The sequence below is a fragment of the Loktanella sp. D2R18 genome (assembly GCF_003318235.1).
In the GTDB taxonomy this organism is placed as follows: Bacteria; Pseudomonadota; Alphaproteobacteria; order Rhodobacterales; family Rhodobacteraceae; genus Yoonia.
Genome location: NZ_QOCG01000030.1, coordinates 1 through 57,103, shown reverse-complemented (window position 1 = coordinate 57,103; position 57,103 = coordinate 1). Strand labels below are relative to the sequence as shown.

The 57,103-nt window shown below is 54.7% G+C and carries 55 protein-coding genes and 1 riboswitch (1 of these 56 cut by a window edge); of the genes, 33 read left to right on the top strand and 22 right to left on the bottom strand.

What is annotated here, in order from left to right; translation table 11 throughout:
* The 4 genes in view from DS901_RS13705 to DS901_RS13690 are tightly spaced (each overlapping or abutting the next) and all read right to left on the bottom strand, a layout consistent with a single transcriptional unit that may run on beyond the window.
* Positions 1-1,125 carry the 5' portion of an endonuclease/exonuclease/phosphatase family protein gene (locus DS901_RS13705; RefSeq protein ID WP_113777501.1) on the bottom strand. Its footprint begins 75 nt before the window's first position, so only the first 1,125 of its 1,200 coding nucleotides appear in the window; it begins with the start codon at positions 1,123-1,125; its stop codon lies off the left edge, out of view.
* Positions 1,122-2,084, bottom strand: coding sequence for a threonine ammonia-lyase (locus tag DS901_RS13700; protein ID WP_113777500.1), 963 nt, complete (start codon positions 2,082-2,084; stop codon positions 1,122-1,124). The genes DS901_RS13705 and DS901_RS13700 overlap by 4 nt, the downstream gene beginning before the upstream one ends.
* Positions 2,081-2,899, bottom strand: coding sequence for an alpha/beta fold hydrolase (locus tag DS901_RS13695; RefSeq protein WP_113777499.1), 819 nt, complete (start codon positions 2,897-2,899; stop codon positions 2,081-2,083). Before DS901_RS13695 ends, DS901_RS13700 begins: the two co-directional genes overlap by 4 nt.
* Positions 2,899-3,576, bottom strand: coding sequence for a haloacid dehalogenase type II (locus DS901_RS13690; protein ID WP_113777498.1), 678 nt, complete (start codon positions 3,574-3,576; stop codon positions 2,899-2,901). Before DS901_RS13690 ends, DS901_RS13695 begins: the two co-directional genes overlap by 1 nt.
* A gap of 130 nt (positions 3,577-3,706) precedes the next feature.
* Here DS901_RS13690 and DS901_RS13685 point away from each other — a divergent pair, with 130 nt between their 5' ends.
* Positions 3,707-4,141 carry an FKBP-type peptidyl-prolyl cis-trans isomerase gene (locus DS901_RS13685; RefSeq protein WP_113777497.1) on the top strand — a complete coding sequence of 145 codons (435 nt, stop codon included), beginning with the start codon at positions 3,707-3,709 and terminating at the stop codon, positions 4,139-4,141.
* On the opposite strand, the gene DS901_RS13680 is transcribed toward DS901_RS13685, so the two are convergent.
* From DS901_RS13680 to fabB, 3 genes are all read right to left on the bottom strand, one after another.
* The gene (locus DS901_RS13680) at positions 4,138-5,070 is read right to left on the bottom strand and encodes a HesA/MoeB/ThiF family protein (RefSeq protein WP_113777496.1); all 933 of its coding nucleotides are present in this window, start codon (positions 5,068-5,070) and stop codon (positions 4,138-4,140) included. The two genes, DS901_RS13685 and DS901_RS13680, sit on opposite strands and share 4 nt — an antisense overlap.
* A gap of 92 nt (positions 5,071-5,162) precedes the next feature.
* A complete protein-coding gene (locus DS901_RS13675; RefSeq protein WP_113777495.1) occupies positions 5,163-5,972 on the bottom strand; it encodes an enoyl-ACP reductase FabI in 810 nt (269 codons plus the stop codon).
* 3 nt (positions 5,973-5,975) lie between these two features.
* Positions 5,976-7,205 (bottom strand): beta-ketoacyl-ACP synthase I, encoded by a 1,230-nt coding sequence (fabB, locus tag DS901_RS13670; protein WP_113777494.1) that lies wholly within the window; start codon positions 7,203-7,205, stop codon positions 5,976-5,978.
* A 174-nt stretch (positions 7,206-7,379) separates the two neighbouring features.
* Here fabB and DS901_RS13665 point away from each other — a divergent pair, with 174 nt between their 5' ends.
* The 3 genes from DS901_RS13665 to DS901_RS13655 are packed head-to-tail and all read left to right on the top strand — an operon-like array spanning position 7,380 to position 9,025.
* Positions 7,380-7,859 carry a hypothetical protein gene (locus tag DS901_RS13665; protein ID WP_113777493.1) on the top strand — a complete coding sequence of 160 codons (480 nt, stop codon included), beginning with the start codon at positions 7,380-7,382 and terminating at the stop codon, positions 7,857-7,859.
* A 22-nt stretch (positions 7,860-7,881) separates the two neighbouring features.
* Positions 7,882-8,373, top strand: a complete 492-nt coding sequence (locus DS901_RS13660; protein WP_309472533.1) for a tRNA (cytidine(34)-2'-O)-methyltransferase — start codon at positions 7,882-7,884, stop codon at positions 8,371-8,373.
* Positions 8,374-8,422: 49 nt separating this feature from the next.
* Positions 8,423-9,025, top strand: a complete 603-nt coding sequence (locus tag DS901_RS13655; RefSeq protein ID WP_113777492.1) for a class I SAM-dependent methyltransferase — start codon at positions 8,423-8,425, stop codon at positions 9,023-9,025.
* 75 nt (positions 9,026-9,100) lie between these two features.
* On the opposite strand, the gene fabA is transcribed toward DS901_RS13655, so the two are convergent.
* Positions 9,101-9,610, bottom strand: a complete 510-nt coding sequence (fabA, locus tag DS901_RS13650; protein ID WP_113777491.1) for a bifunctional 3-hydroxydecanoyl-ACP dehydratase/trans-2-decenoyl-ACP isomerase — start codon at positions 9,608-9,610, stop codon at positions 9,101-9,103.
* Positions 9,611-9,757: 147 nt separating this feature from the next.
* Here fabA and irr point away from each other — a divergent pair, with 147 nt between their 5' ends.
* The 3 genes from irr to DS901_RS18590 all read left to right on the top strand — a co-directional run bounded on the left by irr (position 9,758) and on the right by DS901_RS18590 (position 11,581).
* Positions 9,758-10,174: a Fur family transcriptional regulator Irr gene (gene irr / locus DS901_RS13645; RefSeq protein WP_113777490.1), complete on the top strand. Its 417-nt coding sequence runs from the start codon at positions 9,758-9,760 to the stop codon at positions 10,172-10,174.
* Between the two features lie 78 nt (positions 10,175-10,252).
* On the top strand, positions 10,253-10,966 hold the full coding sequence (locus DS901_RS13640) for a DUF998 domain-containing protein (protein ID WP_181820875.1): 714 nt from the start codon (positions 10,253-10,255) through the stop codon (positions 10,964-10,966).
* A gap of 69 nt (positions 10,967-11,035) precedes the next feature.
* Positions 11,036-11,581: an REP-associated tyrosine transposase gene (locus DS901_RS18590; protein ID WP_147249936.1), complete on the top strand. Its 546-nt coding sequence runs from the start codon at positions 11,036-11,038 to the stop codon at positions 11,579-11,581.
* Here DS901_RS18590 and DS901_RS13630 read toward each other — a convergent pair.
* Positions 11,520-12,383: a hypothetical protein gene (locus DS901_RS13630; protein WP_113777487.1), complete on the bottom strand. Its 864-nt coding sequence runs from the start codon at positions 12,381-12,383 to the stop codon at positions 11,520-11,522. The two genes, DS901_RS18590 and DS901_RS13630, sit on opposite strands and share 62 nt — an antisense overlap.
* A gap of 112 nt (positions 12,384-12,495) precedes the next feature.
* Here DS901_RS13630 and miaB point away from each other — a divergent pair, with 112 nt between their 5' ends.
* The 7 genes from miaB (at position 12,496) to metK (ending at position 20,686) form a co-directional block, all read left to right on the top strand.
* Positions 12,496-13,803 (top strand): tRNA (N6-isopentenyl adenosine(37)-C2)-methylthiotransferase MiaB, encoded by a 1,308-nt coding sequence (gene miaB, locus DS901_RS13625; protein ID WP_113777486.1) that lies wholly within the window; start codon positions 12,496-12,498, stop codon positions 13,801-13,803.
* A gap of 168 nt (positions 13,804-13,971) precedes the next feature.
* On the top strand, positions 13,972-14,985 hold the full coding sequence (locus DS901_RS13620; protein ID WP_113778030.1) for a PhoH family protein: 1,014 nt from the start codon (positions 13,972-13,974) through the stop codon (positions 14,983-14,985).
* A 47-nt stretch (positions 14,986-15,032) separates the two neighbouring features.
* Positions 15,033-16,520, top strand: a complete 1,488-nt coding sequence (locus tag DS901_RS13615; protein WP_113777485.1) for a hypothetical protein — start codon at positions 15,033-15,035, stop codon at positions 16,518-16,520.
* Position 16,521: 1 nt separating this feature from the next.
* Complete coding sequence (ybeY, locus tag DS901_RS13610; RefSeq protein ID WP_113777484.1) at positions 16,522-17,013, top strand: rRNA maturation RNase YbeY; 492 nt, start codon at positions 16,522-16,524, stop codon at positions 17,011-17,013.
* A gap of 30 nt (positions 17,014-17,043) precedes the next feature.
* Positions 17,044-17,931: a hemolysin family protein gene (locus DS901_RS13605; protein ID WP_113777483.1), complete on the top strand. Its 888-nt coding sequence runs from the start codon at positions 17,044-17,046 to the stop codon at positions 17,929-17,931.
* 1 nt (position 17,932) lies between these two features.
* The gene (gene lnt, locus DS901_RS13600) at positions 17,933-19,417 is read left to right on the top strand and encodes an apolipoprotein N-acyltransferase (protein ID WP_258546736.1); all 1,485 of its coding nucleotides are present in this window, start codon (positions 17,933-17,935) and stop codon (positions 19,415-19,417) included.
* 33 nt (positions 19,418-19,450) lie between these two features.
* Positions 19,451-19,498, top strand: a riboswitch (SAM-SAH riboswitch).
* A 6-nt stretch (positions 19,499-19,504) separates the two neighbouring features.
* The gene (gene metK / locus DS901_RS13595) at positions 19,505-20,686 is read left to right on the top strand and encodes a methionine adenosyltransferase (RefSeq protein WP_113777481.1); all 1,182 of its coding nucleotides are present in this window, start codon (positions 19,505-19,507) and stop codon (positions 20,684-20,686) included.
* 150 nt (positions 20,687-20,836) lie between these two features.
* Here metK and DS901_RS13590 read toward each other — a convergent pair whose 3' ends face one another.
* Positions 20,837-22,108: an MFS transporter gene (locus DS901_RS13590; RefSeq protein WP_113778029.1), complete on the bottom strand. Its 1,272-nt coding sequence runs from the start codon at positions 22,106-22,108 to the stop codon at positions 20,837-20,839.
* A gap of 346 nt (positions 22,109-22,454) precedes the next feature.
* Here DS901_RS13590 and DS901_RS13585 point away from each other — a divergent pair, with 346 nt between their 5' ends.
* The 8 genes from DS901_RS13585 to DS901_RS13550 all read left to right on the top strand — a co-directional run bounded on the left by DS901_RS13585 (position 22,455) and on the right by DS901_RS13550 (position 31,045).
* Entirely contained in the window at positions 22,455-23,108 is a 654-nt protein-coding gene (locus tag DS901_RS13585; protein ID WP_113777480.1) for a hypothetical protein, read from the top strand.
* Between the two features lie 40 nt (positions 23,109-23,148).
* On the top strand, positions 23,149-23,862 hold the full coding sequence (gene trmB / locus DS901_RS13580; protein WP_113777479.1) for a tRNA (guanosine(46)-N7)-methyltransferase TrmB: 714 nt from the start codon (positions 23,149-23,151) through the stop codon (positions 23,860-23,862).
* Between the two features lie 58 nt (positions 23,863-23,920).
* Entirely contained in the window at positions 23,921-25,273 is a 1,353-nt protein-coding gene (gene aroA / locus DS901_RS13575; protein WP_113777478.1) for a 3-phosphoshikimate 1-carboxyvinyltransferase, read from the top strand.
* On the top strand, positions 25,270-25,884 hold the full coding sequence (locus tag DS901_RS13570) for a (d)CMP kinase (protein ID WP_113777477.1): 615 nt from the start codon (positions 25,270-25,272) through the stop codon (positions 25,882-25,884). Before aroA ends, DS901_RS13570 begins: the two co-directional genes overlap by 4 nt.
* A 351-nt stretch (positions 25,885-26,235) precedes the next feature.
* On the top strand, positions 26,236-27,162 hold the full coding sequence (locus tag DS901_RS13565; RefSeq protein ID WP_181820874.1) for a type IV pili methyl-accepting chemotaxis transducer N-terminal domain-containing protein: 927 nt from the start codon (positions 26,236-26,238) through the stop codon (positions 27,160-27,162).
* Between the two features lie 386 nt (positions 27,163-27,548).
* Positions 27,549-28,256, top strand: a complete 708-nt coding sequence (locus tag DS901_RS13560; protein WP_147249934.1) for a hypothetical protein — start codon at positions 27,549-27,551, stop codon at positions 28,254-28,256.
* Between the two features lie 401 nt (positions 28,257-28,657).
* Positions 28,658-30,334, top strand: a complete 1,677-nt coding sequence (rpsA, locus tag DS901_RS13555; RefSeq protein WP_113777474.1) for a 30S ribosomal protein S1 — start codon at positions 28,658-28,660, stop codon at positions 30,332-30,334.
* A 270-nt stretch (positions 30,335-30,604) separates the two neighbouring features.
* Positions 30,605-31,045, top strand: a complete 441-nt coding sequence (locus DS901_RS13550; protein ID WP_147249933.1) for a hypothetical protein — start codon at positions 30,605-30,607, stop codon at positions 31,043-31,045.
* Positions 31,046-31,090: 45 nt separating this feature from the next.
* On the opposite strand, the gene prpE is transcribed toward DS901_RS13550, so the two are convergent.
* Together prpE and DS901_RS13540 are read right to left on the bottom strand one after the other, a co-directional pair.
* Entirely contained in the window at positions 31,091-32,983 is a 1,893-nt protein-coding gene (gene prpE, locus DS901_RS13545) for a propionate-CoA ligase PrpE (protein ID WP_113777472.1), read from the bottom strand.
* A 135-nt stretch (positions 32,984-33,118) separates the two neighbouring features.
* Positions 33,119-35,398 (bottom strand): NADP-dependent malic enzyme, encoded by a 2,280-nt coding sequence (locus DS901_RS13540; protein ID WP_113777471.1) that lies wholly within the window; start codon positions 35,396-35,398, stop codon positions 33,119-33,121.
* A gap of 138 nt (positions 35,399-35,536) precedes the next feature.
* Between DS901_RS13540 and DS901_RS13535 the strand changes: the two genes are divergently transcribed.
* From DS901_RS13535 to upp, 6 genes are all read left to right on the top strand, one after another.
* Positions 35,537-36,628: a cupin domain-containing protein gene (locus DS901_RS13535; RefSeq protein WP_113777470.1), complete on the top strand. Its 1,092-nt coding sequence runs from the start codon at positions 35,537-35,539 to the stop codon at positions 36,626-36,628.
* A gap of 70 nt (positions 36,629-36,698) precedes the next feature.
* The gene (locus DS901_RS13530) at positions 36,699-37,094 is read left to right on the top strand and encodes a cytidine deaminase (protein ID WP_113777469.1); all 396 of its coding nucleotides are present in this window, start codon (positions 36,699-36,701) and stop codon (positions 37,092-37,094) included.
* Positions 37,095-37,479: 385 nt separating this feature from the next.
* Positions 37,480-38,775 (top strand): thymidine phosphorylase, encoded by a 1,296-nt coding sequence (locus DS901_RS13520; protein ID WP_113777467.1) that lies wholly within the window; start codon positions 37,480-37,482, stop codon positions 38,773-38,775.
* Positions 38,775-39,950: a phosphopentomutase gene (locus DS901_RS13515; RefSeq protein WP_113778028.1), complete on the top strand. Its 1,176-nt coding sequence runs from the start codon at positions 38,775-38,777 to the stop codon at positions 39,948-39,950. The genes DS901_RS13520 and DS901_RS13515 overlap by 1 nt, the downstream gene beginning before the upstream one ends.
* Positions 39,947-40,939: an adenosine deaminase gene (locus DS901_RS13510; protein WP_113777466.1), complete on the top strand. Its 993-nt coding sequence runs from the start codon at positions 39,947-39,949 to the stop codon at positions 40,937-40,939. The genes DS901_RS13515 and DS901_RS13510 overlap by 4 nt, the downstream gene beginning before the upstream one ends.
* The gene (gene upp, locus DS901_RS13505; RefSeq protein WP_113777465.1) at positions 40,932-41,564 is read left to right on the top strand and encodes a uracil phosphoribosyltransferase; all 633 of its coding nucleotides are present in this window, start codon (positions 40,932-40,934) and stop codon (positions 41,562-41,564) included. The genes DS901_RS13510 and upp overlap by 8 nt, the downstream gene beginning before the upstream one ends.
* A 2-nt stretch (positions 41,565-41,566) precedes the next feature.
* On the opposite strand, the gene DS901_RS13500 is transcribed toward upp, so the two are convergent.
* From DS901_RS13500 to DS901_RS13460, 9 genes are all read right to left on the bottom strand, one after another.
* Positions 41,567-42,583 (bottom strand): hypothetical protein, encoded by a 1,017-nt coding sequence (locus DS901_RS13500; RefSeq protein WP_113777464.1) that lies wholly within the window; start codon positions 42,581-42,583, stop codon positions 41,567-41,569.
* A gap of 75 nt (positions 42,584-42,658) precedes the next feature.
* Positions 42,659-43,060: a hypothetical protein gene (locus tag DS901_RS13495; protein WP_113777463.1), complete on the bottom strand. Its 402-nt coding sequence runs from the start codon at positions 43,058-43,060 to the stop codon at positions 42,659-42,661.
* A gap of 95 nt (positions 43,061-43,155) precedes the next feature.
* Positions 43,156-45,351: a 3-hydroxyacyl-CoA dehydrogenase NAD-binding domain-containing protein gene (locus DS901_RS13490; protein ID WP_113777462.1), complete on the bottom strand. Its 2,196-nt coding sequence runs from the start codon at positions 45,349-45,351 to the stop codon at positions 43,156-43,158.
* A 30-nt stretch (positions 45,352-45,381) separates the two neighbouring features.
* Positions 45,382-45,666 (bottom strand): hypothetical protein, encoded by a 285-nt coding sequence (locus DS901_RS13485; RefSeq protein WP_113777461.1) that lies wholly within the window; start codon positions 45,664-45,666, stop codon positions 45,382-45,384.
* A gap of 1 nt (position 45,667) precedes the next feature.
* Positions 45,668-46,879 (bottom strand): acetyl-CoA C-acetyltransferase, encoded by a 1,212-nt coding sequence (locus tag DS901_RS13480; RefSeq protein WP_113777460.1) that lies wholly within the window; start codon positions 46,877-46,879, stop codon positions 45,668-45,670.
* 54 nt (positions 46,880-46,933) lie between these two features.
* Entirely contained in the window at positions 46,934-47,341 is a 408-nt protein-coding gene (gene yidD, locus DS901_RS13475; RefSeq protein ID WP_113777459.1) for a membrane protein insertion efficiency factor YidD, read from the bottom strand.
* A gap of 73 nt (positions 47,342-47,414) precedes the next feature.
* A complete protein-coding gene (locus DS901_RS13470; protein WP_113777458.1) occupies positions 47,415-48,044 on the bottom strand; it encodes a glutathione S-transferase family protein in 630 nt (209 codons plus the stop codon).
* A gap of 87 nt (positions 48,045-48,131) precedes the next feature.
* Positions 48,132-49,910 (bottom strand): acyl-CoA dehydrogenase C-terminal domain-containing protein, encoded by a 1,779-nt coding sequence (locus DS901_RS13465; protein ID WP_113777457.1) that lies wholly within the window; start codon positions 49,908-49,910, stop codon positions 48,132-48,134.
* A gap of 37 nt (positions 49,911-49,947) precedes the next feature.
* Positions 49,948-50,349 (bottom strand): MerR family transcriptional regulator, encoded by a 402-nt coding sequence (locus tag DS901_RS13460; protein ID WP_181820910.1) that lies wholly within the window; start codon positions 50,347-50,349, stop codon positions 49,948-49,950.
* A gap of 584 nt (positions 50,350-50,933) precedes the next feature.
* Here DS901_RS13460 and DS901_RS13455 point away from each other — a divergent pair.
* Positions 50,934-51,431: a RidA family protein gene (locus DS901_RS13455; protein ID WP_113778027.1), complete on the top strand. Its 498-nt coding sequence runs from the start codon at positions 50,934-50,936 to the stop codon at positions 51,429-51,431.
* Here DS901_RS13455 and DS901_RS13450 read toward each other — a convergent pair.
* Positions 51,423-52,382, bottom strand: coding sequence for a LysR family transcriptional regulator (locus DS901_RS13450; protein WP_113777455.1), 960 nt, complete (start codon positions 52,380-52,382; stop codon positions 51,423-51,425). The genes DS901_RS13455 and DS901_RS13450 overlap by 9 nt on opposite strands.
* A gap of 264 nt (positions 52,383-52,646) precedes the next feature.
* On the opposite strand from DS901_RS13450, the gene DS901_RS13445 reads away from it, so the two are divergent.
* The 4 genes from DS901_RS13445 to DS901_RS13430 are packed head-to-tail and all read left to right on the top strand — an operon-like array spanning position 52,647 to position 56,791.
* Positions 52,647-53,624 (top strand): TRAP transporter substrate-binding protein, encoded by a 978-nt coding sequence (locus DS901_RS13445; RefSeq protein ID WP_113777454.1) that lies wholly within the window; start codon positions 52,647-52,649, stop codon positions 53,622-53,624.
* Between the two features lie 50 nt (positions 53,625-53,674).
* A complete protein-coding gene (locus tag DS901_RS13440; RefSeq protein WP_181820872.1) occupies positions 53,675-54,148 on the top strand; it encodes a TRAP transporter small permease in 474 nt (157 codons plus the stop codon).
* Positions 54,141-55,403 carry a TRAP transporter large permease gene (locus DS901_RS13435; RefSeq protein ID WP_113777452.1) on the top strand — a complete coding sequence of 421 codons (1,263 nt, stop codon included), beginning with the start codon at positions 54,141-54,143 and terminating at the stop codon, positions 55,401-55,403. Before DS901_RS13440 ends, DS901_RS13435 begins: the two co-directional genes overlap by 8 nt.
* A 26-nt stretch (positions 55,404-55,429) precedes the next feature.
* Entirely contained in the window at positions 55,430-56,791 is a 1,362-nt protein-coding gene (locus DS901_RS13430; protein WP_181820871.1) for an amidase family protein, read from the top strand.
* Positions 56,792-57,103: the final 312 nt, after the last annotated feature.

Sequence of the window (57,103 nt, the reverse complement as noted above, 5' to 3'; positions counted from 1 at the left end):
CTCGGGGTGGGACCCGTCCGTCAGGTGATCATTAAGCGCACTAAAGTATTCCATTTCACCAATCTTGCCGTCGAATTCAGGATGGAAATGACGCGACATCAAAATTTGGTCGATGCTTTCAAAGACGCCCCCAAAGGCCGAGGTGTAGACCATATCGCGCAGTGATTTACGCACAAATAGTTTCTCTGCTGAAAACAGGCGCACCTTGCTGATCTTCTCTTGGATCACTTCGTTTTGTTCGTCGGAATAGCGGTCACGGCTCGTTTGGGCGTCGTGGCGACGCATCCATGCGTAGTTTTTAAACGGCGCCTCGCCAGTGATGATTTCGGATGAAACGGCGGTTTCGCTATCGTTGAAATCGCCTAAGACCATGACGGGATTGCCCGCCTCAAGTTCTTCGAGGATTGCTTTGCGCAAAACCCATGCTTCGGCCATGCGGCGCAGGGCGGCACGCAGCGATCCCATCGCACGGGCCGCAGGGTCATAGTTCACCAAATCCGCTGCAGGTGGAAAGGCGGCACCTTCGGGCCGTGGCAGCTCGCCGAGCTTTGATTTCAAATGGCAGTTGAACACGGTCACGACTGTATCGCCAATCGGAATGCGCACTTTCAGGATCGGGCGCGACAGGCGCTTGACCTGATAGCAGCCCCCATCGGTGCCATCAATGTCGCTGAAGGGAATATCAAGCGGCTCTGGCAGGTCTTGGATAATTTCGGGGGTGCCAACAAAGCCAAACCGCGACAAGATCGCAACGCCCGGACGACGCGCGCCGGGGCCGCCATCAAAGCTGTTGGGCGCGAATGCCAGCGCGGATTCTGTATAGGGTTCGTAGGCAAGTTTGCGGAAAATGGCCTTGCGGGCATAGCGTTTTGACCGATCGGGGATATTGGCCGCGTTGGCTGCCATGCCTAACTCATCGGTTTCGATCACGACATCGCGTAGGGATTCTTCGCTGAAGATTTCCTGAAACCCGACGATATCTGCGTTCATGGTCAGTAATTGATCCGCAAGCCATGCGCGTTTCCACGCGTATTCCTCGGGGGTGTATTGTTCGAATTTATAATATTCTTGATCCGCTTCGATCAGGTTTTTGACGTTAAAGCTGGCGATCGTAAATCGAGTCATGACAGGGTCTCCAGGGCACGTGCAAATACAGCCGGATCAACGTTTCCACCGGTCGCAATGGCGACAACGGCATCACCGTTAAAGGCGTCAGGGTGATAAAGCGCGGCGGCCAAAGCGGCCACACCGCCGGGTTCGATGACGATTTTTAGCCGGGCAAACGCAACGGCCATCGCGCGCAAACATTCGTCGTCGGTCACTGCAATACCGGGGCCGCAATGTTCTTGCATAATCGGAAAGGTCAAATTGCCTGGCTGTGGCGTGATAATCGCATCACAAAGCGACCCATCCATTTGCGCGTTTCGTTCAATCTTACCACTGATAAGCGACCGGGAGGCGTCATCAAAACCCGCGGGTTCCACTGGACGCACCCGCATGTTTGGCGCGTCTGTGGCCAAGGCCATCGCGACTCCTGATGTTAGTCCCCCGCCACCGCAGCACACAGCAACTTCCGCCGATAAATTTCCAAGCTCTTGCGCGATCTCAAGCCCGCAGGTGCCTTGGCCTGCAATGACATGTGGCTCGTCAAAGGGTTTGATCAAGGTCAAGCTGCGCTCAGCCGCAAGCCGGTCGCCAATTTCATCGCGATCTTCGGTTGAACGGTCATATAGCACGACCTCTGCGCCCAAAGCGCGCGTATTGGCGATTTTGATTGCGGGTGCGTTTGATGGCATAATGATGACCGCTGGCGCGCCATGTTTTTGCGCGGCCAATGCGATGCCTTGTGCGTGGTTGCCGCTTGAAAATGCGATCACTCCCGCCTTGATCTGGTCGGGCGACAGCATGGAGACTGCCGACCACGCGCCGCGAAATTTGAACGATCCGGTGTGCTGCAGGCACTCCGCTTTCACAAAAACGCGTCGTCCCGCGATTTCGTCTAAGAATGGTGATGATAAGATCGGTGTGCGCCGCGCATGGCCGTCGATGCGTTTGGCCGCCGCGCGGATCATGTCGATATTCATGTCATTTTCTCCAGCCAACTGCGCAAGGCAGTTAGCGATTGTGGTTCATCTAAAAAGGGCACATGCCCACGCCCAGGCACATCCGCGCGGATCATATCAGGGCGACGTCGGGCCATTTCATCAGCGGTTTCAACGGACAAAAGATCGGAATTTGCGCCACGGATCAACGCCAGTGGCAACCCGTCAAAGGCATCAAAAAGCGGCCAAAGATCCGGCATTGGCTGTGCGCCGCTGGCGATAATCGCATCACGCAGTTTCGGATCGTAGCGTATGATCAAACCTTCGGGGGTTTCTTCGTAATGGGCTTTCACCTCGGCCATCCAGCGGTCCATCGGTACGTTTTCAAAGGTGGTCCATAGGTGCGCGCGCGCGGCAGCGGCTTGGGCATAGGTCTTTTGTGCCGGGTTGCGCCCGATGTAATCCATGATGATCGACATGCCTTCTGGTTTCAGTTCAGGTCCAACGTCATTGAGCGCGACACCGAGCAGCCGATCTTTGGCCGTAATCGCAAGGGTCATCGCGATCAGCCCGCCGCGCGAGGTGCCCAGTATGGCCGCTTGGTCGATGTTAAGGTGGTTCATCAGGGTCAAGACATCTGCTGCTTCATGTGGGATTGTGTAGGTCGCAGGGTCCGCCCAATCCGATTGTCCGCGACCCCGGTAATCAGGTCGGATCAGCCGGGTTGGCCAAGCCGGCGCGATATGGTCGAAATCAGCACCATTGCGGGTGAGCCCGGCCAAAGCGATGACAGGTAATCCAGTGCCTTGATCTGTATAATGCAGTGAGATACCGTCTTGGGCTGTAAAATGTGGCATCAGATCAGTCCCGAAATGGCAGTGAGGTCAGGCACGATATGATGCGGTGCGGCATACAGCCGATCCACGGGTGCGCCTGCGCGATTAACCCATGCCGTTTGAAACCCATATCCGGCAGCCCCCGCCGCATCCCAACCGTTTGAGGACACGAATAAAACCTCTTCCTTGGCACAGCCAAAACTGTTGCCAACCATGTCGTAAACGCGGGCGGAGGGTTTGAATATGCCAACGTCTTGGACCGAGAGGGAGGCATCAAGCAACGGGCCAATCTGCGCAGATTGCACCGCCGCGTTCAACATTTCAGGGCTGCCATTTGAAAGGATCGCGGTTCTCATGCCTGCCGCGCGCAGATTGGCTAACACTTGGGGGACCTCTGGGTAGGCTTGCAGTTCCCAATACAGATCAAGCAGGCGTTTGCGGGTCGCTTCGTTGGTTATGCCGCTCGCTTCAAGCGCCCAATCCAGCCCGTCTTGGGTCACTTGCCAAAAATCGCAGTGCTGATCTGCCACCGCACGCAGCCAGCTATATTCCAACTGCTTTGCGCGCCAATCACGGGCAATCGCGGGCCAAACATCGGCAAGTTGCGCATGGGCGGGTTCGCGGGCGGCGGCTTGCGCGGCGGCATTGACGTCGAAAAGGGTCCCGTAGGCATCAAATACACAGGTTGTTATCGTCATCGGATTCTCCGGCTTTTGGGTATCGTGTCATGGGCTTGGCGTAACGGAAAGAGCGAAAGCGATTTGCAACTTGCGCCTCCGAAGCGTAGCGTGGCGTGAATTTTTAAAAAATTAGCCGAAAGAACCCACGATGAGCCAAGCAAAATCTGGTGATACCGTCCGTATCCATTACACAGGGACCCTTAAAACGGGTGAAACATTCGACAGTTCTGACGGCCGCGATCCGTTGGAATTTGTGGTCGGTTCTGGCCAAATTATCCCCGGTCTTGATGTCGCAATCCCGGGCATGGCAGTGGGTGACAAAAAGACGGTCGATGTGCCATGTGCCCAAGCTTATGGCGAAACCAATCCGGACGCGCGCCAATCCGTGCCGCGCGGCGAAATCCCTGACAACATCCCGCTTGATTTGGGCACGCAGCTGCAAATGCAAACGCCCCAAGGTCAGATGATGCAGGTCACCGTTGCCGAGGTCACCGAGACCGAAGTCACTCTGGATGCGAACCATGCGCTCGCGGGTAAAGACCTAATTTTTGCCATCGAAATGGTTGGGATCGACGCGGTTTAACCCGGGGTTTTTCCAAAAAATGCGGCGTGTTCGTCAGGATTGGCGAATGCGCCGGTGAATTCATAGATCCCGCATTGCCCGCGCGTTGCATCCACCCAAAGATAGCTGGGCATCGGCGGTAGCGCATCGCAATAGGGCGGCTGATCAAGCCCCGCTAGCATCAGTGCCGCGCGTGACCCTACCAGATAATGCGTCAATGGCGGCGTCGTCGCGATCATCGGGGCGGTGCCGACCTCTTGCATCCAGTCATAGATCACATCAAGGCTTGGGAAGCGTGGCAAGAACGCGGCCTGTAGGCGCACCAGCTTGTCCATTAGGTCTGGTGTCATTTCGGTGCCCGGTGCGATGCCGTAGAAATCCTCTAGGGTAAGACCGTCTTGGGTAAATAGATAAAGGTTCGCGCCGTAGCCAACCATCTTGGAAGATAAGCATCCCATGCAGGTGGGGCTGGCACGAAAGGCTTGGTGCAGGGCATAGCGTTCGGCGATCGTATAAAAATCAATGCAGTCGATCAGCAGGTCGCAATCCGCGACGAAATCCGCCGCGTTTTCAACGGTTAGCCCGGCTGGGTAGACATCAAGCGTCACATCCGGCGTGGTCTCATGGATCATGTTCGCAATTGTGCCGGCTTTGGAGGCGCCCACAGTGCCGGGTGCGGCCCCAAGCTGTCGGTTGATATTGCTGGTGTCAAAGGCGTCTGGATCGGCGATTTTCAGATGTCGCACGCCAAGCCGCGCCAAAAGCATTGCAACCGCACCGCCCACACCACCAAGCCCGGCAACGCCGACAGTTGCCCCCGCGATTTTTTCCTGCGAGGCCCGCATATGATCGCGATCAAGACCTAAGAAGACTTCGCTGCGTTTGACGCGTTCCCAGTAGGTTTGCGCGTCATAGATCCCATCGATCCGAAAATGTGCGGTGTTGCCCATGCCAATTCCTTTTGCAAAATATATCGTTCAATCTGCAAAAGTGTAGATCAGCTGGGGCGACAACGATAGCCACTATCGCCCCCTGATTGTGCCTATTTGCCGGCAACCGGCATCACGAGGTTTTCAGGCTGGGGCATGCCCAAAACGTGGAAACCGCCATCAACGCGAATAATTTCGCCCGACGTAAAGGCACCTGCGTCAGAGGCAAGATAGACAGCGGTGCCACCGACCGCCGCAAGGCTCGCATTTTCACGCGCGGGCGCGTTTTGTTCGGTGTGCTTGTAAGTGCGTCGCGCACCTGCAATTGCGGCCCCTGCAAGAGTTTTCATCGGGCCGGGGCTGATCGCGTTGACGCGAATGCCTTGCGGGCCCAGATCATTGGCCAGATAGCGTGTGGCGCTTTCCAATGCGGCTTTCGCGACACCCATGACATTGTAAAACGGTGTGACGCGGTTGGATCCTTGATAGGTCAGGGTCAGCAATGTGCCGCCGTCAGGCATCAGCGCAGAGGCGCGTTTGGCCACATCTACAAAAGAATAGCACGAGATGGTCAGTGAATTTTGGAAATTTGCGCGGCTTGTGTCGGTAAACCGACCCGCCAATTCGTTCTTGTCAGAATAGGCAATCGCGTGGACAACGAAATCCAATTTGCCCCATTTTTGCGCAATCATGTCAAAGGCGGCGTCCATGCTGGCGTCATCAGTCACGTCGACATCAACCAACATATCGGACCCAACAGAGGCCGCCAGCGGTTCAAGCCGTTTGCCGAATGCTTCGCCTTGATAACTGAATGCCAGTTCGGCCCCGGCTTCGGACATTGATTTGGCAATGCCCCAAGCGATTGATCGTTCGTTCGCAACACCCATGATGAGGCCGCGTTTTCCCTGTAAAGAAATAGTCATAGCTTAGCCTTTGAACTTTGAAAGCAACATTGACCCGTTTGTCCCGCCAAACCCAAAAGAGTTGGTCATGACAGTATCAAGCCCGGCGTTTTCGACCAGATCGGTCGCGATTTCCGCGGGGGCGAGCGCCGGATCAAGGGTGTCAACGTTGATGGATGGGGTGATGAAATCGTCTTGGAGCATCAGCAGACAATAGACGGCCTCGGATGCGCCTGTGGCCCCTTGGCTGTGGCCTGTCATGGATTTTGTGGAAGACACAGGCGGTGTGTTGCCTTCGCCAAAGACGCGGCGCACGGCTTCGATCTCGCCAACGTCGCCCACTGGGGTCGATGTGCCGTGCGCGTTGATATAGCTGACTTTGCGGCCCTCGGGCAGGGTTTCCAGCGCCAAACGCATCGCGCGTTCGCCGCCTTCGCCTGATGGGGCTACCATGTCGTGCCCGTCAGATGTGGCTGCATAGCCAGTCACTTCTGCGTAAATTTTTGCACCGCGTGCTTGCGCGTGCTCAAGGCTTTCTAGCACCAGCATCGCGCCACCACCGGCGATGACAAACCCATCACGGTTGGCGTCAAAGGCGCGGGATGCTTTTTCAGGGGTGTCGTTATATTTCGATGACATTGCGCCCATCGCGTCAAACAGGCAGGACAGGGTCCAATCCAATTCTTCGCCGCCGCCCGCAAACATCACGTCCTGTTTGCCCATCATGATCTGTTCGGCCGCATTGCCGATACAGTGCAGGGATGTCGAACAAGCAGAGGTGATCGAATAGTTGATGCCCTTGATCTTGTATTGTGTCGACAAGTTCGCCGAAATCGTCGACGACATGCATTTCGGCACGGCAAATGGCCCGATGCGTTTGGTGGCACCTGTGTCTTTGACAACATTGTGGGCCGCGAACATTGCAGATGTGGACGGACCACCGGAGCCAGCAACCAGACCCGTGCGCACGTTCGAAACTGTGTCTTCATCAAGCCCAGCGTCGGCAATGGCTTGCCCCATCGCGATATAGGCATAGGCGGCACCTGGCCCCATAAAGCGCAGCGCGCGCTTATCGACATGTTCTTTGATGTCAATTTTTACGGTGCCCGCGATTTGACTACGGAAGCCGTGCTCGGCCATCTCGGGCGAGGCTTCGATGCCGGATTTTCCAGCCATAAGAGAGGCTTTCACCTCTTCGGCGTTATTCCCAATCGGGGATACAATCCCCAAACCTGTGACGACGACGCGACGCATAGGCGCACTCCCTGTATACTGCTACCGCTTTGTACGGCAGCAGTGGGGCCGGGGGCAAGCAGGTATGGCTATGTGTGGGCGCATCAGATAGGGGACCCGATTGAAACATGTCTGCACCCTATCATTTCTACTAGCTTAGCTTAAGGAACCAGGGGCGCCTAAGGAGACTGAACAATGGAACAAACGCAAGATTTGCCCGCGCTGATTATTGCTGCGCAAGCGGATGCTAAAACCCTTGAAGCGCGCATTGCTGCCCCGCAAGACGACGCGGACAAGCAGGCCGCGATAGCCGCGCTGGAATTGGCAGCCGTTGATGCGTTCACGTTATTTGAAGCCCGCATGCAGGGGCATTTCAAACGCGGCCCGTTTTCGCGCAAACTCAAGGCCGCGCTGCTGGAGGCAAAGCAGCCCGATCTCGCAGACCGAATTCACAAGCACTATCTCGCGGTGAATGTCCTCAAACACGGCACTGGCGCAAGCTACCGTGAATTGCTGGCTGCTAAAGTCACGCCATTTGCGATCATTCCGGTTGCGCAGGTTGTTGCCGATGAAGACCGCAAGACGTCGGGATTGATTGATGTCACGACATCGGGATTTTTTGATGGGCTCGCAAACGCACTGCTTGAGGCCTGCGATTTCCTTGGAACCCGGTAATATTGATCCTTGCGCATGTCCTATGAAAGACGCACCAGTGATGTCTGAACCACGCATGAAAATTGTCCTCGTCACACCTGAAATTCCCTATAATACAGGGGCGATCGGGCGGACATGTGTGGCGCTGAACCTTGAACTGATCCTCATCAAACCCTATGGGTTTTCGTTGGATGAAAAATCCGTGCGCAGGGCGGGAACGGATTATTGGAAATATGTGAACTTGACGGAGTATGAAAATTGGCAAAGCTTTTTAGACGCGCGCAAACCACGTCCTGAAAGCATGTTCTTTTTCGAAGAACACGGCGCGCAAACTGTCTATAGCGCAGATTATCAAGAGGACGGGTATCTGGTGTTTGGTTGCGAGTCCGCGGGTCTGCCACCCGCAATCCTCAACGGAATGGAAGACCGCACGCTCAGCCTGCCGATGCTCGATAAGCGTGTTCGGTCGCTGAATTTAGCCAACGTTGCGACCGCAGTGATCTATCAAGCAATGCGGACACAGTTAGGCGGGTAAAAGGCCCTAGGCTTGGCATGTTTTTTGGGACTTCGGGTATAGCTGTAAAATGAAGAAATCTGTCAAAGAGTTGCGTGTTGATTTTGTCGAAGGTGCGGTCGCGCATCGGCTCCGGTTCGGGGGCGGACGCGGGCAACCGATTGCAAAAGCAATGGGGCTGCGCGATGGGAAAACGCCAACAATCATTGATGCAACGGCCGGTTTGGGCCGCGATTCATTTTTGTTGGCGTCATTGGGCGCGCATGTCACCATGATCGAGCGTTCAGACAAGATGCACGCATTGCTTGTTGATGGTATGGATCGGGCTACCAAAGAAGGGGGCGCACTGCGCGACATCATCGGACGCATGACCCTTCTAAAGGGCGATGCCAAAGATTTGTTGCCCGGGTTAGATGGGGAGTCTATCCTCATTGATCCGATGCATCCTGAACGTAAAAATTCGGCTTTGGTGAAACTCGAACTTCGTCAAGTCCGCGACATCGTCGGAACGGATGAAGACGCCGCTGAATTGGCGCAAGTGGCGCTCAAACACGCGGGTTCGCGGGTCGTTCTGAAGTGGCCAGCAAAAGCCGACCCAATTGCAGGCATCAAGCCGTATTCCCATCAAATATTAGGGAAAACAACACGCTATGATGTTTGGATGGTGGGGTAGGGCGACTGGCAGCACCGTCCGCTGAGCAAAGCAGTACCTGCGTCGATCAGTTTGAACCAACGCAGGAACAATCCATTAGCTTTCAGACAATGCAACCTTCATGTCTTTGACTTGATAGATCACTTCGCCGTCTGCTTCTACGATGCCGTCTGCGACGCCCATAGTCAGGCGGCGGGTTTGGATCGCTTTGGTGAAGTCGATCTTATAGGTCAGCATCTTGCGCTCTGGGCGCACCATGCCTGTCAATTTAACTTCGCCAACACCCAATGCGTATCCACGCCCCTGCCAGCCGCGCCAGCCAAGGTTAAAACCTGTGAGCTGCCACAGGCCGTCAAGGCCAAGACAGCCGGGCATGATGGGGTTGCCCGGGAAGTGGCAATCAAAGAACCAAAGTTCAGGGGTGATGTCGAATTCAGCGACGATATGCCCTTTGCCATGCGCCCCCCCATCGCCGGATACTTCGGTGATACGATCCATCATTAGCATCGGCGGGGCGGGAAGTTGTGCGTTTCCGGGGCCAAATAATTCGCCGCGGGCGCATTTCAGCAGGTCGTCTTTGTCAAAACTCGTGGGGTAATCGGCCATTTGTCTGGTCTCATTGTTGTCTGCTTCGTTAGGCAACCTTTATCACTTGGAGCTTTGTAAGGGCAAGTCAGACCGCTGAATGTCGAATTCCCATTGTGAAACGCAATATTTCGGGCCTATAAAGGAGCTAGCAACAGGCAGGCAGCCATGACAGATATCACTATTCAGCGCAGCACAGACTGGCTTTCGGGGGCCGGGTTACGCCCAACGCGGCAACGGATGACGCTTGCCAACCTATTGGTTGGCGATGGGCAAGACCGCCATGTGACTGCTGAAAGCCTATTTGATGCTGCATCTACTGCGGGCGAAAAAGTATCGCTAGCGACGGTCTACAACACGCTGCGCGCGTTTTGTGACGTTGGATTGATGCGCGAAATCACTGTTGACGGCGCCAAAAGCTATTTTGATACCAACATGACGGATCACCCACATTTTTATTGGGAAGACACAGGGCATTTGACCGATGCACCGGCTGAACAGCTGGAAATCGCGCGGGTGCCGCATGCGCCGAACGGTGCTGAAATCGCATCCGTGGATGTTGTGATCCGGCTACGCCGCAAATAGGGGCAGCTTTCGTCACGCTTGCGTGTTTGATCAAGGTCTCGCATAGATCCTATAATTTTTTAGATGAATGTTATTGGTATGCCGCATGAACAACACAGAGATATGGTGCAATCTTATCACCGGGTGCGCACGGCGCTGGGACTGCTGGGCATGGGTTTACCGCTGGTGTTGATCTTGGGTGGGCTACTTGATGCGCGGCATCTGGAGCCCTCGATCAGCGATTTTTATCATACGACTTACAGGGATATTTTTGTGGGCACGCTCTGCGCGATCGGGGTGTTCTTGATTTGCTACCGTGGCTACGGGCGGCAGTCGGGCGATATGATTGATGATGATTGGCTGGGCACCATCGCCGGGATGTCTGCGTTTGGCGTGGCGCTGTTTCCCAATGAAAGTCCGACAGCCCAGATTGCGACGATGACTCAAAAAATGGTTGGAATCAGCACAAGCCCAATGTTTCACTATGCATCGGCATTGGTGTTTTTTAGCTGCTTGGCAGTATTTTGTCTGAAGAAGTTTACGCGTACTGCCAAACCTGTCCGCAAACGGATCTATTTGTTTTGTGGCTGGGTTATCGTGGCGTCGTTGGTCGGAATCGCGGTCGCTTCCGCGATCAAGATACTTGGCAGTGGCGCACCAAAGGCGGCAGTGATCAGCTATAATCTAGTATTTTGGCTGGAGGCTATCGGAATATGGGCGTTCGGTCTGTCATGGTTGGTCAAGGGCAAAGCCGACATTGCACTGGTGAAACTTGCGCGCCAAGGGGCCCTAAAATCAGCTCCGGACGCTTAGCTAGGGTGGATCAAGATCCACCCTACGGATTTCACCTAACGTTAACCAATGCCGTGCTAATGTCAGGCGATGTCAAAGTATCGCAGACTCTATGTGCCCGGTGGCACCTATTTCTTTTCTGTCCATTTGCGTGACGCGGGTTCTACGCTTTTGGTCGATCGGATCGATCTTTTGCGAAGTGTAACCAGTCTTTGCATGCAGCGCTGGCCGTTCGAGATCAATGCGGCGGTCATCTTGCCAAACAAGCTGCATATGATCTGGACGTTGCCGCCCGACGACGCCGACTATTCCAAACGCTGGCGGTTGATAAAGTCGACATTTTCGCGCCATTGCCCGGTCCCCGCCAAACGGCCACAATCCAAATTGCGCCCCGGTGAAAAAGGTATCTGGCAGCGCCGATTTTGGGAGCATGTAATCCGAGATCAGGCGGATTACGACCTGCATGATCATCTTATCATCACGGCCCCTGTGACCGCTGGGCTGGTCGATAAGCCATCTGATTGGCCTTATGCGTCGATCTGCAAGCGTAGGGTGGATCTTGATCCACGCGGGGCTAAAACCATTGTCCCGGCTCGATCAAACCTAGATCCAAAAGCTGTTGTGATGACCAGCTAAAGGTCTCGGAATGCGCGCCGTAAAACGTAACAAACGCGTGCTTGCTGCCGGGATTGCGGCGGAGCGCCTTTGCAGTCCGAAACGAGGCCGTCGCGACCGTCAAATTATTGTGCCAAGGGCAAGAAACCGTATTGTGCTCCGGTTCTGAAAACGACCCGTCTGCGGCCATTTGCAGTCCCGGCACTGCGCGGTACAGTGAGGACCGGTCAAGTCGCTGCCGCTCTTTGGCAACATGTTCTTCGAACCGCCACCGTAGCCCACCATGGATGTTCATTTGGCGCTCTTGCGTATTCCCTTCGTCGTCTTGGCGGGCCAAGGCAAAATACCCGCTGCGGTCAAAATAGGCGGCTTGCGGGTCGACGGCAGTGGGCGTTTGCGTCAGGTCGCGCGCGTAAAGATCAATGGTGTAGGACATCACGCTGTCGCGGCGCTCTTCAGTCATGAAGGTCAGTAATTCACCAATGCTGCGTGTCTCGCAGAAGGGAAACATCAGGTATTCGGCGTTATAGCAGTAATAGATCCACTGTCCCGGCGCGGCTTTGATGATTGCGTTGTTTATCTTCGCAAGCGCGCCCTCGGCGGTGACATCAAAATCGACGCGGTGGACATTCGCCGCCATATCATCGGGTATTTGAACGTCGACCGGGCAAAAGAGCACCAATTGCCGGAACCCAAGCTTAAGATGATGAACGATTGTACCCGCGATTTCAACGTCGTCTTCAACGAGGACCAAGGCGATTGGCCCGCGCGCCAGTGTCGTTTTCGCGTCTGAAATCAGGGAAGGGAGGTCGGGGTAGTGCATCAATCGCCTGTCCGGATAGGGTCGGGGTAAACTGTGCCAAATCGCTCCGCATTGCAAGCAATCGGCCAAGCCGCTATGACGCGTCTAAACCACCCCTATCCAAGGCCTGCACATGTCCGCGCCCAAAAAGCTATTTATCAAGACCTACGGCTGTCAGATGAACGTCTACGACAGCGAACGCATGGCCGAAGCGCTGGGCGGCAAGGGCTATGTGGAAACGAAGACTCCCGAAGACGCGGATATGATTCTGCTCAATACCTGCCACATCCGCGAAAAAGCGGCGGAAAAGGTCTATTCTGAATTGGGACGTATGAAGCCGCTGAAGGCTGAAAACCCAAATCTGAAGATCGGGATTGCGGGCTGCGTTGCGCAGGCCGAGGGCGAAGAAATTATGCGCCGCGCGCCAATGGTTGACTTGGTCGTCGGTCCGCAAAGCTATCACCGTCTGCCAGCGATGGATGATGCGGTGCAGACGGGGGCCAAGGCGCTTGATACCGATTTTCCCGACGACGATAAATTCGACACGCTCAAGGCGCGCAGCAAGGCAAAGCGTGGCCCGACAGCATTTTTGACGGTGCAAGAAGGCTGCGACAAGTTCTGCGCCTTTTGCGTGGTGCCTTATACGCGCGGCGCCGAAGTATCGCGTGCCTCTGACCGGATTATCCGCGAAGCACAAGAATTGGTTGAAGCAGGCGTGCGCGAAATCACGCTGCTGGGTCAAAACGTAAATGCCTATCACGGGCATGAGGGTGGGTTAGCAGGCCTGATCTGGGAGCTGGATAAGGTCGACGGGCTGGAACGAATCCGCTTTACAACAAGCCACCCCAACGACATGGATGATGCGTTGATCGATGCGCATGGGACCTGTGAAAAACTGATGCCATATTTGCATCTTCCGGTGCAATCGGGCTCCGATCGTATTCTTAAGGCCATGAACCGCAAGCACACCGCAGAAGGCTATCTGCGCCTGATCGAACGCATTCGTGCGGCCCGGCCTGATTTGCTTTTGTCGGGTGACTTTATCGTCGGTTTCCCCGGTGAAACGGATCAAGATTTTGAAGATACCATGCAGTTGGTGCGCGATGTCCATTACGGGCAGGCCTATTCGTTCAAATATTCGACCCGTCCTGGAACCCCTGCCGCCGAAAAACCGCAACTGCCTGAAGATGTGATGAATGAACGTTTGCAGCGGTTGCAGGCGCTCTTGCGCGATCAGCAGCAAGAGACCCAACGGTCCATGGTTGGCCGCGAAGTGAACGTGTTGTTCGAAAAGTCAGGCCGTGAAGCCGGACAAATGATCGGTAAATCCGAATACCTACACGCAGTCTTCACCGAAGCCCCGCTTGATGTGATTGGCACCGTGCGTAAGGTCAAGATTGTTGATGATGCAGCTAATTCTCTCAAAGGAGAGCTGCTTTAACTCAGCGATCCTAACGGATATAAAATTGCGGTGAATTTACCAGATACGTGCAAATTTTCGCTTAGGCCCACCTTTTTGATGTCATTCACGTAACAACCTTTGATCTGTTCTTGCACCCGCAGCATTCCCTTGCCAAGCTGGTTTTATACCGATTCAAAGGAGAGCCATTTGGCCACTGGAGCACCGACCCTCACCGACGATATTGTCACCGAAGTTACGCTAGAATTTCCTGACAATTTTTTATTGATTGATCTTTGCGGCGAATTTGATCGCAATTTGACGACCATAGAAAACAGTTTGGGTGTGCAGATCCTGCGACGCGGCAACCAGCTTGATGTGTTGGGCGGCACAGCCGCGCGCGAAACCGCACAAGAGGTGCTCAAATCGCTTTATGGGCGCCTTGAGGCCGGGCGCAGTTTAGATCCGGGTGATATTGACCGCGAATTGCGCATGGGTCCGGAAACGATCCGAGGTCCCGCAGGGCCAACTGAGCAAACCGAAATGTTCAAAGGTGAAAACGCGCGGGTTGAGATAAAAACGCGCAAGAAGTTGATTGAACCGCGCACCGACGCGCAAAAAGCCTATGTGAAATCACTGTTCGACAAAGAGCTTGCGTTTGGGATTGGTCCGGCTGGGACGGGGAAAACTTATCTGGCGGTGGCTGTTGGCGTGAATATGCTGATTTCGGGCCATGTCGATAAGATTATCCTGTCGCGCCCTGCTGTCGAAGCGGGGGAGAAACTAGGCTATCTGCCCGGCGATATGAAAGACAAGGTCGATCCATACATGCAGCCGCTTTATGATGCGCTGAACGATTTTTTGCCGGGGAAACAAGCCGCGAAAATGATGGAAGAAAAGGTGATCGAAATCGCACCGTTGGCCTTTATGCGGGGGCGGACCTTGTCAAACGCCTTTGTTGTGCTGGATGAGGCCCAAAACGCGACGACTATGCAGATGAAGATGTTCCTGACCCGCCTTGGCGAAGGTTCACGCATGGTGATCACTGGCGACCGCACACAGATCGATTTGCCGCGTGGGGTGAATTCAGGGCTACGTGACGCGGAACGCCTGCTTAAACACATCCCCAAAGTCAGCTTTAATTACTTCACCTCTAAAGATGTCGTGCGCCACCCACTAGTCGCCGCGATTATCGAAGCTTACGAGGCAGATGAGGCATCGTGAAATTTAGCCTAATCCTTTTTTGGTGCCTCTTTACTGCGAGTGGGGCATTGGCTGAATCTGTTTGGGAACCACCGGAAGACCCTTATGAAGATAAGTTAATCTATCGTTACCTTCGCAGCGATCGATCATTGCTTGAGGGCTTTAGCCGTAACAACTCAATGAACATCGAGGTTGAAAAAATCTTAAGTGAAGGGCCGCGACATAGGCGTGACGCGCCACGTTTCGAGCGCGAGATCGCTTTGGCATTGTTGCGACGAGGATCGCAGTTACCCTTGGTGTCCTTTGATCGAAACGTATACGGCGGTGTCGCGTTGGGTGACCTCCCTTTGGATTTTGGTACTGCTGTGTCAGACATGGTTGTTGCGGATGACAGATTTGATTTGAGTGATGACGAACCTGTCGTGGCGTCAGAGTTGCTAACTATTGATGGCGACGTCAGTGATCGGGTTTTATACGCGGATATTGATTTCCCGCGCCTATCGCAGCTTGATATGAATGCTGACGGGGTGATGACCCGTGACGATATCGCAGCGTTTGAAACGCTTTACGAAATCGGGAATTACGATGTTTTTCAGGACGAAGATCAACGTAGTGAACTGGCGACCTGCGGTCTGCCGATGCCAAACGCACAGGACGAGCTGATCGTGTTGACTGCCAGTAGCAGCAATGCGTCGGTAAATGTAGGATTTGGTGATCATTCCCCGGCATCAGTGCTGGTTGTGAATATCGAAAACGGGACCACGCCGCTATTTATCGTTGTTGGTGCGCGCAGTGATATGATCGTGCTGTTCGAAGGTGACGTATCTAGAGTGCGCCAGATGATCGGCTATGGCAAAGGGATCGGCGTTTCTGGATTGCCGACTGATGCCGTCACTGTCCAGAATGAACCGCTGTGTCTTGCCTTTTTAAACTCTTATCCGCCTTTTATGAGTTCACTTGATGAGGAATGGCGTGCCGATTTCTATGCATACCAACGCGCACGCGCGTCAGTCTTGCTTCGGACGCAGGTTGAACAAATCGTCCGATTAGAGAATGTCGCGCATGTAAGCGTGCCAAGTTATAGCGCAAGTGACTATCTTGAACCGTTGGACATAACGGACCAGAATTTCAATCGTACGATGCTGTCGTATGATTGGTCTGGAAGCGAACTTGTTCCACGTCCCCCGCGCGTTTTTGATCACGAAAGATCACGCCATTTCTGGCGACTGCTAGCGCGCAACAGCGCAGGGATGGTTTATGTCGATCCGGCGCAGATTTTAACGAACCCAATGCTGGTCGAGGCCAATCAGCTGCCTGCTACGATGCGGCTGCTTGAATTGGTTGATTTGGGGGTCTTGAGTGTAGAGAATGCGAATACCTATCGAATCTTGAAGCCAATCGCAGACCTGCCGGTATTGAGAAATAGAAACTTCATCGTGGATGCAGGAATAGAAATGCCAACCAGTGGTATCGCAGATGCGTGTGTCTTAGACGATACAACCGGTATTTGGCACGGCCAAGACGACTGTCCAATCCGCGCAGTATTTACTTTTTGAAATGGCGGTTGATTGCATCATCGAAGATCCCCGTTGGGATGGCATCGCAGCCCTAGCTGAGCGCGCAAGCGATGCCGCTTTGGCGCATTTGGGCTACGACCCCAATGCGTTTGAGATCAGCCTCTTGGCCTGTGGTGACGCGCGGATTGCCGTGCTGAATGCTGACTTTCGCGACAAAGAAACCGCGACCAATGTGCTGAGCTGGCCATCGGATGAACGCGGGGCTGGCGTTGAAGGCGACACCCCGGAAGCGCCCGAACTGCCGATGGATGCAGAGCTGGGCGATATCGCGATTGCCTTTGAAACCTGCACCCGCGAGGCGCAAGAGGCGGGTAAGTCGATGCAGGATCATACCCTTCATTTACTTGTGCATGGGACGTTGCATTTGCTCGGGTATGATCACGAGCGTGACAAAGACGCCACCTTGATGGAACGATTAGAGGTCGAGATACTTGGCAAACTGGGTGTTTGTGACCCATATAGGGACGATTAGGGCGATTTTGCCCGCATAGGTAAGGAAGAAATGGGCGACTCCAACGACGGTCCATCTATCGCAGCGCAAAGCGCGCATATGGATCAAAATGTGACGGCTCGAGGGTTTTGGACCCGGCTGCGCTATGTTTTTCAGCCACAGGCGATTCCCGAGGTGCACGATGAAGCGCCAAATGAGGTCAGCCAGACACCACAATCTGTGTTGGGAATGCTCAACCTGCGGCGCAAGCGGGTCGAAGATGTTGCCGTGCCAAAAACCGACATTGTCGCCGTTCCTTTGGGTATTTCCAAAGATGATTTGGTCAAAGTGTTTCGTGATAGCGGGCTGACGCGATTGCCGCTTTATGATGGTACATTGGACACGCCTGTCGGCATTGTGAACCTTAAGGACTTTGCGCTGCGCCATGGATTCAACGGGGAGACCTCTGAATTGGATCTGCGCGACACCGCGCGGCCGCTGCTGTTTGTCCCGCCGTCAATGCCATTGGGTGTTCTGCTGCAAAAAATGCAGGCTGAACGTATTCATATGGCGCTTGTCATCGACGAATACGGCGGCACGGATGGGCTGGTCACAATCGAAGATCTGATCGAACAGGTCGTCGGCGACATCGAAGATGAACACGACATCGACGAGGCAAAAAGCTGGTTCATGGAAAAACCGGGTGTCTACATGGCGCAGGCCCGCACAGAGCTAGAGGATTTCGAGGCCGAGATCGGCATGAAGCTGACCGCCCACGATGAGATCGACGAAGAAGAAATCGACACGCTTGGTGGTCTTGTGACGATGCTTTCCGGTGATTTGCCCGCGCGTGGAGAGGTGATCGTGCATCCTGACGGGCCCGAGTTCGAAGTCGTCGATGCGGACCCGCGCCGGATCAAACGCTTGCGTGTTCGCTTGCCTAGCGCCCAGGACACCTAGCGTGAGTCTGGGCTTTGCGCGCCTACCGCGCTGGGCAAGGTTTTGCATTTTGGCGTTGGGTGGGGCAATCGCCGGGCTTGGCCAAGCCCCACAAGATTTATGGTTTCTGACCATCTTGGCACTGGCCGCACTGTTTTTGGTGCTGGATCAAAGGCCGCGCAGCGCCGCGTTTCAAGTTTGGGCGTTTGGGGTTGGCTATTTTGCTGTATCCCTGCGATGGATAGTTGAGCCGTTTTTTGTCGATGCCGCCAACCACGGCTGGATGGCCCCATTTGCGATCACATTTATGGCCGCAGGGGCAGCACTCTTTTGGGGCGGTTTTGCTTATATAGGTGCACGCATTGCGCCGCGCGCGGTAGGCGGCATCGCGCTTGCGCTTGTCTGGGCGGAGCTGGCACGCGCGCATGTGTTTACCGGATTTCCTTGGGCGTTGTTGGGCCACATTTGGGTGCCGACACCACTTGCGCAATTGGCTGCTTTTGGTGGTCCGCACCTATTAACCCTGTTCACGATTGGCGCGGCATGGGCCGTTTACGCGCTGTTTGGGCAAGCGTGGATCGCTGGTGGGGGGGTGATATTGGGTTTGATTGGATTGGGCGCTTGGGCTGTGCCTTCGCCGCTCGAACCTGCCGATGCAAATGCGCCCATAGTGCGGCTGATACAGCCCAATGCGCCGCAGGACCAGAAATGGGACCCTGCGTATCGTGACGTGTTTTTAAATCGCATGATTACGATGACCGGGCAGGGCGCGCGCCCCGATCTGATTGTCTGGCCGGAAACGGCGGTGCCGTACCTGCTGAATTATGTGCATGGGGATCTCGTGCTGATGGCTGAGGCCGCGCGCGGTGCGCCTTTGGTGTTTGGTATTCAGCGGCGGAACGAAAACCTGCATTATCACAACAGCCTTGTTGTGATGGGACAGGGCGGGACCCTGCACAGCACATATGACAAACGCCATCTTGTGCCGTTTGGGGAATATATCCCCGGCGGTGATTTGCTTGGACAATTTGGCATTCGTGGGCTGGCGACAAGCGACGGGGCGGGGTTTGCCGCGGGCACCGCGCCGCCGCGTATCAACCTGCCGGGGATCGGCGACGCGATTCCGCTGATCTGCTACGAAGGCATTTTTGCCGAAGAAATCGGCGATGGTGGCGACCGTCCGCGTCTATTGCTCTTGATCACAAATGACGCGTGGTTCGGGGTGGCCGCTGGCCCCTACCAGCACCTTGCGCAGGCGCGGTTGCGCGCCATTGAACAAGGTCTGCCGATGGTGCGGGTCGCCAATACAGGGGTGAGCGCGATGATTGATCCTTTTGGGCGGATCATCGCGTCACTGCCGTTGAACAGCGACGGTGCGCTTGATATCGCGCTGCCAACAACAGGGGCAGCAACCCTTTACAGCCGTTTCAGCGACTGGCTGTTGTTTGGCATACTCATGTTGTTAACGTTGGGGTGTTATCTGGCGCAAAAGCGCGATAGCGATTGACGCCATAATCGTGCGGGCATAGACCCGTCGCTAGTACTGCCACAACGGCTTCCTGACGTGGCGGATATATTCAATGGAGCACTTCTCATGGCACGAAAAAACTACACCTTCACTTCGGAATCCGTTTCCGAGGGGCACCCGGATAAGGTGTGCGACCGTATTTCAGATGCAATTCTCGACGCATTTTTGGCGGAAGAACCCGAAGCGCGGGTTGCTTGCGAAACATTTGCGACGACAAACCGTGTCGTGATTGGCGGCGAAGTTGGGCTGACAGATCAGTCAAAGCTGAAAGATTATATGGGCCGTGTCGAAGATATCGCACGCGCCTGCATCAAAGACATCGGCTATGAGCAGGACAAATTCCACCACGCCACCTGTAAGATCACTAACCTGTTGCATGAACAATCCGCGCATATCGCCCAGGGTGTTGATGCCGCCGTCGACAAAGACGAAGGTGCTGGTGATCAAGGCATCATGTTTGGCTACGCGACAACCGAAACCGATGCATTGATGCCTGCGCCGATCCAATACGCCCATGCGATGCTGCGCCGTTTGGCCGAGGTACGTAAATCAGGCGAACAGCCAACGTTGCGCCCGGACGCCAAAAGCCAAGTTTCCGTGCGCTACGAAGACGGGAAACCGGTCGAGGTCACATCAATCGTGCTGTCCACACAGCACCGCGACGAAGATCAATCGAGCGATGATATCCGTGCAATCGTAGAACCTTACATCCGCGAGGTGCTGCCCGCTGGCTTTATCACGCCGAAAACCGAGTGGTGGGTGAACCCAACAGGTAAATTTGTCATCGGTGGCCCTGATGGGGACGCCGGGCTGACCGGGCGCAAAATCATCGTGGATACCTACGGCGGTGCGGCCCCACATGGCGGCGGTGCATTTTCTGGTAAAGACCCGACCAAAGTCGATCGCTCTGCCGCTTATGCCGCGCGCTATTTGGCGAAAAATGTGGTCGCTTCTGGCATGGCGGATCGCTGCACAATACAACTGTCGTATGCGATTGGTGTCGCCAAGCCGCTGTCGATCTATGCGGATACCCATGGCACAGGCGAAGTGTCACCTGCAGAAATTGAACGCGCCATCGCGCAGGTCATGGACCTGACACCGCGCGGAATCCGGCAGCACCTAAGCCTGAATAAACCGATCTTTGAACGCACGGCAGCTTACGGTCACTTTGGCCGGGCCCCGGACGCGGACGGTGGGTTTAGCTGGGAACGCACCGATTTGGTCGAGGCGCTGAAACGCGCGGTTTAAACCATCGCGGTGCTGGATAAAAAAGGCGCCATTACGAAAAGGAAGTGTTGCTGATCATGTGCTTGCGAGGGCGCGATCAGCGACACTTTAGTGTCTGGTGCCTACCTAAAGTGCATGATGCCGGGGTCCCTAGCTATCGGTTTGCAAACCCTATCGTTTGATCAACAGCAAGGTCAGTACCACTGCAATAACAAGAAACAGTGCACCAATAATCCATGCGACAGGTGTGGCGTATATTTCGGCGACGGCACCGGCCAATATTAGCCCCAGTACGGCCCCTAATTGTTGTATCAACGATCTCAGCGACAGCATTGTTGACCGCTGACGGTCCTCGACACAGCGGTGTAGAATGCTGCTGGCAGGTGTCTCGCTCACACCAAGGATCACAGAATACACGATGAAAATCGTCACAAAGCCTACGATACCGCCTTGCAATGCCAATGCTATCTGAACACCTGCCAAACAAGCAAACGTGGCTGCCAGCGTGAGGGCGTGCTGCCGTTTGAATAGCCTGCTGATGTGCGGGGAAAGAGATGCGCCGAAAGCGATGGCGAAGAAATAAGTCGCAGTTACGACACCAATGATAGTGTTTGCGTAACTCGCATCCAGCATGGGCTTTGCATGGGTTGGCCAGATCACTTCGACCGGGTTTGTCGCCATCAGAAAAAACGCTAGCGATGGCATCAGGATTGAAAGCGTGGGATGTCTTACCGCGAGAACGCCTGCGTCTTTGATCACCGTCGGAACGTTTACGAGCCCCTGCCTGAGTGCGACGACGTTCATCGGAGGAGGATTTTCGATGATGGCAAATTTTGTAAAAGCAAACACGCATAGCATCACGGCAAAGCTTGCCGCGTAGGACACATCATAGATGCTAAAACCAAGGTTTTTCGCGACCGAGCCCCAAATATCGGGCAAAAGCCCCCCTAGAACGGCACCAATGGCCAACCCCACGGCATTGGCCCATTGCGCTTTGGCCAATGCTGGTTGCACATCCACGTTTGGCGCGGCGGTTTTGAAGGTTTCGACAAACCACGCATCAAGCGTGCCCGACCGCAGCGCCCGTCCAAAACCAATGAATGCAAATGAAAGCGCCAGAACGTTGAATTCGGTCGTCGAAAGAAAAAGTGCTAGCGATATCAGGCTCGCTACGACCGCTGTCAGAAAGACCGGCTTGCGGCCAATGCTATCGGCGAGACCACCAAACGGGAGTTCCATCGTCATTGTTGTAAGCGAATAGATCCCGAAAAGCAGCGAGATTTGAAAAAGGCCCATGCCTCTGTCGGTTAAGGCTAGAGCAACAACGGCGACCGTGAGGCCCATCGCGAACCGGTCGAGAAACTGGTGAATTTGAAACACGCGAATGTGCCGTCGCGCTTGCTTATTCAGTGCTGCAAAAGAGAATTCTGTTTCGGTTTTCATCTTCTCAGCATCAACGTAACTGCTGCCGTGCACAATACCCTCGACGGGCAAGACCATAAATGCTGCCATTCGAATGGTGCGGTGAATGGCCACAAGTGTAGGCACCTTCGCATCCACGAGTTGGGTCACCTATGTGGGACACGTCTCTTATCAATGGATGCGAACCAAATCTACATACCTCTGGCAATCGCTGCAATTTCGAGATGCTAGGCTCTTTCAACAGGTCGCGTCAGTTGCGCATGGATAAGGTCACGTTTCTGCTCCGATCAATGTGTTTTTTTCAGCCTAAGGGGTTGAGGGTTCCGCGCGAATGCAGTTCAAATCAAGCAAGTCTTGGGAGAGTGTTATGAAATTGTTTCGCGTTTTTGTTGTTGTGTGTCTAGGGGCTTCTGGCCCCGTTATGGCCCAAAAACTACCGGTGAGTGATGATGCGCGGATTGGTAAGTTCTTTGTCGATGGCACGACGCTTGTTTACAATACAAACAACGTGCCGCCAGACCAGTATGCGGAAATGGACAGCACTGACGTCGATGCGTTCTCTGACATCTTGGCTGAGAACCCAAACACAAAGCTGCTGCGGCTGACCAGTACGGGCGGCTCTGTTTGGGCGGGCGAACAAATGGCGCGGATCGCGATGGATTATCGTTTGGATACGCGCGTCTCGGGTGAATGTAGCAGTGCTTGTGTGACGCTGTTTTTGGCTGGCGAACGCCGCGAAATGGACCGCGGAAGTGCGATCGGATTTCATCAAAACGCGTGGAACGCGGATGGGCTGCGCGAATATTACAAATATTGGCATCGCGAAGAAAACTGGGACAATCCATTTGATTTTGGGCAATGGCTGTACCGGGATGTACAGACCGAGATGCATAACCAGCTTTCCTATTTGGTCGCACGCGGTGTTGATCCTGTGTTTGCGATCGAAACAAAGCGCGAGCGGTCAAACATGTGGTATCCGACACGCCGCCAACTTGAAGAGTCAGGTGTCTTGCGCGACTGAACCAATTGCGCAGCGCGCGGCGGCTTGCTATGGCAGCGTCATGGAAAACGATAGACACCCTTCGGGCGCTCCGTGGCGCAATTTCTATGGCCGTTTCCGGGGCAAGACGATCCGGAACAGCCAGCAAGATTACCTTGATAACGATCTGATCCCCCTGTCCCCGGGGCCAATCAGTTGGGAAGAAAACCCCGAACGGACGCCGCTTGATCTAAACACGGTCTTTCCCGGCAAAGATGTCTGGCTAGAGATCGGCTTTGGCGGTGGTGAACATCTGGTCCACATGGCCGAAACCTATCCCGACATTGGGCTGATTGGCTGCGAGCCGTTTATCAACGGTGTTGCAATGCTATTGGGTAAAATCCGCAAGGCGGACGTCGACAATCTGCGCGTCCATCCGGGCGATGTGCGGGATCTGTTTGATGTTTTGCCGGACAATAGCCTGAGCAAGGTGTTCCTAAACTATCCAGATCCGTGGCCAAAAAAACGGCACCATCGCCGTCGCTTTGTGACGCCAGAACATTTGGCCCCGTTGCACCGCGTGATGAAGCCGGGTGCAGAATTGCGCGTTGCGACGGATATCAAAGATTATGTGCGCCAAACGCTTGAAGAGGTGCCACCGCAAGGGTTCGAATGGCTGGCCGAAGGGCCCGCAGATTGGCGCGATCCCTGGGGTGATTGGATTTCGACCCGCTACGAGCAAAAAGCCCTGCGCGAAGGGCGTACCCCCCATTACCTGACTTTCCTGCGGATCTGACATAGACCCTCTTGCCGCCCTGCGGTAAACCGCCCCTTGAAGAATAAAGGAATACGCTATGTCCGGCCACGGTACCCCCATTCCCATGACATCCCGCCCTTGCGGCCCGCTAAAGGGTGAGGCCAATGTGCCCGGCGACAAATCCATCTCGCACCGCTCGTTGATTTTAGGGGCGTTGTCCGTTGGGGAAACACGGGTGACGGGCTTGCTCGAAGGCGAGGACGTGCTGGACACGGCCAAGGCGATGCGCGCCTTTGGGGCGACAGTGACAGATCACGGCGGCGGTGAATGGTCGGTGCAAGGTGTGGGTGTCGGCGGCTTTGCCGAGCCTGAGAATGTGATTGATTGCGGCAATTCAGGTACCGGCGTGCGCCTGATCATGGGCGCAATGGCGACATCACCGATCACAGTGACATTCACGGGCGACGCATCGCTTAATGGCCGCCCGATGGGCCGTGTGACCGACCCGCTAGCGCTGTTTGGGACACAAACCGTTGGCCGTGAAGGGGGGCGCCTGCCAATGACCCTTGTCGGGGCCGCCGATCCGGTGCCAGTGCGTTACACTGTGCCTGTCCCCTCTGCGCAGGTGAAATCTGCGGTTCTGCTCGCTGGGTTGAACGCGCCGGGCCAAACGGTTGTGATCGAAAAAGAAGCGACGCGCGACCACACGGAACGCATGTTGCAAGGGTTTGGTGCGACATTGACGGTTGAAGACACCGAAGAAGGTCGGGTGATTACCTTGGATGGGCAACCTGAATTACAGGGGCAAACTATTGTTGTGCCGCGCGATCCGTCGTCGGCGGCTTTCCCAGTCTGCGCGGCGATCATCACGCCCGGCTCTGACGTGCTGGTCCCCAATATTGGGTTGAACCCGACACGCGCCGGCCTATTCACAACGCTGATCGAGATGGGCGCGGATCTGACCTATGAAAATATGCGCGAAGAAGGCGGTGAACCGGTTGCCGATTTGCGCGCGAAATATTCTCCTGATCTCAAAGGGATTGCGGTGCCGCCTGCGCGTGCGGCCAGCATGATTGACGAATATCCCGTGCTTTCGGTGGTTGCGTCCTTTGCGCAAGGCGTCACTGATATGCAGGGTGTCAAGGAATTGCGCGTCAAAGAAAGCGACCGGATCGACGCGATGGCCAAAGGGCTGCGCGCCGCGGGCGTTTCCGTGGACGAAGGCCCCGACTGGTGGAAAGTCACCGGGTTAGGGCACGGCAATGTACCCGGCGGCGTGACTGTGGACAGCGTGTTGGACCACCGGATTGCGATGGCATTTATGGTGATGGGGATGGCGACGCAAAAACCGATGTCCGTCGATGATGGATCACCGATTGCGACATCATTCCCTATTTTTGAACCGCTGATGGCGGGGCTTGGGGCGCAGGTCGTGCGCGCAAACGCATGATATTTACGGTCGCGATTGACGGGCCTGCTGCCGCTGGAAAAGGCACGATCAGCAAGGCCGTTGCCGCGCATTTCGGCTTTGCACACCTTGATACTGGGCTTTTGTACCGCGCTGTCGGTGCTAAGGTGCTTGCCGGGGCTGATCCGGTTGCAGCGGCGCAACTGCTTGATCCGCGTGACCTTGAAGATGATAGTTTGCGAACGCCTGCGGTGGCCCAAGCTGCCAGCGAAATCGCGGTGATCGCAGATGTCCGCAGCGCGCTTGTCGCGTTTCAGCGCAAATTTGCAGCGCGGGATGGTGGGGCGGTTTTGGATGGGCGTGATGTCGGCACAGTGATTTGTCCAGATGCGCCTGTGAAACTCTTTGTGACGGCCTCAGCGGAATGCCGGGCCGAGCGACGCTTCAACGAGCTAGTGGGTAAGGGTATGGAAATCACCCTTGACCAGGTTCTGGCAGATGTCAAAATCCGCGACGCACGTGATCGCAGCCGTGAAGAAGCACCGCTGGTCGCAGCAGATGATTCAGTGGAAATTGACACGTCAGATATGACGATTGCGCAGGCTACCGCCGCGGCAATTGAAGCCGTTCGGTCTGGGTTGGGCGTGCGGTGATTTGCATCGTGCGGATGGTACGGGGTTCGTAAATAGGTTTCGTGGAACTGCGCATGTGTTGCACATTCATAAAGTATGAACACACCCTTCGATTGTGATTTATGCTGGGTGAGTCGTGGAGTTCTTGCATTGCACAATAAGTGATCAGTCGGGATTTTTTCCGCGTAAAAAGCAGCCAAACTTGCAGTTTTCTGCGGTTCACCGAATTTGACATAAATCAAACATAATCATAATTATAAGCATTTTTAGGGTTTCTCTCCAACGCTTGAGACGCCCACGTAAAGCCGAACGAACCGAATGTCATTTGGCGCACCGACGGCGCAGTCATTCCCTAAGAATAAAGACAGAAAGATGATTATGATACCTAAGCACCTGAAACTCGTGTTTCTACTTGGAGCTGCATACCCGGCAACTATCGTGCCCAGCATCGCGCTCGGCCAGAGCGCGCCGATCATCGAAGAAAATGCGGAGCAACGAATTAATTTTTCTGGGAAATTGCGGATGTTGTCACAGCGTGTTCCATCGGCGGCATGCCACTTTTCGCGCGGTATTGATGTAGAGGGTTCGGCGGCTTTGCTGGTGGCTGCAACGACGGAGTTTGAAAAAATTCTGACCGGGCTCGAATTTGGGGACGCTGATCTGAGCATTCAACTGCCTGAAACGAATGGACAGACGCTTGCGCTCATTGCGGAGCTGCGCACATTGTGGGAGCCGCTGAGGGCTGCCGCCGAAGCAGTTGCAAACGACACTGCGACCGAGGCCGAGCGCAATTATGTGCTGAATGAAAACTTGCCCGTTTTGCGCGCGGCCCAGTTGTTGGTTGAACGGCTTGTACAGCAATATTCCAACCCAAATGCGACAACATTTGCAGCTTTGGTTTTGGTCGACATTTCAGGGCGGCAGCGCATGTTGACGCAGAAAATGTCCAAAGAATCCTGCATTCTAGAGGGTGATTTCGATACGACAGTGACTGTCGAAGATCTTCAAACGACGATGCGTATTTTTGAAAACTCGTTGGATGCATTGCAAAACGGCATGCCAGTTGTGGGCGTGCAGCCACCACCAAACGACATGATCGCAACAGGTCTTGATGGTGTGCTGACTGACTGGAGCGGCGCAAAGCCCTATGTGACAGAGGTGCTTGCGGGCAATTCTCTTGATGCCGATGGCAACACGGTGAAATTCCAACAGTTGAACGTCACGATGGCCAATATGAACACGGTCGTCGGCATGTACGTCGACGCCGCCGCAACATTGGTTCCGCTTGATAATATGTAAATGCGGGCAGGCACCGAACGGTGTCCCAGCCTGCCCGCGCAACACGCGGGCGGGTTAATGCGCGTTTATGCTTTGAAAACATAAGAAATATACGGTCGGCAAAACGTCGGATTTGCGTATGCACAGTGTATGGCAAGTTGTGTGGTTTTGAGGTGGGAGAGGTTGGTTAATGGGGCATGCGCTAAGAACTGTTAGGATTTGAGATTGCCGGCTGTGTGGACATCTTTAGATTTCGTTGTGGCAGCGCCAATGGCGGCTTTGATGCCGCATTCTGCAAATGTGCCTCATGGATATGATCAGTAAATTTATATATGTGAGAAATCATTAAAAGACTTCACTCAATTGTAAGTATGCGCTTTTGTATTCAATAGCATATGGAGATTTCGTTGCCCCGTAGATCATCTTTTCTGAAAACTTCACTCATCATTTTAATGTGTTTGGCTGGAAAGGCTTCGTTTGCTGATACCAGCGAAGATGCCAGGTTTTTCATATCGCATTTAATGGGTGATGGGCTTTGGATTCGTATCCAGACTGACCACCGGTTAAATACTGAACGTTTTTATCGTGAAGCACTTGATACAGACAATGCGCGCGTTGTGGACGAACGTCGTTTCTACGCCCTGATTCCTAAACGAACAGCGCAAGACATATTTGACGAACATCGAACCTTCGTGGAAAATATTACCGTTGAACAATTTGGCGCTGACGGTCTGTCCGAGATAGTCGACTTTTTTCAGACACCAACTGGTGAACGCATGCTGTCGATCGCAAAAGACGAAGGTATATTTGAACCGAAGTATTCGGGTCGCTACGGATACCGAGAGGTTCTTGATGATTGGGGAAGCTATTTGGAGCTCGATGATTTCACACGGTATAGTGCGTTTACCAGTAGGCCACCCGGCGAAGCGTTCATAGTAACTAGGCAGGAAATACAAGACATCACAATGTCTACGATTTCGACTGCACCGGGGTTCTTTGAACCAAGTCTCGAACCACTTTTGGAGATGATTGAAGCCGACGGAGTTGTTGAGTTCCCAGCCGATTTTGTGCGGCAAAATATGATAAGAGATATAGAGAGGTTTTTGGCGCAATAAGCTACTTGCACGGCAGGTAATTTTCACCGGGATGGGCTATAACCCACTGTCGGTAGCGGCAGACATCAACATTGCTAAAAGTGTCTATAACTGCGGACTCTGAACCAGAGAGATGAAAAGGCAGCACGCTAACTGCCCTGACAGGGCGGGCGTTTGGATTTGCTTGCTGCGCAGGGCGCGTAAAAGAGACAAAATCCCTTGCAAACATACCAGAACCGACCTATACGCCGCCCTGTCGAAGTGCCGAGAACAGGTGCGGGCGTGAGACTTGAGCGGGGTCGGTGTTTACCGGCCCTGTTGTTTTATGTTCGCGAAGGTGCTCAGACCAACTGAAATCCAAAGACCGGCGGAGACAACCGCACGGCCCGTATAAAACCAAAACGTTAGGAAAACGACGCCACATGGCTAATACAATGGAAGAGTTTGAAGCACTCTTGAACGAAAGCTTCGAAATGGACACACCGGCCGAAGGGTCTGTTGTCAAAGGCAAAGTCATCTCTATCGAGGCTGGCCAAGCGATCATCGACGTCGGCTACAAAATGGAAGGCCGCGTTGATCTGAAAGAATTTGCAAACCCAGGTGAAGACGCTGAACTGGCTGTTGGTGACACTGTCGAAGTGTTCCTGCGCCAAGTTGAGAACGCCCGTGGCGAAGCTGTTATCTCTCGTGAGATGGCGCGCCGTGAGGAAGCTTGGGATCGTCTGGAAAAAGCATACGCTGACGAACTTCGCGTTGATGGGGCTATCTTTGGCCGCGTCAAAGGTGGTTTCACTGTTGATCTTGGCGGCGCGGTTGCGTTTTTGCCGGGTTCTCAGGTTGACGTCCGCCCAGTGCGTGACGCGGGCCCATTGATGGGTCTGAAACAGCCATTCCAAATCCTGAAGATGGACCGCCGTCGCGGAAACATCGTTGTATCACGCCGTGCGATCCTTGAAGAATCACGTGCCGAACAGCGCGCCGAAGTTATTGGCAACCTGACAGAAGGCCAAGAAGTTGACGGCGTCGTCAAGAACATCACCGAATACGGTGCGTTCGTTGACCTTGGCGGTGTTGACGGTTTGCTGCACGTGACTGACATGGCATGGCGCCGCGTCAACCACCCATCCGAGATCCTCACAATTGGTGAGACGATCAAGGTGCAGGTCATCAAGATCAACAAAGAAACCCACCGCATCAGCCTCGGCATGAAGCAGCTGCAAGAAGATCCATGGGATGCTGTTGAAGCGAAATTCAGCCTTGGTTCTGTGCATCAGGGCCGCGTGACCAACATCACTGATTACGGCGCATTTGTTGAGCTGGAAGCCGGTGTTGAGGGTCTTGTGCACGTTTCTGAAATGTCTTGGACAAAGAAAAACGTACACCCAGGCAAAATCGTGTCTACTTCACAAGAAGTCGAAGTCATGGTTCTGGAAATCGATTCAGCCAAGCGTCGCGTTTCACTTGGTCTCAAGCAGACACAGCGCAACCCATGGGAAGTCTTTGCTGAGACACACCCAGAAGGCACTGAAGTCGAAGGCGAAGTCAAAAACATCACCGAATTCGGTCTGTTTATTGGCCTCGAAGGCGACATCGACGGCATGGTTCACTTGTCTGACCTGACATGGGAAGGCCGTGGCGAAGACGTCATCGGCGATTTCCGCAAAGGTGACATTGTCAAAGCCAAGGTTGCTGAAGTTGACGTTGAGAAAGAGCGTATTTCTCTGTCCATCAAAGCGTTGGACGGTGATCCGTTCGCAGAAGCCGTTGGCGGCGTGAAGCGCGGTTCGATCATCACTGTTGAAGTGACGAAGATCGAAGATGGCGGCATTGAGGTCGACTATGAAGGTGCGAAATCCTTTATCCGTCGTTCAGATCTGTCACGTGACCGTGCAGAGCAGCGTCCAGAGCGTTTCGGCGTTGGCGACAAGGTTGACGTCCGCGTTACCAACATCGACAGCAAAACACGCAAACTGGGTCTGTCGATCAAAGCACGTGAAATCGCTGAAGAAAAAGAAGCTGTTGAGCAGTTCGGTTCATCCGACTCTGGCGCATCTTTGGGCGATATCCTTGGTGCGGCTCTTAAAGGCGGTGACGAATAAGCCACGGCTTAAGCGTTACGAATTTAACCCGTCGCAGGAAACTGCGGCGGGTTTTTTTGTTTTGCACTGGACGTGCCTGCAAGCGTCGGTAGTGTTCTGAAAACTGAAAATACGGGCCTTTTTTAAATGCTAAAATCAAAAAATATACTCACCGCCTTCTCACTCGTTACATTTGTTTCGGCATGTGCCGAGCCGCAACCGTTAGCGCCTGCGCCACAATATACAACTGTGGATAACACCGCGTTTGGTTCGGTGGGTATCGTTATAAAAATGCCAACAGAAGCAGCGCGCCATCGTTATATTTCAGCGCGGGTTTTGCGCGGTGGCAATAACAGCACGCACCGTGGATACCCTGTAAACGTCGATCTAGATGTTGAAATGACGGATAGTTATACGCGTCACAACACGTTCCTTTCTCCCATTGATCAAGCCACGGCAGAAGAATTTGCATCGACATATGGTGCAGATCAATCATCTGACCTAGCGTACCGTATGGCCGTCCAGATCGCATCACAGTCTGAATGCCAAGGCAAGCAGATCACTGCCAATACATATGGTCGCCGATATGGTGGTGAACAGCTTTCTGAGATTGTGGCAGCCAACAATGGTCGTATATTGGGCGGAAGCGTGCCCGCTGGTACTGTTTCCACATCAATTCCGACCACGGAATTGACACGATGGGGGTGGAAGGTTGCTCTTTGGTGTCAGTAATGTCCATGATCGTCACGATGGATATGGACATTACATTATGTAGGTTTAGGCTCCGGCGTAGCCCATAGGTTTGAGCGCCGCGCGGATTTCATCCAAGATCGCCGGATCGTCGATGGTCGCGGGCATTTTGAAGTCCGCATTATCGGCGATTTTGACCATTGTTGCGCGCAGGATTTTGCCAGACCGCGTTTTGGGAAGCCGATCAACGACAGCAACCAGCTTAAACGCGGCGACGGGGCCGATGGTGTTGCGGACAGAGGCGACGACCTCTTTGATCACTTCGTCATGTGGGCGGTCGCAGCCATTGTTGAGGCAGATAAACCCAAGCGGCAATTGCCCTTTCAGCTGATCTGTCACACCAATCACAGCGCATTCACCAACGTCCGGATGGTTGGCTAATACTTCTTCCATCGCACCCGTTGACAGGCGGTGGCCCGCGACGTTGATCACGTCATCGGTGCGCGCCATGATGTAAAGATAACCATCCTCATCAATCATGCCCGCATCGCCGGTCTCATAATAGCCGGGGAAGGTTTCAAGGTAGCTCGACTGAAAGCGGTCCTCGGCGTTCCATAGGGTCGGGAATGTGCCGGGCGGCAGGGGCAGGGGCGTTACAATCGCGCCCAACTCACCGGGTGGGAGCTCATTGCCTTCATCATCGAGGATTTTCATCTCGTAGCCGGGCAGCGGTACCGACGGGGAACCCAGTTTGACAGGCAGCAATTCGATGCCGACAGGGTTGCAGACACCGGGATAGCCCAGTTCTGTCTGCCACCAATGGTCGATGATCGGTTTCTTCAACTGGTCCTGCGCCCAGATGATCGTGTCAGGGTCGGCGCGTTCACCGGCGAGGAACACCTGATCAAGACAGCTGAGGTCGTATTTCTTGACGTATTCGCCTGTTGGGTCTTCGCGTTTCACCGCGCGGAATGCAGTCGGTGCGGTAAAGAAGGATTTTACATTATGTTCTTCGATGACGCGCCAGAATGTGCCTGCATCGGGGGTGCCGATCGGCTTGCCTTCGAAAACGATCGTTGTGTTGCCGTGGATCAGCGGGCCATAGCAGATATAGCTGTGCCCCACGACCCAACCAACATCTGATGCTGCCCAGAACACATCGCCGGGGTCGACGTTATAGATATTTTTCATGGTCCAGTTCAGCGCAACCAGATGCCCGGCGGTGTGCCGTACGACCCCTTTGGGCGCGCCAGTCGTGCCGGACGTATAAAGGATATAGGCCGGGTGGTTGCCTTCGACAGGGACACATTCGGCGGGTGCCACGCCGTATTGGAACCCATGCCAGTTATAGTCACGACCGGGGATCAGTTCGGCAACCTCTTGTTCGCGCTGGAAAATTACGCAAAAATCAGGCTTATGTTCGGCCAGCTCAATTGCGCCATCAACAAGTGGCTTGTAGTGCACAACGCGCCCCGGCTCCAGCCCGCAGGACGCCGCGATGATGGCTTTGGGTTTCGCGTCATCAATGCGCACGGCAAGCTCGTTCGCAGCAAAACCACCAAATACCACAGAATGGATCGCGCCAAGTCGCGCACAAGCGAGCATCGCCTCCAGCGCTTCGGGGATCATCGGCATGTAAATGATGACCCGGTCACCCTTTTCAACGCCCTTGGCACGCAGCGCACCTGCAAGGCTGGCCACCCGGTTGCGCAGTTCAATATATGAAATTTCTCGTTTGGTATGGGTGATCGGACTGTCGTAGATGATCGCTGTTTGCTCGCCCCTGCCATTTTCGACGTGCCGGTCTACCGCGTTATAGCAGGTGTTTACCTTTGCATCTGCAAACCATTCGTATAGCGGCGCATTGTCGTCGTTCAGCGCGCGTGTTGGCGGTGTGTCCCAATCGATGGCTTTGGCTTGCTCCATCCAGAATGCCTCTGGATCGGCTTTCCATGCCGCATAAACATCCGCGTAACCCATTGTGTTCCTCCCAAAACAACCTGAGAGAAAGTGTTACGCCTTGGGCTGGCTGCGGGCAAGCGCGCGTTGCGCCTGCTACGCCTGATCCGTAAAATAATTTACCTTGCGGGGTGGGGTTGGTAAGTGTCTGTTATATCAACCATAATGCGCTACAGGTGTTCCGGCGAGCGCCGACATATTCAGCAAACCGCGTGGCGTGATCGAGGGTGTGACAATATGACAGCGGTTGCCCATGCCCATCAATATCGGCCCAACTTCAAGCCCGCCGCCTTTCATTTTTAGAATGTTACGCACGCCAGATGCCGCGTCGGTGTTCGCGAAAACCAAAACGTTTGCGGCCCCCGGAAGGTGGGCATCGGGGAACACGCGGTTGCGCAGTTCGACGTCAAGTGCGGCGTCGATGTGCATTTCGCCTTCATATGCGAAATCGCGGGGCTGACTGTCTAGGATTTCCATCGCTGCGCGCATCCGGCGGCCTGTGTCACAATCGAGATTGCCAAATTGACTATGTGAGCAGAGCGCAATTTTAGGTTCCACCCCAAAGCGGCGCACATGGCGGGCGGCCCCAATAACGGTTTCAGCGATTTGTTCCGGGGTCGGTTCTGCGTGGACTTGCGTGTCGGCCACAAACAAGGGCCCGTCTTCCAAGATCATCAGTGAGAGCGCGCCAACAGGGTGCAGAGTCTGATCGCCCAAAATTTGGGTGACATAGTTCAAGTGCCATAAGAACTGGCCGAAGGTCCCGCAGATCAGGCTGTCGGCCTCGCCGCGTTGGACCATGACCGCGCCAATGGCCGTGGTATTGGTGCGCATGATCGCCTTGGCCAGGTCCGGGGTCACGCCTTTGCGCGCCATCAACTTGTGGTAGGTTTCCCAATAGTCGCGGTAGCGCGGATCATTTTCTGGGTTTACGATTTTGAAATCAACGCCGGGCCGAATTTTGAGGCCTGCGCGTTCGCAACGTTGCGCGATCACATCCGGACGCCCAATCAAGATCGGCGTATCCGTGGTTTCTTCCATGATGGCTTGGGATGCCCGCAGCACGCGTTCATCCTCGCCCTCGGCAAAGACAATGCTACGGGTGGTCGAACGGGCTGCCTCGAACACGGGGCGCATGATCATCGCGGATTTAAAGACAGAGCCATCAAGATTGGCCTTGTAGGCATCCATGTCAGCAATCGGGCGGGTGGCAACCCCAGTTTCCATCGCGGCCTTGGCGACAGAACTTGCGACGACACCCATCAGACGCGGATCAAAGGGTTTCGGGATCAGGTAGTCGGCCCCAAAGGTGAGCTTTTCACCGTGGTACGCGGCAGCGGCTTCGGCGCTGGTCGTTTCACGCGCAAGCGCGGCGATACCTTCGATGCAGGCGATTTTCATCTCGTCGTTGATATCGGTCGCGCCCACATCCAACGCGCCCCGAAAGATAAACGGAAAACACAGCACGTTATTGACTTGGTTCGGGAAATCACTGCGACCTGTAGCGATGATCGCGTCGGGTTTGACGGCGCGTGCGTCATCGGGGCTAATTTCTGGCGTAGGGTTTGCCAGTGCAAAGATGATCGGTGCGTCGGTCATTTTTGCGACCATTTCGGGCTTGAGAACGCCGGGGCCGGACAACCCAAGAAACATATCCGCGCCTGCGATCACATCGTCCAATGTGGCAGGGCTGGTGCCTTGGGCGTAATCTACTTTTTGAGGTGTCATGTCTTTTTCGCGGCCCTTGTAAACAAGGCCTTCGATATCACAAAGCCAGACGTTTTCGCGCTTTACTCCCAATTTTAACAGCATGTTCAGGCAAGCAATGCCTGCCGCCCCGCCGCCGGTGCTGACGATTTTAATGTCTTCAAATTTTTTGCCTGCGACGCGTAGCGCGTTTGTTGCGGCAGCCCCCACAACAATAGCTGTGCCGTGCTGGTCGTCGTGGAAGACCGGGATATTCATCCGTTCGCGGCAAATTTTTTCGACGATAAAGCAATCAGGTGCTTTGATGTCTTCGAGGTTCACCGCGCCGAACGTTGGTTCAAGCGCGCAGACGATATCCGCGAGCTTTTCAGGGTCCGGTTCGTTCAATTCGATATCAAAACAGTCAATATTGGCGAATTTTTTGAAGAGAACCGCTTTGCCTTCCATCACAGGTTTTGATGCCAACCCGCCGATATTGCCAAGGCCCAGCACCGCCGTGCCGTTGGTCACGACCCCTACAAGGTTCCCGCGTGTGGTGTAATCACGGGCCGTGTCTGGGTTGGCTTTGATTTCAAGGCAGGCTTCGGCGACACCGGGGGAATAGGCGCGCGACAGGTCACGCCCGTTGGCCAGCGGTTTGGTTGCGCGAATTTCAAGTTTGCCGGGTTTTGGGAACTGGTGATAGTCAAGCGCCGCCTGCCGCGTGCTGTCGTTTGCGTTATCTGTCATCACATTCTCCAAATATAGTTTAATGTTAAACTATCGCCGTACCCTACGGAATCTAACTGGTTTCGGTTAAACATAGATTGGGGGCATTTGGCAAATCATTGTATTGCAAATCGCCACTACGCCCGCCACGATCACCGTATGAACAATACTTTTCAAACGCGGGCAGAGGCCTGTTTGACCACGACCGACTTACGCGCAGACCTTGGTTTTTTTGGCAAGGTACTTGGGATGCGGTTGGATATGATTTTTCCGGCGGATAACCCCGTGACTGCCGTATTCTCGGGGCATGGGTTGTGCGTGCGGTTGATGCAAATGGATGGCCCGGCAGGTTTCCTGCGCATTTTGACTGACGATCCGGGCTTTGCGGATGGCGTGACAACTTTGACAGCGCCGGGCGGAACCTGCGTATCGGTGCACCCGTTGAAACCGCCGGTTGAGAAGCCTGAAACAAGCCATGCCTTTGTTGTGCGCCGTCTTGCGGATCAAGCACCTTGGGTGATTGGGCGTGCAGGCATGCATTACCGTGATCTGATTCCTAGCCGTCTAGGCGGGTCAATCATTGCTAGCCATATCCGTATTCCTGATGGTGGCCCGGTGCCTGATATGGTGCATTTTCACCGTGTCGGGTTTCAGTTGATTTTCTGTTACCGTGGGTGGGTTGATGTCGTCTACGAGGACCAAGGCCCGCCGATCCGTTTAACCGCTGGCGATTGCTTTATTCAGCCACCGGAAATCCGCCACCGCGTCCTTGAGGCATCCGAAGGCATTGAAGTGATCGAAATTGGCGTTCCGGCTGAACATATCACCGAAATTGACCACGACATGACGTTGCCAAACCCGCATCTGCGCCCAGACCGGGAATGGCAGGGACAAAAATTTGTATTTAATCAGGCCGAAGGCGCTGAATGGTCGCCTGCGCAATTACAAGGGTTTATTGCGCGCGACACCACCATTGCGACAAACACCAAGGACGTCGCAGGCGTTCAGGTTATCCGGCGAGGTGATGGCGATACCGCATGGGCGAAACATGATGCCGATATTCATTTCACCTTTGTTATGCGCGGCGAAATGACATTGCACGGTGAAACCCGTGATCCGCAACGTCTGTCACCCGGCGATGCTTTTGTGATCCCGCCGGGAATGGCCACACGCTATGCTGATCCGTCTGACGATCTTGAACTGCTAGAGGTGAGCCTGCCAGGGCGGTTTACGTCGGTGCAAACCGGCTGACGATGGCGGTTCATGCTTGCATCTGAGGGGCGCAAAGATCAATCTGGGTCGATTAACACCGGAGAAACATATGACCCTGATAGACGCCGCCCGCGCCGTGCGTGAAAATGCCCATGCGCCCTATTCAAATTTTAAGGTTGGGGCTGCGATCCGTGCGACATCGGGGGCCGTCTATGTGGGCTGTAATGTCGAAAACGTGGCCTATCCCGAAGGCACCTGTGCCGAAGCGGGGGCCATCGCTGCGATGATTGCTGCGGGTGATAAACGCATTGCCGAAATCACTGTGATCGCCGACAGCCCGCAACCGGTTAGCTGCTGTGGCGGGTGCCGCCAAAAGATTGCGGAGTTTGCGGATGGTGATGTTGTCGTTACCATGACCACGGTCGACGGAATGACGGCGCAAACCACTGTGACCGATCTGTTGCCGGGTAGCTTTGACGCCAAATATATGGCGCGTGCGCATTAAAATTGTTTCAAGCGAAGGTATTCACGGATGGGTAGTCATACAGAGGAAGTCGACACTGCGGTAGCTGAGCAAGTTCCCGTTGTTGAAATTATGGAAGCACCTCCGGTAACAATGGGTGAGCCTATTGTTACGGTGGCACCTGCATACGATAATTCCTTGTTCGCCAGTTTTTACAATGGGATGGATGAAGGTATGTACGCTTTTGGCCAGGTATTTCCATTCTTAGTAGTGTACTTGCTTGCTTGGTTTGGGACAATTATTTGGCTACCGTTCGCAATTCGGTTAGTTTTAAGAGTTGGCCGGAGAGCGTTAAGAGATGCAAAGACGTTATCTCGCTTTCAACAGGATGACAGAGAGGCTGACGCCGCGAGTGAGGACGCGTAGTATGGATGCCCGCGCGATTATTTCCGCTATCCGCCGTAAGAAAACACCAGCAGATGCTGAATTGGCGTGGTTCGCGAATGGTCTTGCTACTGGGGCGGTAAGCGATGCGCAGGCGGGTGCGTTTGCGATGGCGGTCTGTTTGAACGGGTTATCAGATGCTGGCCGCGTGTCGTTGACCAAGGGGATGCGTGACAGTGGGGATGTGTTGCATTGGGACCTGCCGGGGCCAGTTCTTGATAAACATTCGACTGGCGGTGTTGGCGACTGTGTATCGTTGATCCTTGCACCTATTTTGGCGGCTTGTGGTGTTTACGTCCCGATGATTTCCGGTCGCGGGCTTGGGCATACGGGCGGTACGCTGGATAAGCTCGAAGCGATCCCCGGTCTATCGGTTGATGTGAATGAGGCGAAGCTGCGTCAGATCACCTGCGATGTGGGCTGCACGATTGTCAGCGCAACCGGCCAGATCGCCCCCGCTGATAAACGGCTTTATGCGATCCGCGACGTGACGGCGACAGTTGAAAGCGTGGATCTTATCACAGCGTCAATCTTGGCCAAAAAACTGGCGGCGGGCCTAGAAGGCCTGATCTTAGACGTCAAATGCGGGTCCGGCGCGTTTATGAAAACGCCTGATGACGCGCGGGTACTGGCGCGTGCCTTGACCGATGCCAGTAACGGCGCTGGCTGCAAAACCGAAAGCCTGATCACTGATATGAACGCGCCGCTTGCGCCTGCGCTTGGTAACGCCTTGGAGGTGGCGGTGTGTATGGAGGTGCTGTCTGGCAATATCGCAGCCGCACCGCGTCTGTATGAATTGACGGTATCCTTGTGCGAACGCCTGTTGGCAATGCGCGGGATCACAGATGCAAAAATTCAGATCACAACCGCGATCAGTTCGGGTGCTGCGATGGAGAAATTCAGCCAGATGGTTGCTGCTTTGGGTGGCCCACCGGATATGGCAGATGATTGGCACACGCATTTGCCTAAAGCCCCGATTGTCAAACCTGTACGTGCACCAATCGCGGGCCATGTTGCGGCGATCAATGGCGAGGCATTGGGGCTCGCTGTTGTGACACTTGGCGGTGGACGCCGGGTTGAGACCGACAAGATTAACCCATCCGTTGGTTTTACCGATATGATCGGCTTAGGGCAGGCAGTCGCTAAAAATGATCCGCTCTGCATGGTTCATGCCGCGACAGATGCGCAGGCCGCAGCGGCAAGCGCGGCGGTGCAGGGGGCGATCACTATTGGTGACCCGGTGCCCCCCGGTCCACTGATCATTGAAAGGATCACATGATGGGACGTGCGTTTTTAATCGTTATCGACAGTGTCGGCATCGGTGGCGCGCCGGATGCGGATCAGTTTTTTAATGGCGACCTGCCGGATACCGGCGCCAACACGGTTGCACATATCGCACAAACCGCGGGGCTGAATGTGCCTATGATGGACGCGTTGGGCTTGGGTGCTGCGGTGACGTTGGCCTCGGGTGATGTGGCGTTGGGCCTTGGTGCCGAACCGACAGGGGCATGGGGGGCGGCGCGTGAAATATCACCGGGCAAGGATACCCCGTCCGGTCATTGGGAATTAGCCGGTGTGCCAGTGCCGTGGGATTGGCATGTGTTCGAGGATGCGACCCCTGCCTTTCCTGATAACGTTGTTGCGCAGATATGCGCGGCGGCTGGAACCGATGGGATATTGGGCAATTGCCACGCATCGGGCACTACGATCATCGCGCAAGAGGGCGAGGCCCATCTGAAATCGGGTTGGCCCATTTGTTATACGTCGGCGGATTCCGTATTGCAGATTGCCGCACACGAAGACCATTTTGGGCTCGATCGGTTGCTGAAACTTTGTGCTGATATTGCGCCTGTACTGCACACGATGAAAGTCGGACGTGTGATCGCGCGCCCATTTGTTGGCGACGTGGGCAGTTTCACCCGCACCGCAAACCGCAAAGACTATGCCATCGCGCCACCCGCAAAGACGATCTGTGATTATGTTCATGAGGCGGGCCGCAAAGTGTATGCGGTTGGTAAGATTGGCGACATTTTTTCGATGCGCGGGATCGATGATCTGCGCAAAGGCCGTGATGACGCGTTGATGGGGCATATCAGCGATCTTGTTGATACGGCGGAAGATGGCGGGTTTATCTTTGCCAATCTGGTGGAATTCGACAGCGAATACGGGCATCGTCGCGACCCCAAAGGATACGCCAACCACCTCGCGTGGTTTGATACTAGGCTTGGTCAGCTTTTGCCGCGATTGCGCCCCGATGATCTGTTGATCGTCACCGCAGATCATGGCAATGACCCGACGTGGCCCGGCACGGACCATACCCGCGAACAGGTGCCTATCTTGGTGCATGGTCTGGGTGCACGTGCATTGGGTCAGTTGAAGTTCGTCGATGTCGCCGCATCCATCGCCGCGTATCTGGAAGTGGATTATGATGGAAAAGGGAAAAGTTTCTTATGAATTTCAAAAGCATCCCAAAGGTTGAATTGCACACGCACCTTGAAGGGTCTGCACCGCCTGCGTTTATCGCAGCGCTTGCGCGTGAAAAGAACATCGACATTTCAGGAATTTTTGATGCGAACGGGGGCTATGCCTTTCGTGATTTCGATCATTTTCTTAAAGTCTATGAAGCCGCTTGCGAACCACTTCAATCGCCCGAAGACTTCCGCCGCTTAACGATTGCCGTTCTTGAAGAGACGGCAGCCCATGGCGTCGTTTATATGGAAACATTTGTGTCGCCCGATTTTTGCGGTGGCGGTGATGTGGCGGCGTGGCGCGATTATCTGGCTGCAATGCAAGATGCTGCAGACGAGGCCGAGCGCACGATGGGTATCACCCTGCGCGGCATCGTGACCGGCATCCGTCATTTTGGGCCTGATAAATGCAAAGTTGCGGCTACATGTGCTGCGGAAACCAAAGGTGATTTTATCACGGGTTTCGGCATGGCTGGTGGCGAAATGGCAGGCCGTCCGGGTGATTATGCCTATAGTTTTGACATGGCCCGCGAAGCTGGGTTGCAACTGACGGCGCATGCAGGCGAATGGGGCGGGCCGTCGATGGTCGCGGAAACCATACGTGATCTGAAAGTTGAACGCATCGGTCATGGGATCGGCGCGATTGAAGACGCCGCATTGATGGCTGAAATTGCGGATAAAGGGATCGTTCTAGAGGTTTGCCCCGGATCGAACGTTGTGCTGAAAGCGGTCACAGGATGGGATGCACACCCAATAGCAAAACTGCGTGACGCCGGTGTGCCCGTGACCATATCCACCGATGATCCGCCGTTCTTTCACACAACGATGACCGACGAATATGACATGCTCGCCCAGACATTTGGCTGGGGCGAAGATGATTTCCGGGCGCTCAATAAGGTCGCCCTTGATGCCGCATTCTGCGACGAAGAAACCCGCGCCCGTGTGGCGAAACGACTGGAGCCAAAAGATGACTGATCACGTGACCCATGTGACCCACCCGCTTGTGCAGCACAAACTGACATTGATGCGCCAAAAAGACACCTCAACCGCGAGCTTTCGCCAGCTGTTGCGCGAGATAAGCCAGCTATTGGCTTATGAGGTCACACGCGGCCTGCCGATGACAACACGTCAGATTGAAACCCCGTTGCAAATGATGGATGCCCCGGTGATTGACGGCAAAAAACTGGCACTGGTGTCAATTTTGCGTGCTGGTAACGGGTTGTTGGATGGTGTCCTTGAACTGATCCCATCTGCACGGGTTGGTTTTGTGGGGCTATACCGCGACGAAGAAACGCTGGAACCTGTGCAGTATTATTTCAAGGTCCCGACTGAGCTGGATGATCGTTTAGTGATCGCGGTTGACCCGATGCTTGCGACCGGCAATTCATCCGTTGCCGCGATTGATCTGTTGAAAAATGCGGGTGCAAAAAACATTCGTTTCTTGTGCTTGTTGGCTTCCCCCGAAGGCATTGCCCGGATGAAAGAAGCACACCCTGATGTGCCGATTATCACGGCGGCCATCGACGAAAAGCTGAACGAAAAAGGCTATATCGTTCCCGGTTTAGGCGACGCGGGCGATCGGATGTTCGGCACCAAATAGCCCTAAATATTGCAGATATTCTGCAAGCTAACCCATGCGCTGTCCGTCATAATGGCGGGCAGCGTTTGTCCTTCGAGCGCATCTGGCCCGATGTCGGGCATATTCCCCGTCGCCTGATCCAGCAGGGTCAAATAGGGGGCGAGCGGGATTTGTGCGTTGACAAAGCCCGTTTGGATGGCATCGGCATCGGCGACAGTTGCGGGCGCGTTGACGATGGATTGCGCATTCTCCGCCAGGACTGGTGCAGGGATTTCACCGGTGGTAAGCAGCTTGAAAGTCACGCCAAGCCCTGCACTGTGCAGCAGGGTTTCGAGCGGATCATTTTGCTGCATTGACGACCGGCTGGCCACGATGAACCCAGCGATGGCCGCAGGATCATCAGCCTGCTGCAAAAGCCTATAGTCGATCACGATCAACTGTCCCGGTATAGCCACAGCACCTTGTTCAAGATGCGGCACGACAATGATCTGGGTCTGCGTGTTATTTCCAAATAGGCGCTTGGCAAGGGTTGCCGCCGCCATATTCGCGTGCGGCTCGTTGCAGCGCGCGCCGGTTGTCTCTTGCATATATCCCAAAAGCGTCGCGCCGATTTCCATGCGTTTTGCGGCTGGTACGACGGCGAGGGTCTGGCGTGACAACGCGCCCGGAAGCCAAAAAAATGCAAGCGCAGTCGCCGCGGCCACCGTAGCCAAGGTCATGAATAGCCGTAGTTTTCCGGGTTTTGGGCGGGCCTTTTCTAGCGCCTTTTGGATCGCATTTATCGCGTCGATCATCAGTGTGTCGGCGATTTCAATCGTTTCTTCAGCGTCTTCGCCGGGGGTGTAGATCGCTGGTATTTCACCGGGGTTTTGCCGTTCAAGCGCGGGCAGGGACCAATGGGTCAATGGTCGCCCGGTGCCATCGGCAATGACCAGCGTGGCGTTGCCGAATGACACAACAACATCGCGGCGCTGCGTATCCTTATCCGCGCGCCAAAGCCCGTCGCATTCCAGCCGCTCATATTTTTCAAGTGCTGTCATTGCCCCAACCGCCCTTTTTTATCGAACTTATCGCGGGGCGGTGGGATTGTCATGTCGGTAATATGTTTGTGGGGGCTAATCGCAAGTATATGCCAGATCGCCGTCACCAAAATTCACGATCAAATATTCGGCCCGCGATTTTGTGCCGCAAACGCTGACGTAAAAAAGCATGTCGCCACCGCCTTCGAGCCATGTGGCGACGCCTGCAACTTTTGGCCCATTCTCATAAAGGGTTGGTATTTGGGCACGCATTTCAGCGTTTCCGAAAAGCCCATCAATTTCATCACCTTCTTGCATAACGCCAAAACGGTGTACGTTGGCCCGGTCTTGCTGCAAGATTGCACCGACTTCGTACAATTGCTCCCCGCGCGAGTTGTACGAGTCGGCATAGTTCAGAGCGGCGTAATAGCTGGTGATCTCGTCGGCCATTGCGGGTGTCGTCAGCAGGGCGGCAATGATTGCGGCAGATATTTTCATTTGTAAAACTTTTTCAAAATTAAAACTAAGGTACTTATGACAAAAAAACGCGCCCTGCAAGCAAGGCGCGTTTCAAGTTTTAGATGTTTTGTGCCTTAGGCTGCTTTGGTGTCCTGCCCAAAGCGTTTGTAGAACGCTTGGCTTTTGTCAGCCATTTCGCGCAGCAGGGCAGGGGTTGTGAACCGTGCGCCGAATTCTTCGGTCAATTGGTCACAGCGTTCGGCCGCATAGGGCGCACCGATGATGTCGAGCCAGCTAAACGGCCCTCCCGACCAAGGCGCAAAGCCCCAACCAAGGATCGCGCCAACATCGCCTTCGCGGATGTCTTCGAGCACGTTTTCTTCCAGCGCGCGTACAGCTTCGAGAACCTGCGCGAACATCAGACGGTGCTGCACGGTTGTCAGATCTGGTTGGTCATCCGCAACAGGGTACTGCGTTGCGAGGCCTTCCCAAAGACCGGTACGTTTGCCCTTGGCATCGTAATCGTAGAAGCCGCTGTTGGATTTGCGGCCCAGACGGTTTTGGTCGAACATCCAGAACAGAACATCGTCAACTTCACCATCAGGGTAATCATCGCCCATCGCAGCTTTGGTCGCCTTTGCGATTTTGACGCCCAGATCAACAGAGGTTTCATCAACCAGTTGCAGCGGACCTAATGGCATGCCAAGCAGTTTTGCTGCATTTTCGATCAGCGCGGGTTCCACGCCTTCTTTCACCATCCGAATACCTTCGTTGATGTACGGAATGATGCAGCGGTTTGCATAAAAGAACCGTTCGTCATTGACGACAATCGGCGTTTTACGGATTTGACGTACAAAGTCGAGCGCCTTGGCCACGGCCACATCGCCCGTTTCTTTGCACTTGATGATCTCGACCAGCAGCATTTTATCGACCGGGCTAAAGAAGTGAATGCCGATGAATTTTTCAGGGTCATTCGATGCTTTGGCCAATTCGGTGATCGGCAAGGTCGATGTGTTGGTTGCAAAGATGCAATCGGGACCAACAACAGCTTGAACCTTTTGGGTGACCTCGGCCTTGACGCCCACGTCTTCGAATACGGCTTCAACGATCAAATCACAGCCAGCCAGTGCTGCGTAATCGGTTGTTGCGTTGATCAGGCCAAGCACTGTTTCTTTTTTCTCTGGCGTGGTTTTCTTGCGGGCGATGCCTTTATCAAGATGCGCGGTGGTATAGGCTTTGCCTTTGTCAGCGGCCTCTTGCGTATTGTCGATCAAGACGACTTGGATGCCTGCCAGAGCGGACACAAGCGCGATGCCTGCGCCCATCATGCCAGCGCCGATCACGCCAACCTTCTGCACCTTTTGGTCTGCAATAGCAGGGCGGTTGGCCCCTTTTTCCAGCGCTTCCTTGTTGATGAACAAGCTGCGGATCATCGCAGAGGATGACGGGTTCATCAGCACGTTGGTGAACCAGCGGGCCTCGATTTTTAGCGCGGTGTCAAATGGCACCAATGCGCCTTCGTAGACGGCGGATAGCAGGGCTTTGGCTGCGGGGAATGCACCTTGGGTCTTGCCGTTGACCATCGCAGAGGCGCCAACAAAGGTCATGAAACCTGCCGGATGGTACGGTGCACCGCCGGGCATTTTATAGCCCTTTTCATCCCATGGCTTAACGATTTTAGGTTCTGACAGAACCCATGCTTTGGCAGCGGACAGCAATTCATCCGCAGGGACGACTTCATCAACGACACCTGCCGCCTTGGCTTTTTTCGGGTCGTTCAGCTTACCTTCGAGCAGCAGGGGCGATGCGCCCATTGCGCCCAATTTGCGCGACAGCCGGGTGGTGCCGCCCATGCCGGGGAAAATGCCGACCATGATTTCTGGCAGACCGATTTTGGCTTTGGGATTGTCGGCGGCAAAAATGCGGTGACAGGCCAGTGGAATTTCTAGACCAATGCCAAGCGCTGTGCCGGGCAGGGCGGCTGCGATGGGTTTGCCGCCTTTGTTGGTTTTCGCATCCATGCCTGCGCGCTCAATCTTGCGCAGGATTGCGTGGCTTTCCATCAACCCGTCGAACAGGCCTTTGGCAGGATTGTCGCCCGCGCTTTCTTTCATCTTGGCAATGACGTTCAGATCCATGCCGCCAGCAAAGCTGTCTTTGCCAGAGGTGATCACGATGCCTTTGACCGCGTCATCGGCGAGCGCGTCGTCGATCAGACCATCAAGCACTGGCCATGCCTCTAGCGTCATGACGTTCATGGATTTACCCTGCACGTCCCAAGTTATGATTGCGACGCCGTCTGCGTCTGTTTTCATTTTAAAGTCAGTCATTAAGTGTCTCCTTTCGTCTGGGGGCGCTGTCTATGCGCCGCTCTCAGCGATGTGGGATTTCAGTGTTGCAAGCATGTCATGCGGGGTGGTGGCTTCGACGGTGATGTGTTTGTAATAGTCGAATGTCTGCCGATCCATCGCGCTGCCCGGATCGCCTTGCAGCCGGAAAACGAGGTCCGGGTTTTTGCAAAACAGTCGGATCAACGCCCCATCATAGACGTTCACCATTTCGAGCCGCGCAAAGCCTTCGGCCTGCGCCAAGGCAAAGACAGCTGGAAACGGATGTTCTTCACCGATGGGATGCGTGAATGCCATGTTAGATGCGCTCAATAATCGTGGCTGCACCCATGCCGGATGCGATGCAAAGCGTGGCAAGGCCTGTGCCTTTGCCTGTGCGCTCTAGCTCGTCCAGCAATGTGCCGATGATGATCGCGCCCGTGGCGCCCAGCGGGTGGCCCATCGCGATTGATCCGCCGTTTACGTTGACTTTGCTATCGTCGACATCGAATGCCTGCATGAAACGCAAAACGACCGATGCGAAGGCTTCGTTCACTTCGAACAGATCGATGTCGGCAATCGACATGCCGCTGTCTTTCATGATTTTTTCGGTCACGGGCACAGGGCCGGTGAGCATAATGGTTGGGTCGGTGCCTATTTTGGCTGTGGCCCGGATCACCGCGCGCGGTTTGATCCCCATCGCTTCGCCGTATTCTTTTGATCCGATAAGTACGCCCGCCGCGCCGTCTACGATACCCGAAGAGTTCCCAGCGTGGTGGATGTGGTTGATCTTTTCCAGGTGCGGGTATTTCATCAGCGCAACTTTATCAAAGCCGGGCATGACTTCGCCCATCGCTTGGAACGCAGGGTTCAACCCGCCAAGCGATTGCATGTCGGTGCCGGGACGCATGTATTCGTCGCGATCCAGAATGGGGAGCCCGTTGATGTCTGTCACAGGCACAATGGATTTGGCAAAACGGTTGTCTTCCCAAGCCGCCGCCGCGCGTTTTTGGCTTTCCATTGCCAGCTGATCGGCCATTTCACGGGTGAACCCGTATTCGGTGGCGATGATATCGGCGGAAATCCCTTGGGGGACGAAATAGGTGTCCATCGCGATGGATGGATCAACCGCAATCGCAGCCCCGTCAGACCCCATTGGAACGCGGCCCATCATTTCGACGCCGCCCGCGATATAGGCAGAGCCTGCGCCGCCCTTCACTTGGTTCGCGGCTAGATTGACCGCTTCCATGCCAGATGCACAGAAACGGTTGATCGCAAGGCCGGGAATGGATTGATCAAGATCCGAAGCTAAAACAGCCGTCCGTGCAAGGCAGCCGCCCTGTTCGGCCACTTGGGTCACATTGCCCCAAATCACATCCTCAACGGCGTGGCCTTCGAGATTGTTCCGCTCTTTGAGCGCATTCAGAACGCCAGCAGAAAGCCGCGCGGACGTCACCTCGTGCAGGCTGCCGTCCTTGCGGCCTTTGCCGCGCGGGGTGCGCACGGTGTCATAGATATAGGCTTCGGTCATAGTTTCCTCCGGTGGATCTTTTGAATTAAGAAATCGTTGTGCGACAGGCGTCGATCAGAAGCAGCTACAGAAATCGCAATCGGCGTCGCAGGGTTTTGAAGCCCCTGGAATGATCCGGCCAGCGCTCGAAAGGCAGCCGTCGCAGCTTTCCCAAGCCACAGCATCACAGCACCCGTCGCGAGATTGCTTGGCGCAGCTATCGGATTTTTTCGCGTTGGTTTTTTGCTCTTCGTCCGCTGACTTTCGCTCTCGCAGCGTATTATATGCTGCTTTGCAGTCGCGAAGCCGTTGCCGCATGATTGGGATAGCTTGGAATAGCCCGTGCTGGCGAATGGTGTGTTTGGCATAGCCGGAACAGCCTGCGTCTCCATGCACGACAGAATGCGCGCATCGGAACCCTTTGTGGGGCGAGACATATCTTTGGTAAAGCCAGATGCCGCCCAAAGCTGCGCGCGTGAACATGATTGATCCCCAGAGTTTATAAGGCCTCTATGTGCCTGTCTTATCCAAGAGGTGTATATGATAGGACTATAGTTCAAGCGGGAAACGCCTTTTGCATTAGTTCATAAGGTGGTTTCCAACCGGGTTGGGCTGCGATGGCATCCAACCAGCGGTCGACATGGGGGTAATCTTTGCGATCAAAGTTGAACGCTTCGGGGTAAAACAGGTAGCCTGCGCAGGACAGATCCGCGACGGTGATATCGTCGCCAGCAAGCCATGCGTGATTGGTCAGTTGTTCGTCCATTGTTTTAAGCGCGCCTGTTAGCCGTCCGGTAAGGAAAGCGATCACATCGGCGTTGCGTTTTTCTTCGGGCAGGAAATTCATCTGGAACCGTAGAATGCCCGCGATGCTGGATACTTTGTGGTTGTCAAAGAACATCCAACGCAGGACCTCGCGGCGCGCATCGGCGGACCGCCCGCCCATTTTTCCGGTCTTTGAGCTAAGATAATCAAGGATCACCCCCGATTGCGTCAGCGTCAGATCGCCGTCTTGTAGCACTGGCGCTTCGCCCATGATGTTCAGGTCGCGGTATTCTGGGCTGCGCGATCCGCCGTTGAAGAAATCGATGAAAACAGGTTCCCATTCGATGTCCATCATCGATAGGGCCATCGCAACTTTGTACGAATGGCCGCTTTCGCCAAAGCAATGCAATTTCATGGTCATAGTGCAGGCCTCCAAACCTTTTGTGCCCGATACCCCATGGGGATCATCGGATGGGGGCGCCGCAAAATCGCGGCACCCCCTATGACCTTAGAAGTTTGCAGCATCCAGCGCCATGACCGTATCTGCCCCGGTGTTGATCCGGGCAAGATGCATGGTTGTGGCTGGCAATTGGCGCGCCATATAGTAACGACCCGTCGCGATTTTGGTTTCATAGAATGCGGTGTCAGATGCGCCGCCTTCCAATGCTTCCATCGCGGCCTTGGCCATTTTCGCCCACATCAAGCCAAAGCAAACATGCCCTAGCATGTGCATGAAATCGTATGACCCAGCGAGCGCATGGTTCGGGTTTTTCATCCCGTTTTGCATGAAATACATGCCCGCCGCTTGCAGGTCTTTGCTGGCGGCTTTCAGCGGATCAAGAAAATCGGCCTTCAGTGCTTCATTCCCGTCGTTTTCTTTGATAAAGGTTTTGATCATCTCAAAGAAGGCCAGGACATGTTTGCCGCCGTCTTGGGCCAGTTTGCGACCAACAAGATCAAGCGCTTGCACGCCGTTGGCCCCTTCGTAGATCATCGCGATACGCGCGTCGCGGGCGTATTGGGACATGCCCCATTCTTCGATATAGCCGTGACCGCCGTAAACCTGCTGCGCGGCAATCGCGTATTCGAACCCTTTGTCAGTTTGGAAACCTTTGATCACAGGTGTCAGCAATGAGATCAGCCCATCAGCGTCTTTATCGCCATTGCGGTGCGCGCGGTCGATCAGGTTCGACCCCCACAGCGTGAATGCGCGTGCGCCTTCGACGAATGATTTTTGATCCATGAGATTGCGACGAATGTCAGGGTGCACCATCAGCGGATCGGCCGGGCCGTCTGGGTTTTCCGCACCCGTTACGGCGCGCCCTTGTAGGCGGTCATTGGCATAGGCCACTGCGTTTTGATAAGCGCTTTCTGCTTGGGCATAACCTTGCAGGCCGACGCCGATGCGGGCTTCGTTCATCATTGTGAACATGGCGCGCATGCCTTTGTGTTCCGTCCCCAACAGGTAACCCGTCGCGCCGTCATAGTTCATCACGCAGGTGGAATTGCCGTGGATGCCCATCTTTTCTTCGAGCGAGCCAACAGACACAGCATTGCCTTCGCCAAGGCTTCCATCGTCATTCACCATCACTTTGGGGACGATAAACAAGGACACGCCCTTGATGCCTTCGGGTCCGCCTTCGATTTTGGCAAGGACAAGGTGAATGATGTTATCCGCCATGTCGTGATCGCCAGCTGAGATGAAAATCTTTTGGCCGGAAATCTTATAGCTACCGTCCGCTTGCGGGGCGGCTTTGGTGCGCATTAAGCCCAGATCGGTGCCGCAATGCGGTTCGGTCAGGTTCATCGTGCCGGTCCATTCGCACGATACCATTTTTGGCAGGAACTTTTGTTTCTGCGCATCAGTACCATGCGCGTGGATCGCGGAATAGGCACCGTGGGTCAGGCCCTGATACATGTTGAATGCCATGTTGGCGGATACAAACGGTTCTTGCGCGGCGCAGTTCATGACGTAGGGCAGGCCTTGACCACCGTAGTCAGGATCGCAATCCATCGCGGTCCAGCCGCCTTCTTTCATCTGTTCAAACGCGGCCTTAAAGCCGGTCGGGGTGCGCACAACGCCATTTTCAAGTACACAGCCCTCTTTGTCACCGGCCACATTCAGCGGGTGCAAAACAGCCGTGGCGACCTTGCCAGATTCTTCAAGTACAGCACCTGTAAAATCGCGATCCAAGTCTTCGTAGCCCGGAATATCTTGTTCGCTGACTTTCAGCAGATCATGCAGGACAAACTGTTGGTCTTTGGTCGGTGCGTTGTAAATTGGCATTGTCGTCTCTCTCCCTAAAGGCGTGATGCGTGGCTGTTTAGGCCGCGTCGTGTTTGCGATGGCCAAGTTCGGCAAGCTTAGCAGCCCCCCAGGCCATTTGTTCTTTCAATTCTGAAATCGCCTCGTCCAATTCGGCGCGTTGCGCCTCCATATCGGCAAGGTGACGTTCAGCGGTGACATAGGTTTTTGAAAGCTGCGCCTCTTGGCCGTCGTCCATGTGGTAAAGGTCTAGCAGCTGGCGGATTTCTTCTAGGCTGAAACCAAAGCGTTTGCCGCGTAGAATCAATTTCAACCGCGCGCGGTCTCGTTTCGAGAAAAGCCGTTTTTGGCCCTCGCGGGTTGGGAACAAAAGTTCCTTAGATTCGTAGAAACGTAGCGTACGCGGGGTTACATCAAAGGCGTCGCACATTTCGCGGATGTTCATCATTTCGGTCGTCATCATACTCGTTCCTTAGTTACATGGTCTGCCATGCACCTGCGGATATGAGGCCTACCTTACAAGCAAAGGTGACGTTAACGTAAACGGAACGTGGCGTCATTTTGAAGCTGACGAAAGGTAAGCGAAGATGACGCTAGGGAATGCGCAATAAAATATCGGGCGGGGGTTTTCGAATACGGGACGAAACGTCACGCGTTTCTTGCCCAAAGCCGACCTTGGTTGTTGCTGAGTCAAATTCCGCCATGCGGGACTTTTCGGGCCTTGGAGCGTTCTCAACCAATGGCCGCTTTCTACAGGCTTCTGATGCGGCAAAAAAGTAGGATGGGTTGGGAAAGGCGCCATTCTCTTCAACAGCACTGCGTTCGGTCGGGCTGTATAAAAACGGACACCGTCTGAGACCGCAATTTGTCTTGCTTAAGACTGAGCATCCTTGGTCTCGGCCTTCGCGACCTGGTCTTTGTTCACTATTTTGAACCCGTAACCACGCTGTTGCCGTTTCGGCAAAGCTCCCCTACCTGATGCGTTCTTCCCGCGCCGACGCCCGAAAACTAATGATAGGTTCATACCCAGAAAGAGGAATGATCATGACAGAGACCAAGGGCGTTATCGAACAGAAACTGGAAGCGCTTGGACTGCAATTGCCGCCACCCCCGCGCCCCATCGGGAACTACCTGCCTGCGGTTAAGGTTGGAAACATGCTGTATGTCTCTGGCACCTTGGGCACGATCCGTGATGAAAACGACAAAGACATCATGCCCATCAAAGGCAAGCTCGGCGGAGAGCTGAGCATTGCCGAAGGTTATGAATCCGCTAAGTTGATGGCGTTAAACCATTTGGCCCTGATGAAGATGGTCATCGGCGATTTGGACCGTATAGAACGTATTGTCAAAATGGTCGGCTACGTTAATTCTGCGCCCGGCTTTACCGAAGCACATCTGGTGATGAATGGCGCATCCGACCTTTATGTCGAACTGCTTGGGCCAGAACGTGGAAAGCATGCGCGCGCGGCCTTGTTCCAGAACGAGCTTGGCTTGGATGCACCGGTCGAGGCCGAAATGACGGTTCTACTCAAATCAGAATGACGGCGGCTGGGTCCACCATTTTTGCTGGGCCGCCAAAAGCGCCTGCGCATCCAAGGCCTCCCAATGCGAAAAACGACCCTCGGCAAACGTGGCAAATAGCTCCGTTGCCGGGGACAAGGCCCGCTGCCGACGCCGCGCAATAGACAGGCGGCGATGGGCCAGCGCCGCACAGTTTAGATTGACCGGCACGATGGTGCCGTTGCTCACCTCACTATACACCCCCTGAAGCGGCACAAACATAATGGCCTGATTGCGCAGCGCGTAATTGCGTAAAAAATTTAATAGGTTGCTGCGTACGCAAGGTAACACCGCAACCTTTTCCTTTTTCGCCACGCGTTTGATCAGCTGGGAAATGCCGAAACTGTCGTCCGGCAAAACGTGGGCGTAGGTCAAAAGTTCCGCCAGTTCAATCTCACGCCCATCGCTGAGTGGGTGATCCGGCGGCACAAACGCCATCAGCGGTTGGTGACAATGGGCCGTTGTTTCTATCGCATGGTGGTTCGAGAAATCGTACACGAACCCGATATCCGCCTCGTAGCGATCAAGGGCGTCCACCGTTTCATCGCGGCTGGCCACCGTAATTTCAAATGTCACATCAGGGTACAGGTCATTAAATTCCGTCAAAATGTCCGGCAAGAAATTTTCCGTAATCCCCTCAACGGTCGTAATGCGGATCGCGCCGCGGTGCAGGGCGCGTAGATCGTCGATATCCGACTGCACCAACTGCAACTGCGCCTCGATCTTTAACCCATGCGCCCACAACCGCTCACCCGCTTCGGTCAGCCTCACCCCGTCAGATCTGCGATCCAGAAGCACGCAATCTAGTTCATGTTCTAACGCGGAAATCTGACGGCTGATGGCAGACGCCGCTACATGTTGGCGTTCAGATGCACGCCGGATTGATTTGCACTTCGCGACTTCCAAGAAATATTTCAAACCGTTTAAATTCATAGCGTCGCCCTGTTTTTTCGCACAAATATCACCCAAATTTCGATGACATCCGTTGCCGATTTGGCAACACCTGCGTCGCAAGTTAATGCTACCTTCTTCAAAATTTGCAATGCCATAGTTGGTAAAACGATCCAGGGGGCGCTTGACCTGCAACCGTCATGCTCTTGTTTGTTTGGCGCATTCGGGGCGACTGACCCGAATGTGCCTGCCTTATAAAAAGAAAAACACTGCTTGTTTTCATCCTGTCCAACAAAGGAAACCCTTATGAAACTATTTTCAACCGCTTCCATCCTCGCCGCGTCGACTCTGCTCGCCAGCGCCGCGAACGCCCAAGACGTCACCTTGCGTCTTGGCCACACTGGCGCGCCGACCCACCACTACCAAACCATTTCCGAACTGTTCGCCGAAACGGTCAGTGAGCGCTCAGATGGTGAAATCCAAATCGACGTCTACCCGGCTGACCAGTTGGGCAAACAGCTTGAAGCCGTCGAAGGCACCATGTTGGGCACGCAAGACATCTTCCTTGTGTCGGACACCGTGCTGTCCAACTGGGTGCCGGACATGGGTATTCTGAACCTGCCATTCCTGTTCTCGTCGCTGGATGACGTACACGAAGTGCTTGAGGGCCCCGTCGGTGATCAGCTTGAGGCAAAGATGGACGGCACAGGCGCTGTTGTCATCGGTTGGTGGATGGGCGGCTTGCGCAACATCACCAACAACGTGCAACCCATCACCGGCCCATCCCAGCTTGAAGGCGTGAAGATCCGTGTTCCAGAAGGCGAGGTTTTCGTTGAAACCTTCAAAGCCATGGGTGCAAACCCTGTCGTGATTTCCTTTGGTGAATTGTATTCCGCGCTGCAGCTCGGCACCGCCGACGCACAGGAAAACCCGCCAGCCCACATCCTGACGCAGAAGTTCTATGAAGTTCAGGCATACACATCGCGCACAGCCCACATCTACCTCGGCTCACCGCTGATCATGAACGAAGCCCTGTTGGAGTCCCTGTCTGAAGAGCATCGTGAAATCATTCTGACGGCTGCCACTGAAATGGCCGGCGTGCATTTGCAGATGGTGAACGATCTGGAAGACGCGCAATGGGCTGAACTGGCTGAACTTGGCAACCAGATCAACGACGTTGACGCAGCACCATTCCGCGAAGCAACGGCACCTGTGATTGAGATGTTTAAGCAAACGCTCGACGCTGGCATAATTGAAGAAATTCAAACACAACTTGCCGACTAACCCAAACCGGCCCGCAGGCGATGTGTCTGCGGGCCGAACGGAGGCTACCCATGAAACTGTTTGATCTGTTGGAAACTGTCGTCCGTATCGTCGCCGGATTGTGTTTGTTCTCGGTGTTCGCCTTGGTCACTGCTCAGGTGGCCAGCCGTTTCATATTCAATTTTTCTCTCGCGGCGGCCAGTGAACTGTCGATCTACGCAATGATCTGGTCGGTGTTTTTAGGGGCTGCCGTGGCATTCCGCTCCAACAGCCACATCGCGATGGATATCCTGAAAAACAAGTTACCAGTGTCCGTTGGACGGCTGGCAGATATCATGATTTTTGTCCTCCTCGCGGGCTTTTTGTGCCTCATCGCAACTGAGGGCTACGACCTTGCCATACGCGCCATGCGCCAGTCTTCGCCTGCCGCCAAAATACCGGTCGGCTACATCACGATGGCCATTCCTGTCGGCTCAATCCTCGCGTTGGTCTTTCTCGCAGAACAGCAAATGTGCCAGTTCTTAAAGGCCAAACGCCATGACTGAGATTCTCTTTATCGCCCTGTTCGGTCTGCTGCTTCTCGGCGTACCTGTCGCATTCTCACTTGGCATCGCGTCCGTAGCGGCCTTGTATTTCGCCAGCCCGATCCCATTGATCATCGTGCCGCAAAAGCTGTTTAACGGACTGAATTCATTCCCCTTCCTTGCCATCCCCCTGTTCTTGCTGGCAGGCAACATCATGGCCGCCGCGCAAATTTCCGAACGGCTGGTCAAACTGGCAGGTCTCGCCCTTGGCCGCTATCCCGGCGGGCTTGCGCAAATGTCGACGGGCGCGTCTGCGTTCTTTGGTGCCATCTCCGGCTCTGCGCCTGCGACGACCTCCGCTATCGGGTCAATCCTGATCCCGTCCATGGTCAATCGCGGTTACGCACCTGCATTTGCGGGTGCTGTGGTTGCGTCATCAGGCGCGCTCGGCCTCATCATTCCGCCCAGCTTGACCATGGTAATTTATGGCACGATCGCAGATGTTTCGATTGGCGATTTGTTTATCGCAGGAATCCTGCCGGGCATTGTCATTGCGCTGGCCTTGGGCGTGGTGAATTATCTACTCGCAAAACGCCAAGGGCTGGCGGGTGAACCTGTGAACCCCGATGTAAAGGCAAGCAAGGTCATCGCCGAAAGCAGCCTCGCCCTCATCATGCCCGCAATCATCCTTGGTGGCATCTATGGCGGCATCTTTACGCCAACTGAATCCGCCGCTGTCGCCTGCCTCTATGGGCTTATCGTTGGCATGTTCGTCTACCGCTCCATCACGATCAAATCCCTCGGGCCGATCTTTATCAACACCGCCATCAGCTCCGCGATTGTTATGTATCTGATGGGCACAGCGAACGCGTTTTCCTATATCATCACCGCCGAACAACTGCCACAGGCCGTCGCAGCGTCCATCCTTGATATCAGCTCAAATCCGACGCTGATCATGGCGATGATTCTTGTGCTGCTATTGATCGCGGGCACGTTTCTGGACAACGTCGCAGCCCTTGTGTTGCTGGTTCCTACACTGGGCACCTTAATCACCGCAGTCGGTATCGACCCGATCTATTTCGGCGTTTTCACCGTCATCGCGCTGGCCGTGGGCAACTTTACCCCACCCGTCGGGCTGAACCTGTTTATTGCAGCCCGCTTATCGGGGTCGCGCATGGAAGACATCTCCAAAAGTGCTCTGCCCTACATCGGGGCCTATCTGATCGTCCTGATCCTGCTGATCCTTTTTCCCACGGTCATCACGCTGTTCGTGTGACCCCCTCAACCTGCTCGGAGCCTGAATTGATTACTGACCTGACTGCTGTAACTGCAACAGCACTGGCCGCCCGCCTTGCTGCTGGCGACCTAACATCCGAAGCGCTGGTCACAGCCTGCTTTGCCGCGATCAAGGCCCAAGGGGACGACGCGATATTCATCATCTTGACTGAAGAGACTGCGCTGGCCGCCGCCCGCGAAAGCGATGCGCGCCGCAAGGCTGGTCAGCTGCTCAGCCATTGGGATGGTATCCCCGTCGCATGGAAAGACTTGGTTGATATCCCCGGCACGCCCACCACGGCTGCAAGTGCAGTTTATGAACACGCAACCCCACCCGCGCGGGGCGCGGTCATTTATGAAAACTGCACCAAGGCCGGGCTGATCTGCATCGGCAAAACCAACCTGTCGGAATTTGCTTATTCCGGCCTTGGGTTGAACCCGCATTTTGGCAACCCCGTGAACCCGCACTCCGGCGACGACCCCTTGGCACCGGGCGGCTCATCAGCAGGCTCTGCGGTTGCGGTCGCCGCGTCCCTCGTGCCGCTGGCCATCGGCACGGACACAGCGGGTTCTGTACGCGTCCCCGCATCATTCTGCGGGATCACTGGCTTCAAATCCAGCCAGCGCCATTATGACAGGACGGGCATTTTCCCGCTATCAGAAAGCCTGGATTCAGTCGGCAGTTTTGCGCATTCGGTTGAAGACATCGTCACATTCGACGCCATTTTGCGGGGCCAGACACCGCAAGAAATCCCAACAGGGTCAACCAAAAAACCTGACCTTGTCGTCCCAACAAACGTGGTCATGGACGGGTTGGAACCTGAGGTCGCCGCGTGTTTCAGTCATGCGCTAGAGAAACTTGAAAACGCTGGCTACGCCATCACCCGCCGCGCGTTCCCGATCTTTGACGACGTAGTCGCCCTGTTCGCCAAGCACGGCACGCTCACCGTGGCAGAGGCCGCGACACTGCACAAAGACCTGCTGGCTGGCCCCGATGCCGACAAAATGGATCAACGGGTGCGCGAACGCATCGGAACCGCCACACAGTTTTCCGCGCAGGACTACATCCAACTGCAGTGGGCCCGTGCACGTCTTGAACGCGCTGTTGCCGCTGATCTAGGTCAAGACATTTTGGTCTTCCCAACGGTCGCGATCACCGCACCATCGATTGCCGCGCTTGAAGCTGATAACGACTATTTCATACAGACGAATTTGCTCGCTTTACGCAACACGATGTTGGGAAATTATCTGGGAATGCCGGGTGTCAGCATTCCTGCGGGTCACGCGAAAAACGGTACGCCGATCGGAGTGCTGTTTTCGATGGCGAACTCTGACGATTTGAAACTGCTCAACCACTGCCACACTATTGAACGCAGCTTGGTCGACTAAGGCCATTTTTCGAGCACCTAGAGATGAAAGCAAAGAAACGGTCGGCTCTGCGTTATTTTCAGAATCTACTTAATTTTACGTTTGCAACGTGTCCCCGCAGAAGGGAGCGCTGCAGCGTGATTACTGGATGACCAAGGTCGGCTGTGTGGAAACTTACTGAGCTCAAAACTCCCAGTTCCTGAAAGCAGACTTTAGCCGCGTTGCGGAAAATCGGCAAAATGGGCTCAAACCGAACCTTAGCTGCGTCTGCGAAGGCTGATTGGTTCAATTTCTCAGCCCGATGACCGCATCGCGGACGAAAGCCCCATTTCG

Excerpts from the sequence above, each read along its gene's own strand:
- DS901_RS18590 (WP_147249936.1), top strand. The coding sequence starts at position 11,036 with ATGTCAAAGTATCGCAGACTCTATGTGCCCGGTGGCACCTATTTCTTT.
- DS901_RS13490 (WP_113777462.1), bottom strand. The coding sequence starts at position 45,351 with ATGACTGACTTTAAAATGAAAACAGACGCAGACGGCGTCGCAATCATA.
- irr (WP_113777490.1), top strand. The coding sequence starts at position 9,758 with ATGACAGATATCACTATTCAGCGCAGCACAGACTGGCTTTCGGGGGCC.
- DS901_RS13565 (WP_181820874.1), top strand. The coding sequence starts at position 26,236 with ATGATTATGATACCTAAGCACCTGAAACTCGTGTTTCTACTTGGAGCT.
- upp (WP_113777465.1), top strand. The coding sequence starts at position 40,932 with ATGACTGATCACGTGACCCATGTGACCCACCCGCTTGTGCAGCACAAA.
- DS901_RS13685 (WP_113777497.1), top strand. The coding sequence starts at position 3,707 with ATGAGCCAAGCAAAATCTGGTGATACCGTCCGTATCCATTACACAGGG.
- DS901_RS13520 (WP_113777467.1), top strand. The coding sequence starts at position 37,480 with ATGGATGCCCGCGCGATTATTTCCGCTATCCGCCGTAAGAAAACACCA.
- DS901_RS13500 (WP_113777464.1), bottom strand. The coding sequence starts at position 42,583 with ATGACAGCACTTGAAAAATATGAGCGGCTGGAATGCGACGGGCTTTGG.
- yidD (WP_113777459.1), bottom strand. The coding sequence starts at position 47,341 with ATGTTCACGCGCGCAGCTTTGGGCGGCATCTGGCTTTACCAAAGATAT.
- DS901_RS13485 (WP_113777461.1), bottom strand. The coding sequence starts at position 45,666 with ATGGCATTCACGCATCCCATCGGTGAAGAACATCCGTTTCCAGCTGTC.
- trmB (WP_113777479.1), top strand. The coding sequence starts at position 23,149 with ATGGAAAACGATAGACACCCTTCGGGCGCTCCGTGGCGCAATTTCTAT.
- DS901_RS13550 (WP_147249933.1), top strand. The coding sequence starts at position 30,605 with ATGCCAACAGAAGCAGCGCGCCATCGTTATATTTCAGCGCGGGTTTTG.
- prpE (WP_113777472.1), bottom strand. The coding sequence starts at position 32,983 with ATGGGTTACGCGGATGTTTATGCGGCATGGAAAGCCGATCCAGAGGCA.
- DS901_RS13605 (WP_113777483.1), top strand. The coding sequence starts at position 17,044 with ATGGGCGACTCCAACGACGGTCCATCTATCGCAGCGCAAAGCGCGCAT.
- DS901_RS13495 (WP_113777463.1), bottom strand. The coding sequence starts at position 43,060 with ATGAAAATATCTGCCGCAATCATTGCCGCCCTGCTGACGACACCCGCA.
- DS901_RS13440 (WP_181820872.1), top strand. The coding sequence starts at position 53,675 with ATGAAACTGTTTGATCTGTTGGAAACTGTCGTCCGTATCGTCGCCGGA.
- DS901_RS13515 (WP_113778028.1), top strand. The coding sequence starts at position 38,775 with ATGGGACGTGCGTTTTTAATCGTTATCGACAGTGTCGGCATCGGTGGC.
- DS901_RS13690 (WP_113777498.1), bottom strand. The coding sequence starts at position 3,576 with ATGACGATAACAACCTGTGTATTTGATGCCTACGGGACCCTTTTCGAC.
- DS901_RS13590 (WP_113778029.1), bottom strand. The coding sequence starts at position 22,108 with ATGAAAACCGAAACAGAATTCTCTTTTGCAGCACTGAATAAGCAAGCG.
- DS901_RS13470 (WP_113777458.1), bottom strand. The coding sequence starts at position 48,044 with ATGACCATGAAATTGCATTGCTTTGGCGAAAGCGGCCATTCGTACAAA.
- miaB (WP_113777486.1), top strand. The coding sequence starts at position 12,496 with ATGTCCGCGCCCAAAAAGCTATTTATCAAGACCTACGGCTGTCAGATG.
- ybeY (WP_113777484.1), top strand. The coding sequence starts at position 16,522 with ATGGCGGTTGATTGCATCATCGAAGATCCCCGTTGGGATGGCATCGCA.
- DS901_RS13585 (WP_113777480.1), top strand. The coding sequence starts at position 22,455 with ATGAAATTGTTTCGCGTTTTTGTTGTTGTGTGTCTAGGGGCTTCTGGC.
- DS901_RS13695 (WP_113777499.1), bottom strand. The coding sequence starts at position 2,899 with ATGCCACATTTTACAGCCCAAGACGGTATCTCACTGCATTATACAGAT.
- metK (WP_113777481.1), top strand. The coding sequence starts at position 19,505 with ATGGCACGAAAAAACTACACCTTCACTTCGGAATCCGTTTCCGAGGGG.
- DS901_RS13660 (WP_309472533.1), top strand. The coding sequence starts at position 7,882 with ATGAAAGACGCACCAGTGATGTCTGAACCACGCATGAAAATTGTCCTC.
- DS901_RS13445 (WP_113777454.1), top strand. The coding sequence starts at position 52,647 with ATGAAACTATTTTCAACCGCTTCCATCCTCGCCGCGTCGACTCTGCTC.
- DS901_RS13510 (WP_113777466.1), top strand. The coding sequence starts at position 39,947 with ATGAATTTCAAAAGCATCCCAAAGGTTGAATTGCACACGCACCTTGAA.
- DS901_RS13655 (WP_113777492.1), top strand. The coding sequence starts at position 8,423 with ATGAAGAAATCTGTCAAAGAGTTGCGTGTTGATTTTGTCGAAGGTGCG.
- fabA (WP_113777491.1), bottom strand. The coding sequence starts at position 9,610 with ATGGCCGATTACCCCACGAGTTTTGACAAAGACGACCTGCTGAAATGC.
- DS901_RS13540 (WP_113777471.1), bottom strand. The coding sequence starts at position 35,398 with ATGACAGATAACGCAAACGACAGCACGCGGCAGGCGGCGCTTGACTAT.
- DS901_RS13665 (WP_113777493.1), top strand. The coding sequence starts at position 7,380 with ATGGAACAAACGCAAGATTTGCCCGCGCTGATTATTGCTGCGCAAGCG.
- DS901_RS13680 (WP_113777496.1), bottom strand. The coding sequence starts at position 5,070 with ATGGGCAACACCGCACATTTTCGGATCGATGGGATCTATGACGCGCAA.
- fabB (WP_113777494.1), bottom strand. The coding sequence starts at position 7,205 with ATGCGTCGCGTCGTCGTCACAGGTTTGGGGATTGTATCCCCGATTGGG.
- DS901_RS13640 (WP_181820875.1), top strand. The coding sequence starts at position 10,253 with ATGCCGCATGAACAACACAGAGATATGGTGCAATCTTATCACCGGGTG.
- rpsA (WP_113777474.1), top strand. The coding sequence starts at position 28,658 with ATGGCTAATACAATGGAAGAGTTTGAAGCACTCTTGAACGAAAGCTTC.
- DS901_RS13700 (WP_113777500.1), bottom strand. The coding sequence starts at position 2,084 with ATGAATATCGACATGATCCGCGCGGCGGCCAAACGCATCGACGGCCAT.
- DS901_RS13530 (WP_113777469.1), top strand. The coding sequence starts at position 36,699 with ATGACCCTGATAGACGCCGCCCGCGCCGTGCGTGAAAATGCCCATGCG.
- DS901_RS13465 (WP_113777457.1), bottom strand. The coding sequence starts at position 49,910 with ATGCCAATTTACAACGCACCGACCAAAGACCAACAGTTTGTCCTGCAT.
- aroA (WP_113777478.1), top strand. The coding sequence starts at position 23,921 with ATGTCCGGCCACGGTACCCCCATTCCCATGACATCCCGCCCTTGCGGC.
- DS901_RS13630 (WP_113777487.1), bottom strand. The coding sequence starts at position 12,383 with ATGCACTACCCCGACCTCCCTTCCCTGATTTCAGACGCGAAAACGACA.
- DS901_RS13480 (WP_113777460.1), bottom strand. The coding sequence starts at position 46,879 with ATGACCGAAGCCTATATCTATGACACCGTGCGCACCCCGCGCGGCAAA.
- DS901_RS13460 (WP_181820910.1), bottom strand. The coding sequence starts at position 50,349 with ATGACGACCGAAATGATGAACATCCGCGAAATGTGCGACGCCTTTGAT.
- DS901_RS13535 (WP_113777470.1), top strand. The coding sequence starts at position 35,537 with ATGAACAATACTTTTCAAACGCGGGCAGAGGCCTGTTTGACCACGACC.
- DS901_RS13570 (WP_113777477.1), top strand. The coding sequence starts at position 25,270 with ATGATATTTACGGTCGCGATTGACGGGCCTGCTGCCGCTGGAAAAGGC.
- DS901_RS13455 (WP_113778027.1), top strand. The coding sequence starts at position 50,934 with ATGACAGAGACCAAGGGCGTTATCGAACAGAAACTGGAAGCGCTTGGA.
- DS901_RS13450 (WP_113777455.1), bottom strand. The coding sequence starts at position 52,382 with ATGAATTTAAACGGTTTGAAATATTTCTTGGAAGTCGCGAAGTGCAAA.
- DS901_RS13675 (WP_113777495.1), bottom strand. The coding sequence starts at position 5,972 with ATGACTATTTCTTTACAGGGAAAACGCGGCCTCATCATGGGTGTTGCG.
- DS901_RS13435 (WP_113777452.1), top strand. The coding sequence starts at position 54,141 with ATGACTGAGATTCTCTTTATCGCCCTGTTCGGTCTGCTGCTTCTCGGC.